Annotated in this window: 49 protein-coding genes (2 of these 49 only partly in view); 27 read left to right on the forward strand and 22 right to left on the reverse strand. The window is 72.1% G+C overall.

The features are described 5' to 3' along the window. The 3 genes in view from Q0840_RS01535 to Q0840_RS01545 are tightly spaced (at most 2 nt apart) and all read right to left on the reverse strand, a layout consistent with a single transcriptional unit that may run on beyond the window. Window positions 1-410 carry the start of an FtsK/SpoIIIE domain-containing protein gene (locus Q0840_RS01535; protein WP_298455299.1) on the reverse strand. It extends 1,057 nt beyond the left edge of the window, so only the first 410 of its 1,467 coding nucleotides appear in the window; the start codon lies at window positions 408-410; the stop codon falls past the left edge of the window. After that, window positions 407-604, reverse strand: coding sequence for a hypothetical protein (locus Q0840_RS01540; RefSeq protein WP_298455302.1), 198 nt, complete (start codon window positions 602-604; stop codon window positions 407-409). The genes Q0840_RS01535 and Q0840_RS01540 overlap by 4 nt, the downstream gene beginning before the upstream one ends. 2 nt (window positions 605-606) lie before the next feature. Continuing rightward, on the reverse strand, window positions 607-999 hold the full coding sequence (locus tag Q0840_RS01545; RefSeq protein WP_298455305.1) for a hypothetical protein: 393 nt from the start codon (window positions 997-999) through the stop codon (window positions 607-609). A gap of 120 nt (window positions 1,000-1,119) precedes the next feature. On the opposite strand from Q0840_RS01545, the gene Q0840_RS01550 reads away from it, so the two are divergent. The 4 genes from Q0840_RS01550 (at window position 1,120) to Q0840_RS01565 (ending at window position 5,768) form a co-directional block, all read left to right on the forward strand. Continuing rightward, entirely contained in the window at window positions 1,120-1,944 is an 825-nt protein-coding gene (locus tag Q0840_RS01550) for a hypothetical protein (RefSeq protein ID WP_298455308.1), read from the forward strand. Further along, window positions 1,920-2,759, forward strand: a complete 840-nt coding sequence (locus Q0840_RS01555; protein ID WP_298455311.1) for a protein phosphatase 2C domain-containing protein — start codon at window positions 1,920-1,922, stop codon at window positions 2,757-2,759. Before Q0840_RS01550 ends, Q0840_RS01555 begins: the two co-directional genes overlap by 25 nt. Window positions 2,760-3,734: 975 nt before the next feature. Then, a complete protein-coding gene (locus tag Q0840_RS01560; RefSeq protein ID WP_298455313.1) occupies window positions 3,735-4,832 on the forward strand; it encodes a DUF262 domain-containing protein in 1,098 nt (365 codons plus the stop codon). Next, complete coding sequence (locus Q0840_RS01565; protein ID WP_298455316.1) at window positions 4,833-5,768, forward strand: hypothetical protein; 936 nt, start codon at window positions 4,833-4,835, stop codon at window positions 5,766-5,768. A 149-nt stretch (window positions 5,769-5,917) separates the two neighbouring features. Here the strand turns inward: Q0840_RS01565 and Q0840_RS01570 are convergent, their stop codons facing one another. From Q0840_RS01570 to Q0840_RS01580, 3 genes are all read right to left on the reverse strand, one after another. Further along, entirely contained in the window at window positions 5,918-6,565 is a 648-nt protein-coding gene (locus Q0840_RS01570; protein ID WP_298455318.1) for a hypothetical protein, read from the reverse strand. 799 nt (window positions 6,566-7,364) lie between these two features. After that, window positions 7,365-8,999: an endo-1,4-beta-xylanase gene (locus tag Q0840_RS01575; RefSeq protein ID WP_298455320.1), complete on the reverse strand. Its 1,635-nt coding sequence runs from the start codon at window positions 8,997-8,999 to the stop codon at window positions 7,365-7,367. A 339-nt stretch (window positions 9,000-9,338) separates the two neighbouring features. Then, window positions 9,339-10,529 (reverse strand): nucleotide disphospho-sugar-binding domain-containing protein, encoded by a 1,191-nt coding sequence (locus tag Q0840_RS01580; RefSeq protein ID WP_298455322.1) that lies wholly within the window; start codon window positions 10,527-10,529, stop codon window positions 9,339-9,341. A gap of 270 nt (window positions 10,530-10,799) precedes the next feature. On the opposite strand from Q0840_RS01580, the gene Q0840_RS01585 reads away from it, so the two are divergent. The 10 genes from Q0840_RS01585 to Q0840_RS01630 all read left to right on the forward strand — a co-directional run bounded on the left by Q0840_RS01585 (window position 10,800) and on the right by Q0840_RS01630 (window position 20,809). Continuing rightward, entirely contained in the window at window positions 10,800-11,651 is an 852-nt protein-coding gene (locus Q0840_RS01585) for a UbiA family prenyltransferase (RefSeq protein ID WP_298455519.1), read from the forward strand. Between the two features lie 34 nt (window positions 11,652-11,685). Beyond that, window positions 11,686-13,116, forward strand: coding sequence for an NAD(P)/FAD-dependent oxidoreductase (locus tag Q0840_RS01590; RefSeq protein ID WP_298455324.1), 1,431 nt, complete (start codon window positions 11,686-11,688; stop codon window positions 13,114-13,116). A gap of 117 nt (window positions 13,117-13,233) precedes the next feature. After that, the gene (gene idi, locus Q0840_RS01595) at window positions 13,234-13,767 is read left to right on the forward strand and encodes an isopentenyl-diphosphate Delta-isomerase (RefSeq protein ID WP_298455326.1); all 534 of its coding nucleotides are present in this window, start codon (window positions 13,234-13,236) and stop codon (window positions 13,765-13,767) included. A 190-nt stretch (window positions 13,768-13,957) separates the two neighbouring features. After that, window positions 13,958-14,875, forward strand: a complete 918-nt coding sequence (locus tag Q0840_RS01600) for an ABC transporter ATP-binding protein (protein ID WP_298455328.1) — start codon at window positions 13,958-13,960, stop codon at window positions 14,873-14,875. Next, window positions 14,862-15,773, forward strand: a complete 912-nt coding sequence (locus Q0840_RS01605; RefSeq protein ID WP_298455330.1) for an ABC transporter permease — start codon at window positions 14,862-14,864, stop codon at window positions 15,771-15,773. The genes Q0840_RS01600 and Q0840_RS01605 overlap by 14 nt, the downstream gene beginning before the upstream one ends. Continuing rightward, window positions 15,770-16,720 carry an ABC transporter ATP-binding protein gene (locus tag Q0840_RS01610; RefSeq protein WP_298455332.1) on the forward strand — a complete coding sequence of 317 codons (951 nt, stop codon included), beginning with the start codon at window positions 15,770-15,772 and terminating at the stop codon, window positions 16,718-16,720. The genes Q0840_RS01605 and Q0840_RS01610 overlap by 4 nt, the downstream gene beginning before the upstream one ends. Before the next feature lie 13 nt (window positions 16,721-16,733). Continuing rightward, complete coding sequence (locus Q0840_RS01615) at window positions 16,734-17,474, forward strand: ABC transporter permease subunit (RefSeq protein ID WP_298455335.1); 741 nt, start codon at window positions 16,734-16,736, stop codon at window positions 17,472-17,474. A gap of 151 nt (window positions 17,475-17,625) precedes the next feature. After that, a complete protein-coding gene (locus Q0840_RS01620) occupies window positions 17,626-18,807 on the forward strand; it encodes a zinc-dependent alcohol dehydrogenase (protein WP_298455337.1) in 1,182 nt (393 codons plus the stop codon). A gap of 91 nt (window positions 18,808-18,898) precedes the next feature. Beyond that, complete coding sequence (locus tag Q0840_RS01625; RefSeq protein ID WP_298455340.1) at window positions 18,899-20,131, forward strand: TIGR03862 family flavoprotein; 1,233 nt, start codon at window positions 18,899-18,901, stop codon at window positions 20,129-20,131. 150 nt (window positions 20,132-20,281) lie between these two features. Continuing rightward, the gene (locus Q0840_RS01630) at window positions 20,282-20,809 is read left to right on the forward strand and encodes a hypothetical protein (protein WP_298455343.1); all 528 of its coding nucleotides are present in this window, start codon (window positions 20,282-20,284) and stop codon (window positions 20,807-20,809) included. Between the two features lie 127 nt (window positions 20,810-20,936). Here Q0840_RS01630 and Q0840_RS01635 read toward each other — a convergent pair whose 3' ends face one another. From Q0840_RS01635 to Q0840_RS01675, 9 genes are all read right to left on the reverse strand, one after another. Beyond that, window positions 20,937-22,451, reverse strand: a complete 1,515-nt coding sequence (locus Q0840_RS01635; RefSeq protein ID WP_298455345.1) for an alpha-N-arabinofuranosidase — start codon at window positions 22,449-22,451, stop codon at window positions 20,937-20,939. A 299-nt stretch (window positions 22,452-22,750) separates the two neighbouring features. Then, a complete protein-coding gene (locus Q0840_RS01640; RefSeq protein ID WP_298455348.1) occupies window positions 22,751-23,800 on the reverse strand; it encodes a LacI family DNA-binding transcriptional regulator in 1,050 nt (349 codons plus the stop codon). Between the two features lie 306 nt (window positions 23,801-24,106). Continuing rightward, window positions 24,107-24,859 carry a polysaccharide deacetylase family protein gene (locus tag Q0840_RS01645; protein WP_298455351.1) on the reverse strand — a complete coding sequence of 251 codons (753 nt, stop codon included), beginning with the start codon at window positions 24,857-24,859 and terminating at the stop codon, window positions 24,107-24,109. Window positions 24,860-24,862: 3 nt separating this feature from the next. Continuing rightward, window positions 24,863-26,281, reverse strand: a complete 1,419-nt coding sequence (locus Q0840_RS01650; protein WP_298455354.1) for a sugar porter family MFS transporter — start codon at window positions 26,279-26,281, stop codon at window positions 24,863-24,865. Between the two features lie 169 nt (window positions 26,282-26,450). Continuing rightward, window positions 26,451-27,455, reverse strand: coding sequence for a sugar phosphate isomerase/epimerase (locus Q0840_RS01655; RefSeq protein ID WP_298455356.1), 1,005 nt, complete (start codon window positions 27,453-27,455; stop codon window positions 26,451-26,453). 1 nt (window position 27,456) lies between these two features. Next, the gene (locus tag Q0840_RS01660) at window positions 27,457-28,695 is read right to left on the reverse strand and encodes a Gfo/Idh/MocA family protein (RefSeq protein WP_298455359.1); all 1,239 of its coding nucleotides are present in this window, start codon (window positions 28,693-28,695) and stop codon (window positions 27,457-27,459) included. A 107-nt stretch (window positions 28,696-28,802) separates the two neighbouring features. Then, a complete protein-coding gene (locus Q0840_RS01665) occupies window positions 28,803-29,867 on the reverse strand; it encodes a substrate-binding domain-containing protein (RefSeq protein WP_298455361.1) in 1,065 nt (354 codons plus the stop codon). A 170-nt stretch (window positions 29,868-30,037) separates the two neighbouring features. Beyond that, window positions 30,038-31,135, reverse strand: coding sequence for an ABC transporter permease (locus Q0840_RS01670; protein ID WP_298455363.1), 1,098 nt, complete (start codon window positions 31,133-31,135; stop codon window positions 30,038-30,040). Beyond that, window positions 31,132-32,712 (reverse strand): sugar ABC transporter ATP-binding protein, encoded by a 1,581-nt coding sequence (locus tag Q0840_RS01675; RefSeq protein WP_298455365.1) that lies wholly within the window; start codon window positions 32,710-32,712, stop codon window positions 31,132-31,134. The genes Q0840_RS01670 and Q0840_RS01675 overlap by 4 nt, the downstream gene beginning before the upstream one ends. Before the next feature lie 100 nt (window positions 32,713-32,812). On the opposite strand from Q0840_RS01675, the gene Q0840_RS01680 reads away from it, so the two are divergent. The 3 genes from Q0840_RS01680 to Q0840_RS01690 all read left to right on the forward strand — a co-directional run bounded on the left by Q0840_RS01680 (window position 32,813) and on the right by Q0840_RS01690 (window position 36,127). Further along, complete coding sequence (locus tag Q0840_RS01680; RefSeq protein ID WP_298455367.1) at window positions 32,813-33,985, forward strand: ROK family transcriptional regulator; 1,173 nt, start codon at window positions 32,813-32,815, stop codon at window positions 33,983-33,985. A 184-nt stretch (window positions 33,986-34,169) separates the two neighbouring features. Continuing rightward, window positions 34,170-35,684 carry a Gfo/Idh/MocA family protein gene (locus Q0840_RS01685; protein ID WP_298455369.1) on the forward strand — a complete coding sequence of 505 codons (1,515 nt, stop codon included), beginning with the start codon at window positions 34,170-34,172 and terminating at the stop codon, window positions 35,682-35,684. Further along, entirely contained in the window at window positions 35,681-36,127 is a 447-nt protein-coding gene (locus tag Q0840_RS01690; protein WP_298455372.1) for a Fur family transcriptional regulator, read from the forward strand. The genes Q0840_RS01685 and Q0840_RS01690 overlap by 4 nt, the downstream gene beginning before the upstream one ends. A 25-nt stretch (window positions 36,128-36,152) precedes the next feature. Here Q0840_RS01690 and aztD read toward each other — a convergent pair whose 3' ends face one another. Both aztD and Q0840_RS01700 read right to left on the reverse strand, forming a co-directional pair. Beyond that, window positions 36,153-37,505: a zinc metallochaperone AztD gene (gene aztD, locus Q0840_RS01695; RefSeq protein ID WP_298455376.1), complete on the reverse strand. Its 1,353-nt coding sequence runs from the start codon at window positions 37,503-37,505 to the stop codon at window positions 36,153-36,155. A gap of 157 nt (window positions 37,506-37,662) precedes the next feature. After that, on the reverse strand, window positions 37,663-37,965 hold the full coding sequence (locus Q0840_RS01700; protein ID WP_298455379.1) for a DUF427 domain-containing protein: 303 nt from the start codon (window positions 37,963-37,965) through the stop codon (window positions 37,663-37,665). A 250-nt stretch (window positions 37,966-38,215) separates the two neighbouring features. On the opposite strand from Q0840_RS01700, the gene surE reads away from it, so the two are divergent. After that, on the forward strand, window positions 38,216-38,989 hold the full coding sequence (surE, locus tag Q0840_RS01705; protein ID WP_298455382.1) for a 5'/3'-nucleotidase SurE: 774 nt from the start codon (window positions 38,216-38,218) through the stop codon (window positions 38,987-38,989). A gap of 31 nt (window positions 38,990-39,020) precedes the next feature. Here the strand turns inward: surE and Q0840_RS01710 are convergent, their stop codons facing one another. From Q0840_RS01710 to Q0840_RS01720, 3 genes are all read right to left on the reverse strand, one after another. After that, on the reverse strand, window positions 39,021-39,371 hold the full coding sequence (locus tag Q0840_RS01710) for a DUF3817 domain-containing protein (protein ID WP_298455385.1): 351 nt from the start codon (window positions 39,369-39,371) through the stop codon (window positions 39,021-39,023). A gap of 61 nt (window positions 39,372-39,432) precedes the next feature. Then, window positions 39,433-39,954, reverse strand: coding sequence for a septum formation family protein (locus Q0840_RS01715; RefSeq protein WP_298455388.1), 522 nt, complete (start codon window positions 39,952-39,954; stop codon window positions 39,433-39,435). 183 nt (window positions 39,955-40,137) lie between these two features. Continuing rightward, window positions 40,138-41,040 (reverse strand): SDR family oxidoreductase, encoded by a 903-nt coding sequence (locus Q0840_RS01720; protein ID WP_298455391.1) that lies wholly within the window; start codon window positions 41,038-41,040, stop codon window positions 40,138-40,140. A gap of 182 nt (window positions 41,041-41,222) precedes the next feature. Between Q0840_RS01720 and Q0840_RS01725 the strand changes: the two genes are divergently transcribed. The 8 genes from Q0840_RS01725 (at window position 41,223) to Q0840_RS01755 (ending at window position 53,948) form a co-directional block, all read left to right on the forward strand. Further along, window positions 41,223-41,624, forward strand: a complete 402-nt coding sequence (locus Q0840_RS01725; RefSeq protein WP_298455394.1) for a four-helix bundle copper-binding protein — start codon at window positions 41,223-41,225, stop codon at window positions 41,622-41,624. A gap of 212 nt (window positions 41,625-41,836) precedes the next feature. After that, window positions 41,837-43,429, forward strand: coding sequence for a peptide chain release factor 3 (locus Q0840_RS01730; RefSeq protein ID WP_298455397.1), 1,593 nt, complete (start codon window positions 41,837-41,839; stop codon window positions 43,427-43,429). A gap of 937 nt (window positions 43,430-44,366) precedes the next feature. Then, entirely contained in the window at window positions 44,367-47,483 is a 3,117-nt protein-coding gene (locus Q0840_RS01735) for a glycoside hydrolase family 3 N-terminal domain-containing protein (RefSeq protein WP_298455399.1), read from the forward strand. 367 nt (window positions 47,484-47,850) lie between these two features. After that, window positions 47,851-50,934 (forward strand): glycoside hydrolase family 3 N-terminal domain-containing protein, encoded by a 3,084-nt coding sequence (locus Q0840_RS01740; RefSeq protein ID WP_298455402.1) that lies wholly within the window; start codon window positions 47,851-47,853, stop codon window positions 50,932-50,934. Window positions 50,935-51,430: 496 nt separating this feature from the next. After that, window positions 51,431-52,297 carry a sensor histidine kinase gene (locus Q0840_RS01745; protein WP_298455405.1) on the forward strand — a complete coding sequence of 289 codons (867 nt, stop codon included), beginning with the start codon at window positions 51,431-51,433 and terminating at the stop codon, window positions 52,295-52,297. A 32-nt stretch (window positions 52,298-52,329) separates the two neighbouring features. Beyond that, window positions 52,330-52,566, forward strand: a complete 237-nt coding sequence (locus Q0840_RS19015) for a hypothetical protein (protein WP_367183052.1) — start codon at window positions 52,330-52,332, stop codon at window positions 52,564-52,566. Continuing rightward, window positions 52,563-53,231 (forward strand): response regulator transcription factor, encoded by a 669-nt coding sequence (locus tag Q0840_RS01750; protein ID WP_298455408.1) that lies wholly within the window; start codon window positions 52,563-52,565, stop codon window positions 53,229-53,231. Before Q0840_RS19015 ends, Q0840_RS01750 begins: the two co-directional genes overlap by 4 nt. A 297-nt stretch (window positions 53,232-53,528) precedes the next feature. Beyond that, a complete protein-coding gene (locus tag Q0840_RS01755) occupies window positions 53,529-53,948 on the forward strand; it encodes a hypothetical protein (RefSeq protein ID WP_298455411.1) in 420 nt (139 codons plus the stop codon). A 429-nt stretch (window positions 53,949-54,377) separates the two neighbouring features. On the opposite strand, the gene Q0840_RS01760 is transcribed toward Q0840_RS01755, so the two are convergent. Continuing rightward, window positions 54,378-55,382 carry an energy-coupling factor ABC transporter permease gene (locus Q0840_RS01760; protein ID WP_298455414.1) on the reverse strand — a complete coding sequence of 335 codons (1,005 nt, stop codon included), beginning with the start codon at window positions 55,380-55,382 and terminating at the stop codon, window positions 54,378-54,380. Window positions 55,383-55,427: 45 nt separating this feature from the next. Beyond that, the gene (locus Q0840_RS01765; RefSeq protein WP_298455417.1) at window positions 55,428-56,711 is read right to left on the reverse strand and encodes a lactate racemase domain-containing protein; all 1,284 of its coding nucleotides are present in this window, start codon (window positions 56,709-56,711) and stop codon (window positions 55,428-55,430) included. 121 nt (window positions 56,712-56,832) lie between these two features. Between Q0840_RS01765 and uxaC the strand changes: the two genes are divergently transcribed. Then, window positions 56,833-57,503, forward strand: partial view of a glucuronate isomerase gene (gene uxaC / locus Q0840_RS01770; protein WP_298455420.1) — the 5' end (the start) only. It continues 751 nt past the right edge of the window; only the first 671 of its 1,422 coding nucleotides appear in the window; the start codon lies at window positions 56,833-56,835; the stop codon falls past the right edge of the window.

A 57,503-nucleotide genomic window follows, 5' to 3' on the forward strand; every position in this document is an offset into this window, starting at 1 on the left:
CGCGGCAGGTACCCGGTGCCGTCCACCCGCACCGCGAGCCCGGCGGTGACCATGGCCGGCTGCCACACCCACCGGTACACCGTGGCCGCCCGCCACAGCCCCCGCGTCCGCCAGACCACGAGCCGGACGAACGACCGCGGGTACACGCGCCACCAGGCCACGAGCACGGCGACCGCCACGGCGGCGACCGACAGCACCAACACAGGTCCCCGGGTCGCGGTCACACGCACAGCCATCAGCGCCGCCACGGCCAGGGCGACGGCCAGCGGGTGTCGCAGCAGCCACCACACACCGGATGCCAACTGTCGTCCGGCCCACGCTGCGAGGACTGCGGTGAGGGGGACGCGGACCTTGGCGACGTTGAGCCGCATCGGACCGTGCTCGCGCCGGTCGCCGCCCAGGCGGTTCACAGCGTGCTCACCTTTTCCCACAGCCACGTCCCGGCTGCGGTCAGGGCCTCGTTTACCGCCGGACCGGCCGGGGTCGCCCCCAGCACCAGACCCAGCACGACGCACACCAGGCAAGCCCCGATCCGCAGCTGACCGGTCCGCAGCAGAAGCACCACCAGAGCGGCCAGGACCAGGGCGACGGCTGCGACGCTCACGGTCATGCCGCCTTGCCGTCGGCCACGCCCTGACCCTGGCCTTGGGCCTTGCCGCCGACCACGCCGTCAGCGGTCCAGGTCTCCACCAGGCCGCCGGCCTTGTTAACCCGGGTCTCGACCCACAGGTCGGTGAACTCCACCCGACCGAACTCCTCCACCACCGGTCGGTTCAACGACCCCACCGTCACCGTGGCCGTCGTGTTCGAGACCCGGCCCCAGGACGATTGCCGGTAGATCACCTCCACCGCCCACAGCGGCATCCCGGTGTTCTCATCCCGCGCCTGGGTCTCCGACGGCCGCCGCCGCCCGTCCAGCTCCACCCACTCCTTGACCTCATCGACGATGCCCGTCGCCCGCATCACCTGACGCTTGCTGTCCACCGCGTACCCGCTCATCGTTCCTCCTGTGTAGGGGTCTATACGCCCCGGCGTGGGCCGGCACCTGCCGGTTTAGGGGGGTAAACGGCACCGTAGCCAGCTAGGGCAGCGTCGGTCAACCCCTCTAAACTCGCAGCCATGGCGGCTGACGAGTTCGAGCAGGTGCGACGGGAACGCGACCCGCTGCGCCAGGCCCAGCGCGCCACCGATCTCCTCGCCACCTACCAGCAGCGGGGCGTCGAGCTCGCGCGGCTTCGTAGGGACGCCGTTGAGCGTGCGGCCGACGAACTCGGCCTGTCCTACTCAGCCGTGGCAGCCCGCATCGGACTCTCCAAGGGGCGCATCACACAGATCCGACAGTCCGCCCCACTCACCGAGCGCGGCTTCTTCGGTGTTGGGCCACTAACCGTGGCCGTACCGCTGCGCGCGATGCCCGCCCGGCCGAGCGGCGTCATCGCGCACGAGGACGCCTTGGCTTCGGAGCGCCTGACGGGCCTCCTCACAGGCCTCCAGTTCCAGGTCCGGACGCTGCACATTCCGCCGGACGGCGACTGGCGCCCTCCGGCCGAGGCCATCGCCATCTGTGGCCCGAAGTCGTCTCGTGTCACGGTGGAGGCGATCGCATCTGATCCACACCTGGCCTTCGATCAAGGCCCGCAAGGGCACTGGTCAATCCGCGACAGATTGACCAATGAAGAAGTGAAGTCCCCGATGGACGAAGGCATCGACAGTGAGGACTTCGCGTATGTCGGCCGTCTGCCATATCGGGACCATCTACTGTTCGTCATTGCCGGCATCCACGCACTGGGCTCACTCGGCGCGGTAGATTACTTGACTGCGAATCTGAAGGCGCTATACGCGACGGTTGGACAGGCGCCGTTTTCTCTCGTCGTCCGTAGCACGTTTGACGGCAATACCGTTACCAAGTCGGAGGCACTATGGGGACCACGCGCGCACCCGTAGCACGCATCGCTGCGGCCACGCGGCAAGGAAGCGGCTCGACGAACCAGGATCGATACGTGGTCGGGGAGCACTACGCGGCCGTCCTTGACGGGGCATCCTCGGAGAGCGTCACCATCCCGGGCCGTGATGGCGGCTGGTATGCGGAGGCCCTCTCACACCGGCTCGTCAAATTTCTCGACGAAGATGCTGGCGGCACCACCGCCGACGTGGTCGCCCGTGCGATTGCCGACGTGCGCGACGCCTACAGCCTCGATCCCGAGTCCACACCGACGAGCACTGTCGCCATCGCGAGGTGGACCGACACGTCGATCGACCTATTCGTCTTGGGCGACAGCACCGCCGTAGCGCTCCTCGCAGACGGCACCGAGTTGCTCCAGACCGACGACCGCTTAGCCAATGTCGCGCGCGCAGAGCGCGACGCCTACCTCAGCCGGCTGGCGTCGGGCGCCGGCTACGACCCAGGGCATCGCGACCTATTGCGCCGACTCCAGGCACACCAACGCGCCGAGCGGAATCAGCCTGGTGGCTACTGGATTGCGGGCGCCGAGCCGGGCGCTGCTTACCAGGCGATCACCACGAGGCTCAGTCGGCACGGAGCAGCGGCGATCGTCCTAGCCACCGATGGCGCGGCCAGCGCGGTCGATCGCTACCAGTTGCTTCCCGACTGGCAGGCGTTCGTCGAGCGCCTGAAGACCCTAGACCTGGCGCCGCTCCTGCTAGAGATTGAGCAGCACGAAGCATTCGACCCCAACGGCCAACACTGGCCCCGTGGCAAGCGACACGATGACAAGACGGCCGTTTACGTCGGTCTATGAGAGCTCTATCAGAGCCATGCGTGCGTGGCTGGTCCTCCACTAGGGGCGGGAGCCGGGGGCGGCCAGCAGTATGCGTAGTCAGTAGTGGGCGCAGGCGCGGATGCCGTGGGCCACCGCTCTGACAGGCTTACCGGGCTACACCGCTAGAAGACACGCCCTAGCGGGCTGCACTGATGGTTGCCTTATACGCCATGCTGAGGCAGTGCAGGACCAGTGGGGGTGGAACCCCTCAACCTTCGAGGCCATCGGCACGGTCGCCGCAGCTACCCTTGCGGCTGTCGCCCTACTCCTCGCCGTTGCCGATCGTCGCAGCGAAGCACGGCGCGCACGACAGGCCCAAGCCCAACCGATTCTCGTCTTCGAGCACGGCAGCGGGCGCAGGGGCGATCCGCTCGAGGTGGTGGTCCACAACAGGGGAGGGACTGATGTCATGGTTTCGGCTTTTACACTCAGGTATCGGGCCCGATCGTTCTGGAATCGCAAGAGACCTCGGAACTGCCACGATGTCATCACTGAGCCACCCGACCCTCAGTATGAGGGCTACCGTTCTAGCCTTCTGCCTCTCGACCTATGGGGCTATGCCTCCTACGACTGGCGAGCACGCCCACATCTACGCGGGCCCGAGGTTGTGGCACCCGGCGATTCGACTAGCATGACTATTCGCCTAGGGCCTTGTGCGCCGCCATGGGGCGAACGTAAGAACACTTTTGGAGTCATGTTCGCTGACGGAGACGGCAACGTATGGACGCGCACAATCGGCGGTAGGCTACGGCCGGGCAATCAGTTTCTTCTCTGACGGGGCGCCCGGCAGCAGCCCGAACCGACCCTCACTCTTGGTCGAGGCGTCAGGAGCCCAGGTCGTGTGCTTGGCCCGCGGGGCGCCGGGTCGCGCCGCTCGGTCGAGCCGTTCACCCGCTGGGTGGCTAGGGTTGCTTGAGTAGCCCACACCTTGTTCGCCTAAACGAAGGAGCAGCGATGGCAGACCGTCACGGATCGCCGTCACATCAATCTGGCGAACGAACAGACTTGGTTGCGGCGTTCCTTGAAGCGCAGCGGGCGGCAGTGCTCGAGATTGCCGACCAAGGACTCGTCTCTCTCGCTCGGCTGGTCGAGACACAGGCCATCGACGTTGCACCCAGCTTTCAGAGACGGGATCGCTGGGACTCCGAACGGCAATCGCTCCTTATAGAATCACTAATGACCAATATTCCTGTCCCGCCCGTGTATCTGGCGGAGGACCTGGCGCGCATCGGGAGCTATGCCGTCATCGACGGAAAGCAGCGACTGACCGCCATCAGCGTATTTTTCGCGGACAGACTCACATTACGCGGACTGACTCGCTTGACAGATTTCAATGGGCTTCGCTATTCACAGCTGCCTCCTCAGGTTCAGAACGCTCTCGGAATGAAGAATCTGCGCATCACGACGCTGCTTCGCCAGAGCAATGAGGAGCTCAAGCACGAGGTGTTTCTGCGACTCAACACTGGTGGTGAAGTGTTGAACGCGCAAGAGATTCGGAACGTCGCATATCGCGGTCCCCTCAACGATCTAATCTACGGCCTCGCCGAGAACGACTTCCTGCGCAAGCAGTTCAAGGTCCAACCGCCGTCGTCGCCGGCTTATCGGCAGATGACCGACGCAGAATTCGTCTTGCGCTTTTTTACTCTGCACGCCCACTGGCGTGCCTTCAGCGGAGGACTCCGCGAGGCGATGGACCAATTCATGATGGTGAATCGCTTCCTCGAGCCCGGGCATCTTGACCGCCTTGCAAAAACTTTCCGCAACGCCATCGATATCGCAGAGGCAGTTTGGGACGGGGAGGCTTTCAAGCGGCCTGGTAGGGATCAGGCTCTCGCAGGTCTGTATGACGCGCAGATGATCGCCGTCGCAAGCCTTAATGAGGAGGATCGTGCCAACTTGGTCAAGCAGCAAACCGAGGTTCGATCCGCGACGGCCCAGCTCTTCGACTCTGCCGAATTCGACGAGGCCGTGCGGCGTGGGACCAACACCCCGTCGCGCTTACGGTTCAGGACCGAAGCGCTCATCCAGACCCTTCGACCCTTCGTGGGCTGAATGAGCAGCGCAGCCCGGGCGGCCTTTGTCGATGGTATGGCCGCCTTCACTACCGCGCTAAGCGAGCCCGCTGTAACGGCTCAAGACGGTGCTGGCGCCTTTTTGCGACGCGGCCTAACCGTCGCGGCCTATAACTTGCTTGAGAACTTCGTCGACGACCGGCTTACCGAACTCGCATCGCACGTTAACGCGGGACCGGTGCAATTTCTTGACTTGCCTGACAAACTCCAGCGACGCGCGATACAGCACACGCTCGACGTGGCGACGGCGCGACTGCGCCGACAGAACGTTACTACGGCGGAGATGCGACAGTTCTCGAGCGGACTAGGCCAAAACCTGACGGCAGTGGGCGCCGCGCTATCGGTATCGCCATTCACCTGGGCGTGGCCCGGAAGTAATCTGGGCGCCGCCGACATCGCTGGGGCCATGAGTCACTTCTGGATCGACGGATCCTGGGAGACCGTCCGCGGGGTAGCGGGCCGCATTGGCTTCACCACGACGAACCCTGCTGGCCAGAATCTCGACCTCGCTGAAGAGTTCCGCGCTATATCCGCCGAGCGCAACAGCGCGGCACACCAATCGATCCATCCGATCACGTCGCTCTGGCTCAGAGCTCTGCCCGAGCGCCTCATGCGATTGGCGGTGCCCATCGATCTACTGCTGTCTTGCGGAGCGCACGCTTTACATAATGCCGACGCGACTCTCCTCGCCGGGCGCAAATGGAATGCGTCTGCGCGGCTGAAACTTCGGTTCGTCGACCAACGCGCGAGTGACCATGCTACATTCAAGGAGGCAGCTAAACGGGCCACCGCCAAGGGCCCCGACGGGGTTGCTCTATTCACAGCGGCCTGTGTTCAGGCAAGTGACTATGAAGCAGTCGTTCGACGTGACCGCGTCAAGCAGGTCGTCACTTGGGCGTTACCTTGCGCTGACTAGCCGCCGCTCCGGCGTCGCCTCCCCGCCGCCCCGCACTGCCGAACTCCGCTCTAATGAATCAAGGCGCCGGCTACGCCGACGCGTGCCTGCGGGCGGCGCTGGCGCGCCGTCCTCGGCACACCGAAAGGGCTTCTATAAGTCGTGACGCCTCAGGTACCGCCCCTCAGGGCCAGCATCGCGACGACGAAGCTGCCGAGAGCTAGTAAAGCAGCTAGAACCCCGGCCGCTACGCCCACCTCCGCCGTAAGCCATGAGCCCTGCGCGGCTGGCTTGCGAACCAGGTGGCCACCCCCGAATCGACGGGATAGCGTACGGAAACCAAAGTAGACCAGGAAGTTCCACAAGATAACAAGCACGAGTACCAGAGGCGTGCTCAAAGTTTGCGACACCCCAGCCAGCAGGGATCCCGGCTCGCGCAACTCGGCCCAGACGGAATATGCCAGCAGTAGCACCAGCCAGATTGAGGGAATCCAGAGTCCGGATACGATTCCCCTGATCCGGGCGCGCCCGGGGCGAACACCCGCGAGCTCGTCGCGGCACCGATGCGTAGCCGCCATGGCTAGTCCGCCGCCTCGCACGCTCAAAAAAACGTGCTCCGGCCGTATCAAGTACCCCTCAACTGTAGAACCGTCGTCGAAACGCCAATTGACATAAATGCGGAGGACGCGGTCTACGTCCATGATGCGATTTAGGTCGTGCACGTCGATCGTCTTCGTTGCGCCGTTCTTCCAAGCGACCACGACACTGCGAGACTCGTGCCGACTCGTCCCCACCCAAAGTTCGTCCAGTGCCTTCACAACCTCGACAATGGTGTATGTGTTGTTCGGGAGGGGCATGCGCACCGGAGGGGAAGGCTCCGAGATCGGCGGAGGGGTCGAAGACATGGCCAACATCATCCCGCGTGCTCATCAGAATCGGGTGGAAGCACGCGAGCGGGCGCGTCCCCGCCAGCGGCATGCTCTGCAGGCTCGGCGACGTGCGCGACGCACTGCTCGGGGACTGGGGAGACGATCGGGTCGACTGCGAATCGAGTGAGTTGAGATTCACACGTCCGCCGGGCCCACCGCAGCGACCCACCTACCCGCGACAGCCATGGCTGCCAAGTCAGTCGTTTGTCGCACCTCCGAGCCGTCGACCCGGCCGCTGAGCATCCGCCCGGCTTCGGTCCGCATCAAGGGCGCCTGCGGCGTCACTACGTGATGAGCTGCGCTCCCCCCTGACCCAGACCTCCGTCGGGTTCTGTGCTCCGCTATCGGGTCGGCGGCTCTCCCTGGCCAAGCCCGTGCCCGTTGCGTGCCCGATCCGGCAGCCGGCCAAAGTCACTCAGCGGCACCGACGGGCGAGCACCATGGACCTTCACGCCTGAGCTGGCGCCGTTCCACCACGAGCGGATGTCCGGTCGCGCTCGACGCCAATTCCCAAGCTGATAGCGCGGGTTCGATTCCCGTCACCCGCTCCCAGCATCACCGCAGGTCGCGACCGGTCTCCGGTCCCTGCAACCCCCGTGCCGCACCGGCCGGACATGCCGAGGCCCTCGCGAGCCGGGAGCGGCGAGCGCCTCCCGGCCCGTCGAGGGCCTCGGTCATCCGGTGCGGGCTACCTCCGCTCGAGCGCGGCGATCGCGGCGACGACCCGAGCGGTCGCGGCGTCGACCTCCGCCTGGGTGCTCCGGGTGGCCATGACCACCCGTGCCTTGCCCGCGGCAAGACGGACCGCGGCGACGCTCTTGCCGGTGTAGTCCCGCCCGGTCGGGTTCAGCGCCTTGGCCTCGGCGACGACGTCCTCGAGTCGCGACGTGTCGGTGACCGGCTTGCGCAGGCCCAGCCAGCCCTCGGGGTCAGCGACCGCCACCGCGCCCAGCTTCGGGGTCCAGTCGCTGTTGAACAGCAGCGGGTTGTGCGTCGATCGCCAGCTGAGCTGGTCGTTCAGGCCCCAGAAGGTCACCCGGTGGATGTCCTGGGAGTACTTCTTGTAGACCGCGAAGTACTCGGCGAACCGCTGGGCCTGGATGGCCTCCAGCTCGGTGCGGCTGCTGATCTTGCCGACCCAGTAGTCGAACTCGCCGCGCGAGATCCGGTCGGCGACCGACGGGTCGTTCAGGTCGCGGTAGAGCGACCGGTCGTCCCCCTCGGGCTGGCCGTTCCAGGCCTCCCACACCTGCAGGTCGAGCTCGCTGATGTCGGCCTCGAAGCCCGCCTCGGTGATGAGCTGGAGCGACCGCTCCACCGACGCCTCGTTCGAGCAGGCACCCGGCCGCCACTCCTCGGCGTCGTCGTCCACCAGCTCGGGCAGGCGCGTGAGGTCGGAGCAGGCGAAGGCCGGCGTCTGGTTGATGTAGTTGTGCGACTGCAGGCCGATGACCTCCACGAGCTGCCGCGGGTCCTCGGGGTGCTCGGCGGCGTACCGCTCGTTGAGGTCCGTGGCCATCGCGATGATCGCCTGGCCCTTGCCCTCGGACTGGAAGACGTTGAAGTCGTTGTACTCGAGCCGCGTCTCGGGACCGTACGTCCGGGCGAACACGAACGCGTCGTAGAGGAAGTCCGCCGGCGACTCGCCCGCTGCCAGGTCGGCGCCGTTGGCGTAGGCGTTGTACCAGTCGGAGAACCCGCCGTTCGGGCCGCCGCGCAGGAAGTCCCGCCAGTCCTGGGTCGCGGGGTCGAACTCCGCGAGCCCGTCGACGAACGCCTCGTTGACGACGTCCCAGGAGACGACCTTCCCGCGGTAGTGCGTCAGGACCTCCTCGATGTAGCGCTCCATGTTGGCGCGGGCCTCGTCGCGCGTGAGGCCCCGGTTGAGGTTGGGCGGCGACTGCCCGTGCCAGACCAGCACGTGCCCGTGGACCTTCATGCCGCGCGCGAGCGTCTGGTCGACGAAGGCGTCCGCGGGCCCGAAGTTGAAGGTCCACTCGCCCGTGGCCCGGTTGATGTTGGCGTTCGGCAGCAGCTGGTCGGGCTTCATGGCGTTCTCGGCGGTCATGATGCTGAAGTGCCGCTCGACCACGGCCGAGTTGGGCGACCCCGCCGCGTACGTCGCCGGGCCCGACCAGATGTTCCCGACGTCGAAGTAGTCGCTGTAGACCTCCTTCAGCGAGGCGATCGGTGCCTGCGGCGTGGTGTCGTGGTGACGGGCGGCCTGGGCGGTCGGTGCCAGCCCGACCGTCGCGAGAGCGACCGCGAGGCCCACTCCCGCCCACCGGGGGGCACCGGGCCGGTGGGTCCGCGGCGTCGTCACCGCGGTCGCCCCACCTCGTCGTGTGGTGCGTCGAATCATCATCGATCCTCTCGTGCTTGCGCTGGGGAGCCGGCGTGGCGGGGGTGTGCCCCGTCCGGGCCGACGTCCTGTCCGTGAACCGCCCCATACCTCTCGTCCGTCGCGGCGTCGTCGCCGGCAGCGCTGGGGCCGTGCGCTGCGCCGTTGCAGCCTCGATGTCGTCGTTCCGCGCAGCGGTAGAAAACGTTTTACATCGGGTGTGACCGGAACGTTAGCGATAAAGGGCACAGGGGGCAAGGGCGTCCGTCGGTGCGCGGCCCACACCCGCCCGGCGCCCCGGGGCGCCGGCGTGCTGCGCTCCTACAGCGACCCCAGCACGTCGAGCGCCGTCCCCAGCCCGTCCTCGCCGCGCATGGCTCGGCCGACCTCGGCGGCCCGCTCGCGGCACGCCAGCGCGTCGGCGACCGCGGAGGTGAGCGCTGCGGACGTCAGCCGGCGCACCGGGACCGGTCGCGCGGCGATCCCCTGCCGGTGCAGCTGGGCGCCCCAGAACGGCTGGTCCGCGGTGACCGGCACGACGACGGCCGGGACGCCCGCCCGGGCGACCGCGTGCGAGGTGCCGGCGCCGCCGTGGTGGACCGCCAGCGCCGCCCCCGGCATGACCGCGCCGAACGACGCCGCCCGCACCGCGAGGACGTCGGCGCCCCGCAGAGCGACCGGCAGCTCCAGCCCGCCCCACCCGGTCAGCAGGAGCGCCCGCAACCCGTGGGCGCGGGCGGCGCCCACCACCGCCCGGGCGCGGGCCTGCGCGCCGCCCACCGCCATCGAGCCGAACGACGCGACGAGGTGGCCGCCGTCGTGCACGAAGTCCGCGACCTCCGCGTCGAGCGGCGCCGCGAGCGCGTCGTCGTGCCAGGAGCCGGTGAGGTGGACCCGGGGCGGCCAGTCGTGCGGCCTCGGCAGCAGCTGGGGGCTGACGGCCATGAGCGTCGCCCGGGACGCGGTGCGGGAGGCGGAGCGGCGGCCGCCCGGCAGCTGGGCCGCGGCCCGGACGACGTCGGCGTCGAGCAGGCGGGCGGCGGCGCGCGGGACGGCGTACGTGGACCGGTTCCAGCGGCCGAGGTCGACGGTGGCCGTCGGGCCCCCCGCGGCCGGGAACACCCCCGACGGCGTCGCGACGGGTGACAGCTCGACGAGGACGCGCGGCACGCCGAGCGCGTCGGCCGCCATCGGCGCGCTGAGGATCAGCGGGTGGTGCACGACGACGTCGGGCGCGAACGCCACGGTCTGGCGGACGGCGGCCGCGAACATCCGCCGCAATGCGGGGCGCACCTCCCGGCCGAGGTGACGGGCGAGCGTCCACGGGGCCCCGCCGCCGGGCGACATCACCCGCCGGAAGTCGAGGTCGAGGCCGACGACGTCCACCCCGGCCGGCCGGTCGGCGTCGTCGGGCACCCCCAACCGGACGCTGTGACCGCGGGCGGCGGCGGCCCGGGCGAGGGCCACGAACGGCTCGATGTCGCCGCGGGTCCCGGCCGTCAGCAGCATCATCCGCACCCGCCCAGTCTGCCCCGGCGTCGCGCTGCGGTCCGCGCCCCGGCCGGCGCCCGCGGGGGCGGGCCGGCCGCCTGCCCGTCCCGGCGGCCCGTTGGCGGGGGCCGGCTCTCCCGGGTTACCTTCACCCCGGGTGGGCGACCCGCACGGCGACGATCTCGAGGAGCGACAGCATGCGCGACAGCCGCACGCCCGGACGCTCGTCGTGCGGCGGGTACTCCCGTCGCTGACACGGCCGAGACGACGCCGCAGACCTCCCGGGGCGGGATCCGCACGGTCGTCGGGCGGCTCGTGCACATCTCCCGGCCCGTCCTGTGGATCAACACCATCGGCTCGGGGGTCGTCGCGGTCTGGCTCACCGGGGCGCTCATGGACCTGCGGGCCCTGCCGGTCATCCTGTGGCTGACCCTGCCGTTCAACCTGCTCATCTACGGCGTCAACGACATCTACGACCAGGAGACCGACGCCGCCAACCCCCGCAAGGGGTCGATGGAGGGGGCGCGGATCCGGCCGTCGGAGGTCCGAGGGATCGCCTGGGCCGTCGCCGCGACCAACCTGCCCTTCCTCGCGTACTTCCTGCTCGCGCTGCCGGCGGCGGCGAACGCGGTGATCGCGCTCTACGCGGCCGTGTTCGTCTGGTACTCCGCCCCGCCGCTGCGGTTCAAGGCGCGACCCGTCCTGGACTCGCTGAGCAACGCCGCCTACGCGCTGCCGCTGGTCATCGTGCCGCTGGCGCTGGGGGTCGCACCGGTGTGGCCGGCGGCCGTCGGGCTGATGGCGTGGAGCGTCGCGAAGCACCCGTTCGACGCGGTGCAGGACATCGTCGAGGACCGCGAGGCCGGCATCACGACGACAGCGGTGCTGCTGGGCCCCCGAGGGGTCGCGGTGTGGAGCGGGTCGTGGTGGGTGCTGTCGTCGGTGCTGTTCGCCCTGGTGAGCGTGCCCGTGGCGGTGGTGAACCTGGCGATCGCCGGCGTCCTCGTGGGGCGCCTGCTGCGGGACCCGACGCCCGCCACGGCGCACCGTCTCTACCCCCTGTCGGTCGCGTTCCCCTACCTCGCGGGTTCCGTCGCCGGGGTCCTGCTCACCGTCGCCATCTTCGTCGGGCGCTACCCGTGACGGCCTGTGTGCGCGTGTGCGACGGGGGCCGGTCGTGAGCCGCATCGTGGTCGTCGGCGGCGGGCTCGGCGGGCTGGCGGCCTCCGCGCTGCTGGCCCGGGCCGGTCACCGCGTCGTGCTCCTCGAGGCGTCGGGCGAGCTGGGCGGCAAGAGCCGCCGCGTGCTGCTCGGCGGCGAGCGGATCGACACCGGACCGTCCCTGGTGACGTTCCCGGCGGTGTGGGACGAGCTGTTGCGCCGGCTCGACGACGGCCGGCGCCCGGTGTCCGACGTCGGCCGCCTCGACCTCGTGCGGATGCCCGAGGTCGGCCGGTACTACCTCCGGGGCGAGGAGACGTCCCTGCCGGTCGCGCCGGACCACCCGTGGTACCCCGCCTGGCGCCGCTTCTGCGACCTGCACGCCCCGCTCGCCGACGACGTGTCGACGCTGCTGCACACCGAGCCCCTCGACCGGGCGGCACTGCCGGCGCTGCGGCGGCTGCTCGGCGTCTACGGGTCGCGGCTGACCACCCGCGCCTACCTCGACGGCCTGCCCTGGCTGCCCGACGGGCTGCGGGAGATCATCGCGATCCACACGCTCAACGCCGGTGTCTCGCCGTCGCGCACCCCCGCCCTGTACGCGAGCATGCCGGCGATCATGGCCGAGACCGGCGTCTGGGTGCCTCGCGGCGGGGTGCACGAGGTCGTGCTGGCGCTCGCCCGGCTCGCCGAGGCGGCCGGGGTCGAGGTCCGCCGGGACGAGCCCGTCGTGCGCATCGAGCGCGGGCGGGTCGTCACGGTGCACGCCGAGCACCGGGCCGACGTCGTCGTGGGCGCGCTGGACGCCGACCGGCTCGCGTCCCTCGTCGGGCTCGGCCGGGCGCCGGCCCGCACCCGTCCGCGCGTGCGCCCGCGCACCCTCTCGTGCTCCGGCATCGCGGTGTACGGGGTGCTGCGCGAGGACCTGCCGGCCACGCTCGCCACGCACAGCGTCGTGCTGCCGACGAAGCCTGCCGCGCTGTACCGCAGCCTCGAGGCGGGCGACGAGCCGGCGGACACCATGGCGTTCGTCAACCAGTACCGTCCGGGCGAGGTCTACCCCAACACCCGCAGCACGGTGGGCATCCTGCTCACCGCTCCCGCGGACGGCGGGCGCTACACCGTCGAGCACCCGTTCGTGCGCCGCGAGGTCGAGCGGATCTCGGCCGCCCTGGGGCTCGACGCCCCGCTCACCGACCACCTCGACGAGCACGTCGTGCTCGACCCGCAGCACTACGGCGCCTTCGGGGAGCCGCACGGAGCGCTCTACGGCGCCGCCCGACCGCCGTGGCTCAGCGGCCCGCTGCACCGCCCGTCGTACTGCGACCCGTGGCGACCGTGGCTGTGGCGGGTCGGGGCGTCGGTCCACCCCGGCGGAGGCATCCCCGCGGTGCTGGGCGGCGCGATGCTCGCGGTGGCGCGACTGCTCCGGGCGACCCCGGCGTGAGGCGTCCTCGGGTGCCGGCGGGGACCGTCCCGCCGCGTCGGGGCGTGGACCGTCGCGGCCCGGCGCCGTGTTTGACTGGTCGTCACCATCAGGCCACCGCCACCGAGGAGACCCGTCGTGACCCGTGAAGAGACGGTCGTCCTGCTCGACGAGGCCGGCGAGCACATCGGCGTGGCGAACAAGGCGGAGGTGCACACGACCGACACCTCGCTGCACCTGGCGTTCTCCTGCCACGTGTTCGACGAGCGGGGGCGCGTGCTGGTGACCCGCCGCGCGCTGAGCAAGCGCACCTGGCCCGGCGTCTGGACCAACAGCTTCTGCGGCCACCCCGCGCCGGGTGAGCCGATGGCCGACGCGGTGCGCCGGCGCGGCCTGGACGAGCTGGGGATCGCCGTCACCGACCTCGAGCTGGTCGACGCCGACTTCCGGTACCGCGCGACGGACGCCTCCGGCATCGTCGAGAACGAGATGTGCCCGATCTACTTCGCCCGGACCACGCAGGCGCCCGCCGCGAACCCGGACGAGGTGATGGACCTCGTGTGGGTGGCACCGGACCAGCTGCGCCGCACGGTCGAGGCGGCGCCCTGGGCGGTGAGCCCCTGGCTCGTGAGCTCGTTCGACCGGATCGCCGGACGGTTCGGCGCCGCGTAGCGCGGCGAGGTCGAGTCCTGCGCCGGACGGTGCACCCGGCCCGCTACTCTCGCCGCAGCACCGGCCACCAGCCTCGGCGACGAGAGGGTCCCATGACGCCCGCAGCGCGCTCCCGGCAGCCCGTCACCCGGCAGCCCCACGCCCGGCAGCCCCACGCCCGGCAGCGACCCCGCCCCGGCGTGGCCCACCGATGACCCTCATCAGCACGCGGGCCCTGACCAAGCGGTTCGGCGCCGTCACCGCGGTCGACGACCTGACGGTGGACGTGGCTCCCGGCGTCGTCGGCCTGGTGGGCGCGAACGGCGCCGGCAAGTCGACCCTGCTGAAGATGCTGCTGGGCCTGGTCCCCGCGACGTCCGGCAGCGCGCGGTTGCTGGACCTGGACATCGCGACCGAGGGCACCGCCATCCGCGAGCGCGTCGGGTACATGCCCGAGCACGACTGCCTGCCGCCGGACGTGACCGCGACCGAGTTCATCGTCCACATGGCGCGCATGTCCGGCCTGCCGACCACCGCCGCCCGCGAGCGCAGCGCCGACACCCTGCGCCACGTCGGGCTCTACGAGGAGCGGTACCGGCCGATGGGCGGGTACTCCACCGGCATGCGGCAACGGGTCAAGCTCGCGCAGGCCCTCGTCCACGACCCCGACCTCGTGATGCTCGACGAGCCGACCAACGGGCTGGATCCCGCCGGCCGCGACGACATGCTCGGACTCATCCGCCGCATCGGCGCCGAGTTCGGCATCTCGGTGCTCGTCACGTCGCACCTGCTCGGCGAGCTGGAGCGGGTCTGCGACAGCGTCGTCGTCGTCGACGGCGGCCGCCTGCTGCGCCACTCCAGCACCGTCGCCATGACCACCGAGACCACTGCTCTCCTCGTCGAGGTGGACGGCGACGTCACGCCGCTCGCGGCGCTGCTGGAGCAGCGCGGTGTGCCCAGCCGGTCGCACGGGCGGCAGCTGGAGGTGCAGCTCGACGACGACGCCCTGCTCGACCTCATCCGTGATGCCGTGGCCGGGCTCGACCTCGGGCTGGTCCGGATGGAGCGACGGCGGCACCGGATGTCCGAGCTCTTCGCGACCGGAGGTGGCAGCCATGTCGGCACCTGAGCAGCCGCAGCTCCCACCACAGGCGGCCGGCGGCGGTGTCATCCACGACATCGGCTACCGGCACTACGACGGACCCCGGCTGGGCACCCGGTACGTGCAGCGCTCGCTGTTCGTGGACGGCCTGCGCGGCGCCTACGGGCTGGGCCGGTCGATGCGGTCGAAGATCATGCCGCTGCTGCTGCTGGCGGCGATGTGCCTGCCCGCGATCGTCCTCGTCGTCGTCACCACCGTGGTGGGCGGCGACGACCTCCCGCTCGGCTACACCGAGTACCTGTTCAACGTGCAGACCGTGGTGGCGATCTTCCTGGCCGCGCAGGCCCCGGTGCTCGTCTCGCGGGACCTGCGCTACCGCGTCGTCCCGCTGTACTTCGCCCGCCCGTTGCAGCGCCCGCAGTACGTGCAGGCGAAGCTGGCCGCGATGACGACGGCGCTGTTCGTGCTCATGGCGCTGCCGCTGGTGATCATGTTCGCCGGCGCGCTGCTGGCCAAGATCCCGTTCTCCGAGCAGGCTCCCGACCTCGCGCTGGGGCTGCTCGCGGCTCTGCTGTACGCCGTCGTCCTGGCCGGCGTCGGCCTGCTCATCGCGGCGTTCACCCCCCGGCGAGGACTGGGGGTCGCGGCCGTCATCGCCGTCCTGCTCGTGCTGTCCGGGGCGCAGGTCGCCGTGTGGGCGATCGCCGACGAGCTCGGCAACACGACCCTGGCCGGCCTCTCCGGCCTCATCTCCCCGTCGACCCTCGTGGACGGCGTCCTCAGCAGCGTGCTGGGGGCGTCGAGCACCGTCGTCGAGCCGCCGGGGACCCTGGGCGCGGTCGTCTTCGTCGCGGCGGCGGTGCTGCTCGTCGTCGGCTGCTACCTCGCCCTGCTCGCCCGCTACCGGAGGGTGCCGACGTCATGAGCACGCTGAGCCTGGAGGCGGTGTCCCGCTGGTTCGGCAACGTCGTCGCGGTCAACGACGTCACCATGCACATCGGGCCCGGCGTCACCGGGCTGCTCGGCCCCAACGGCGCCGGCAAGTCGACCCTCATCCACATGATGGCGGGCTTCCTGGCGCCGTCAGCGGGGACCGTCGCGCTGGACGACCGGCCCGTGTGGCGCAACGAGGACGTCTACCGCGACCTCGGCCTGGTGCCCGAGCGTGAGGACATGTACGACAACCTGTCCGGCTGGGACTTCGTGCTCGCCAACGCGACGCTGCACCGCCTCCCGGACCCGGCGGCTGCGGCCCGGCGCGCGATCGACACGGTGCAGATGGCGGACGCCCAGGACCGCGACATCCGCACCTACTCCAAGGGCATGCGCCAGCGGATCAAGATGGCCACGGCACTGGTGCACGACCCGGCGGTGCTGCTGCTCGACGAGCCGTTCAACGGCATGGACCCCCGCCAGCGCCTGCAGCTCATGGAGCTGCTCGACCGGCTGGGTGGCGAGGGCCGGACGATCCTGTTCAGCTCGCACATCCTCGAGGAGGTCGAGCAGATCGCCGGCCGCATCGAGGTCATGGTGGCCGGGCGTCACGCCGCCTCCGGTGACTTCCGGGAGATCCGCCGGCTGATGACCCGCCGCCCGCACCAGTACACGATCCGCTCCAGCGACGACCGGGCCCTGGCCGCCGCGGTGATCGCCGAGCCGAGCACGTCCAGCGTGGAGATCGTGGCCGGCAGCGAGCGGGTGAGCGCCGTCGGGGTGGAGCGGGTGGGCGGTGTGCACGTGCAGGCGACCGACTTCGCCGCCTTCATCCACGCGCTGCCGCAGCTCGCGGCCCGGGGCGGCATCCGGCTGTACGAGGTGCGACCGGCCGACGAGTCCCTCGAGAGCGTCTTCTCCTACCTGGTGGCGCGATGAACCTGGAGACCCGATGAACGCCACCGTCGCGCGGCTCACCTCCCGCGCCATCCTCGGCCGACGGCGCGCGCTGCTGCTCCTGCTGCTGCCCGCCGCCCTCCTCGTCATCTGCGTCCTCGCCCGGGTCCTGGCCGGGGCGGGGCCGGACGGCGCCGACGGGCTCGCCGCCGAGCTGCTGAACGGGTTCGGTCTCGCGGTCCTGCTGCCCCTGCTCGCGCTCATCGCGGGCACCGGCGCCATCGGCCCGGAGATCGACGACGGCTCCATCGTGTACCTGCTGGCCAAGCCGCTGCGTCGGTCCGTCATCGTGGTGACCAAGGCGCTGGTCGCCATCGGCATCGTCACGCTCTTCGGGGCGCTCCCCGTGCTCATCGGCGGGGTGATCATGACCGGTGGGCTGGGGGCCGTGCCCGTCGGCTACGGGGTCGGCAGCCTCCTCGCCGGGATCGCCTACAGCGCCGTGTTCCTGCTGCTGGCGGTGGTCAGCCGCAACGCCGTCGTCCTCGGGCTGCTCTACGCGCTCCTGTGGGAGTCGCTCATCGGCCAGTTCGTCCCCGGCGCGCAGGCGCTGAGCATCCAGCAGTGGTCCCTGGCGGTCACGCAGAGCGTGGTGGGCGCGGACGCCGAGCGCCTCGGCATCGCTTCCGCGGTCGGCCTGCCGGTCGCCGTCGTCCTGCTCACGCTCGTCACCGTGGGCAGCGTCTGGTACGCGTCCCGCCGGCTGCGGACCATCCGCCTGACCGAGGACGCCTGACCCCTGGGCGCGGGGCCGCACGTTCCGCCGCCGAGAGGCTCCGGCCTGCACCCACCGCCGCTCCCGACGGGCAGCCCGCGCCGACCTCTGATTGGGTCGCATCGGATCTGGACCGGACCGGACCGGCCAGCACGAGGTGGAGGCGCACGCGATGAAGGCTGTGACCTGGCAGGGCAAGCGCGACGTGCGCGTCGAGGACGTCCCCGACCCGCGGATCGAGCAGGACACCGATGCGGTCGTGCGGATCACCAGCACGAACATCTGCGGCTCGGACCTGCACCTGTACGAGACCCTGGGTGCCTTCATGGACGCCGGTGACATCCTCGGCCACGAGCCGATGGGCATCGTGGAGGAGGTCGGCAGCGGCGTGACCGGTCTGGCGCCGGGCGACCGGGTCGTCATCCCGTTCCAGATCTCCTGCGGGCACTGCTTCATGTGCGACGGCGGCCTCTACACCCAGTGCGAGACGACCCAGGTGCGCGAGCAGGGGACCGGGGCGGCGCTGTTCGGCTTCTCCAAGCTGTACGGGCAGGTGCCGGGCGGTCAGGCGGAGTACCTGCGCGTGCCGCAGGCGCAGTCGACCCACATCAAGGTCCCGCACGGGCCGGCGGACGACCGCTTCGTCTACCTCTCCGACGTGCTGCCGACCGCGTGGCAGGCGGTGCAGTACGCCGCGATCCCGCGGGGCGGGACCGTCGCCGTCCTGGGTCTCGGCCCGATCGGCGCGATGGCCGGGCGGATCGCCCTGCACCAGGGCGCCGGCCGGGTGTTCGGGGTCGACCTGGTCCCGGAACGCCTCGAGCGCGCACGTGCCCGCGGCATGGAGACGGTCGACCTGCGCGAGCACGACGACGTCGCGGCCGTGCTGCGCGACCTCACCGGCGGCAGGGGCCCGGACGCCGTCATCGACGCCGTCGGGATGGAGGCGCACGGGTCACCGGGCGGCAAGGTCGTGCAGACCATCACGGGGCTCCTGCCGGACGCCATCGCCGCACCGCTCACGGAGAAGGCGGGGCTGGACCGGCTCGGCGCGCTGTACGCCGCGATCGACATCGTGCGGCGCGGCGGCACCATCTCGATCATCGGCGTGTACGGCGGCATGGTCGACCCGATGCCGCTGATGACGATGTTCGACAAGCAGATCCAGCTGCGCATGGGGCAGGCCAACGTGAAGCGGTGGGTGGACGACATCATGCCGCTGCTGGGTGACGACGATCCCCTCGGCGTCGACACCTTCGCCAGTCACCGGCTGCCGCTCAGCGAGGCGCCGCGGGCCTACGAGGCGTTCCAGAAGAAGACCGACGACGCCTTCAAGATCGTCCTGACGCCGTAGCGCCGCCAGCGGGCGCCGGCGATGGCCCGGGTGCCATGGGCTACGTTCGGCGGGTGCCCATCGGCCCCCTCGACGTCGCGCGCGACCGGTCATGAGCACCGCGACCGTCGTCGGCGGCGGGCCGGCGGGACTGATGGCGGCGGAGGTGCTGGCCCGGGCCGGCGTCGCCGTGACCGTGTACGAGCGGATGCCCTCGGTCGGGCGCAAGCTCCTCATGGCCGGCCACGGCGGGCTGAACCTCACCCACACCGAGGACCTCGCGCGCTTCGGGCCCCGGTACGGCGACGCGGCCGACCAGGTCGCCCCGATGCTCGCCGCCTTCAGCCCGGACGACCTGCGCAACTGGTGCGCCGACCTGGGCGAGCCCACGTTCGTCGGGTCGAGCGGGCGCGTGTTCCCCGAGGCGTTCCGGGCGACGCCCCTGCTCCGGGCGTGGCTGGCACGGCTCGCCGACCTCGGGGTCACCGTCCGTACCCGGCAGCGCTGGACCGGCTGGGCCCCGGACGACGGCGGTCTGCGGTTCACCGGCCGCGACGGCGCGACGAGTGACGCCGCCGCGGACGCGACCGTCTTCGCCCTCGGCGGCGCGTCGTGGCCGCAGCTGGGGTCCGACGGCGGATGGGTCGGGCCGTTCCGTGAGCGCGGCGTCGCGATCGCCCCGTTCCGCGCGGCGAACGTCGGCGTCCGGGTCGCGTGGAGCGACGTCTTCGCGGACCGGTTCGAGGGGACGCCGGTCAAGCACCTGCGGCTGACGGTCCGCGGGGTCGACACGGATCCGGTGCGCGGCGACGCGATGGTCACCCGCACCGGCCTGGAGGGCGGTCCGGTGTACGCGCTCGGTGCCGCGATCCGCCAGGCCCTGGACCGCGAGGGGACGTGCGTGCTGGACGTCGACCTGCGTCCCGACCTCACCGTCGGGCAGCTCACCGACCGGCTCGGACGCCGGCGGGCGAAGGACTCGGTGTCGACGTGGCTGCGCCGCTCGACCGGTCTGGATCCGGTCGCCGTCGGACTCCTGCGCGAGGCGAGCGGTGGTGCGGTGCCCGACGACGCCGCCGCCGCGGCCGCGCTGATCACGGCGGTTCCGGTGACGGTGACCGGGACGATGCCGATCGCCGAGGCGATCTCGTCGGCGGGCGGCGTGACATGGTCGGACGTCGACGGGGCGCTCATGCTGCGCCGGCTGCCGGGCACGTTCGTGGCTGGCGAGATGCTCGACTGGGAGGCGCCGACGGGCGGCTACCTGCTGCAGGCGTCGTTCAGCAGCGGGGTGGTCGCCGGGCACGGAGCACTGGCCTGGCTGAGGCGCGGCGCCACCGGCTGAGGCTCCCGACGACGCGTTCGGTCCCGCGGGACTCCGCGCGTCACTAGGGTCCGTGCCGGGGATCGATCGACGAGCCGAGGGGCGTGGGCGGTGCACGAGGTGAAGGCGGGGTTGTTCCGGAGCGGCGGCGGGCGACGAGCGCACCGGGTGATGCTCGGTCTCACCGTGCTGTCGGTGCTGTGGGGCGTCGCGAGCCTCGTGGCCGTGGCCGTGGAGCTCGCCGGCGGCGCGACGGGCACCTTCGAGCTGGGCGGCCGCCGGCTGCCCCTGTGGGTCCTGTGGGTCGGCTCGGCCGTGGCCGCGGCCGTCGTCACGCAGGACAGCTACGCCAACTGGCGCCGGACCGGCCCCCACCACGGCATCCTCGACATCGCGGTGGAGCCGACGGGGCTGCGCATCGCCCGGCCCGGGACGTGGGGGCGCAGCCGCGAGGTCCTCGTCCAGCGCGGCGAGACGGTGATCCTCGACGCCCGGCTGGTGCGCGACCGGCGGGCGGGCACGGACCGCAGCTACCGGTTCACGGTGTCCGCACCGGCCGGGTCGTTCGGCTTCGTCCAGCCCATCTATGTCGAGAAGCTGTCGCTCGTGCCGCTGGACGAGGCCGCGCGCGAGCTCCGCATCACCGTCGAGGTGTCAGGCGCGATGACCGCGGTCGAGCGGCTCGGCGTCCCCGCGTAGCACGCCGCGCCCCGTCCGCGCCGCGCCGGCAGCCGGCACCGGCAGCCGGCACCGGCAGCCGGGGCCGGCACAGGTGGCCGGACGCCGCCGTCCGGCCACCCGACGGTGACCGGACGGCGGGCCGGGGTCAGCCGACCTTGATGAGGAACATCGTCCAGGAGGCGGGTGCGAGCTCCGCGGTCAGCACGCCGTCGGTCACCTGGGCCGCCTCGAAGGCGCGCGGGACGACGCGGTCGGGGGCGTCCTGGGTGTTCGCCGCGGTGTAGTCCTCGTCGGCGATCTGCAGCGCGTCGACGAGCTCGGCACCGTCGAAGGACCGCAGCGAGGTGGACAGCTGCACCGGCTGGGACGGGTCGCGGTTGACGACGAAGACGGCGACCTGGCCCTCCTCGGCGTCGTACGTGGCCACGGAGTCCAGCAGCGGGACGTCGCCGTACCGCTCGGTGGACAGGGTCGGCGCGTCCAGCCGGAGGTCCAGGACCTGGCCCCGGGCGTGCTTGGCCATCTGGGCGAAGGGGTGGAAGATCGACTGCCGCCACGCCGGCCCGTTCGGCTCGGTCCGGATCGAGCTGATCGTGTTCACGAGCTGGGCCTGGGAGGCCGACGTGACGCGGTCCGCGTGCCGCAGCAGGGTGATCAGCAGCGACCCGACGACGACGGCGTCGACGACCGTGTACGCCTCCTCGCTGGTGCGCGGCGCCTCGACCCAGTCCTCCGGCAGCCCGCCGTTGCCGGCCTGCAGCTCCTCGAGGTACCAGACGTTCCACTCGTCGAACGAGATGTTGATCTTCTTGTCCGACTGCAGGCGGGCACCGACGTGGTCGGCGGTCGCGACGACCTGGTGGATGAAGCGGTCCATGTCGACCGAGGACGCCAGGAAGCTCGCGTGGTCGTCGCCGTGCAGCTGGTAGTAGGCGTGCGCGGAGATGTAGTCGACGACGTCGTAGGTGTGCTCCAGGACGGTCGCCTCCCAGGCGCCGAAGGTCGGCATCACGCGGCTCGAGGAACCGCACGCGACGAGCTCGAGGTCCTTGTCGAACTGGCGCATCGCCCGCGCGGTCTCGGCCGCCAGCCGGCCGTACTCCTCGGCCGTCTTGTGGCCCAGCTGCCACGGGCCGTCCATCTCGTTGCCCAGGCACCACATCCGGATGTCGTGCGGCTCCTTCGCCCCGTGCTCGATGCGCAGGTCCGACAGGTGCGTCCCCTGGGGGTGGTTGGCGTACTCGAGCAGGTCGATGGCCTCCTGCAGCCCGCGGGTGCCCAGGTTCATCGCCATCATCGGCTCGATGTCGGCCTTCTTGGCCCACTCCATGAACTCGTTGAGCCCGAACGCATTGGTCTCGATCGTGCGCCACGCCGGGTCCAGCCGGGTCGGGCGGTCCTCGACCGGCCCGACGCCGTCCTCCCACTTGTACCCCGAGACGAAGTTGCCGCCGGGGTACCGCACCGTGGTCACGCCGAGCTCGCGGACGAGGTCCAGGACGTCGCCGCGGAAGCCGTTGTCGTCGGCGGTCGGGTGACCCGGCTCGAAGATGCCCGTGTACACGCACCGGCCCATGTGCTCGACGAACGACCCGAAGAGCCGGCGGTTGACGGGGGCGACGACGAACGCCGGGTCGATCGACACTCTTGCCTGCTGCATGTGCTCAAGCCTCCAGGGAGCTGGTGCGGGGACGAGGGGAGGGTGGGGTGCGGTGCTCGGGTGGTCCGGGGACCACCCCGGCGGCACGGTGCCGGTACGGCGCTCCACGCACGGCCACGGCTGCCGGGACGGTGGGCACCGACCGGTGGGACGAGGGCGGTCGCGACGGCTGCATCGGCGGGCACACCCCCGGGGGACGTCGTTCTCTACATCGTTGCAGGACAACGATGTAGGACGATACAGCCCGTCGTCACGGGCGGTCAATGCACCGCCGGACGGCGTCCCGGCGGTGCCGCGCCTCAAGCCACGATGGGCGTGGTGGACTGCCGCACGTGCAGCTCGTACGGCGCCACGACCAGGGCGGGCGCACCGTCCGACGGCGCCACGCCGGCGGCACGGTCGACCAGCAGCTGCACGGCACGGTCGGCGATGTCCTGGCGTCCGGGCGCGATCGAGGTGAGCGTGGGCGTCGAGTACGCCGACTCCTCGATGTCGTCGAACCCCACCACGGCGACCTGCTCCGGGACGGAGAGCTGCCACGCGTGCAGCGCGTGCAGCGTCCCGTGCGCCAGCGCGTCGTTGAAGGCGAACACGGCGTCGAACGCGACGCCGGCGTCGAGCAGGCCCTGCACCGCCTGCTCGCCGGTGGACCGGTGCCACGCGTCGGCGGGGGCGACCAGTGCCGGGTCGTAGGGCAGGCCGGCCGCCTCGAGCGCCTGCCGGTACCCCTGCAGACGCAGCGCCGCGGACCCCACGGTCTCGCCCGGGTGGGAGCCCACCGCGGCGATCCGGGTCCGTCCGATGGCCACCAGGTGGGCCGTGGCGGCGGCGGCGCCCTGGACGTTGCTCATCGTGACGTGGTCGACCCCGGTGTCGAAGATCGACTCGCCCAGCAGGACCAGCGGGAAGCTGACGTCGAACAGCTCACGGTCGTCGTCCCCCAGGCGCAGCGGGGAGAAGATGACGCCGTCCACGAGGTGGCGCAGCGAGCCGGACAGGATCTCGACCTCGCGGTCGCGGCGCCCGCCCGTCTGCTCGATGAGGACCCGCAGGCCGGAGCGCTCCGCGGCCTGGATCACCGAGTCGGCCAGCTCGGCGAAGTACGGCAGCCGCAGCTCGGGCACCGCGAGCGCGATCATGCCGGTGCGGCCCTGCCGCAGGTTCCGCGCGGCCACGTTGACCTGGTAGCCCAGCTCGTCGATGGCCGCCTCCACCCGGGCCTTGGTCTCCGGGCGCAGGTACTGGTAGCCGTTGATGACGTTGGAGACGGTCTTGATCGACACCCCGGCGACACGGGCGACGTCGTGCATCGTCACGTTGCCCGACCTGCTCAGACCGCTCGCCGTCATCGTCCGTCCTCGTCACCGGAGGGACAGCTCGACAGACACCGCGGCACGCACCCACCGGCACGGGCGTCGCGGGCTGGGCCCCTCGACCACCGCCGGCTGAGCATCGTACGCGACACGCCGTGTCAGCCCCCTTCCACCCTCGGTGCGGACCCGGGCGTGACCGCGGCGGACGCGGACCGTCGGGCCGCGAGGGACGTCCCTGGCGGCGCCAGTATGCAACGTTAAACCTGGCGCGGGCAACGGTCTGCTCGCACGCCGGACCTGCGGACCTGCGGGTCGGCCGGTCTGCAGGTCGGCGGGTGTCGCTCAGGGCATCGGCACCCACGGCGCGGGCGGTTCGGGCTCGGGCACCACCAGCGGCCGGTACGGGACCGGCGCCGCCAGCTCGGGCACGGGCTGTCCGCTGGCGACGTACCGCGCGGGGACGACCGCGCCGGTCTCGTCCAGCAGCCCGAACCCGTACCCGCTCTCCCGGACACCGGCCACGATGCCCGGCAGCGCCTCCACGGTCGCGCTCCCCGCGCCCGTGTCGGCCGGACCGTCGTGCAGGACGATCACCCCGCCGGGCGCGAGCTGGGCCAGCACGCTGTCGCGGATGGCCTCGGCGGTGGTCCCGGGGTGCCAGTCCAGCGCGCTGATGGTCCCGCCCACCTCGAGGTAGTCGAGCACCTGGATCACCGCGTGCACCACGTCGTCGACGGCGGTCATCGGTGGCCGCACGGCGCGGAACGGGACCTCGACCCCGGCGTCCTCCAGCGCGCGGCCCGCACCGAGGATCTCCTCGCGCATCCCGACCGGGGTCAGCGACGTCAGTGCGGGGTGGGTGTCGGTGTGGTTGAGGACCTGGTGGCCCTCCGCGGCCGCGAACCGGACCAGGTCCGGGTTGGCGCGCACCCGCATCCCGACGTCGAAGAACACCGCCGGCACCTCGAGCTCGCGCAGGATCTGCAGGGTGCGGGGCCGGTGCGCGGACGGGCCGTCGTCGAAGGTCAGGCAGACCAGCGGACCGTCCGCGCCGGCGACGGGCCCCGGGGTTGCCTGCTCGGCCGGGTCGGGCACGGACTACTCCATGTCCTCGAGCTGTCGTCCCTTGGTCTCCGGCACGAACTTCGCGACGAAGAGCAGGGACAGCAGCGCGAACGTCGTGTAGAAGCCGTACGCGAACGACAGCCCGATCTCGGCCATGGCCGGGAACGAGGTGGAGATGAGGAAGTTCGCCAGCCACTGCGCGGCCGCCGCGAGCCCGAGCGCCGTGCCGCGGATGCGGTTGTTGAACATCTCCCCCAGGAGCACCCACACCGCCGGCCCCCAGGACATCCCGAAGAACACGACGAAGCCGTTGGCGGCGAGCAGCGCGACGATGCCCTGGGTGCCGCCCAGGGTCGGCTCGAGGACGCCCTCGGCGTTCTCGACCAGGTCCGCGGTGCCGAACACCACGGCCAGGATCCCCAGGGTGACGAACATGCCGGCCGACCCGATCAGCAGCAGCTTGCGGCGGCCGATCCTGTCGATGAGGGAGATCGCGACGATCGTCACGACGATGTTGGTGACCGACGTGATGACGGTCTGGGTGAGCGCGTCCGCCTCGGTGAACCCGACCGATCGCCACAGCGTCGTGGAGTAGTAGAAGATGACGTTGATCCCCACGAACTGCTGGAACACCGACAGCGCGATGCCGATCCACACGATCGGCAGCAGCCCACCGCCGGGCTTGCGCAGGTCCGCGAACGAGCTGCGCGCCTCCTGCCGGACGGTCCGCCGGATCTCGTCGATGCGCTCGCGCACCCCCGTCGTGAGGACCTGCCCGAGGACGTCGCGCGCGCGCTCGAGCTCGCCCTTGGCGACCAGGTAGCGGGGGGACTCGGGGATCTGGAACGACAGCACGCCGTACGCGATCGCGGGCACGAGCTCGGCGAGGAACATCCACCGCCAGGCCTCCAGGCCCAGCCACAGGTCCTCGGCGGCCCCGCCGGCGATCCCGGCGAGCAGCGCGTCGGAGAGCAGCGCGACGAAGATGCCGGTCACGATCGCGAGCTGCTGGAGCGACCCGAGCCGACCGCGCACCGCGGCCGGCGAGATCTCGGCGATGTACGCCGGCGCGATCACGGACGCCGCGCCGACGCCGATGCCGCCGACGACCCGCCAGAGGATGAGGTCGCCCGGACCGAACGCGAGGGCGGAGCCGACCGCGCTGACGCTGAACAGCAGGGCCGCGAGCGCCATCACCCGGATGCGCCCGATCCGGTCGGCCAGCCGGCCGGCCATGTAGGCACCCACGATGCAGCCGAGCAGCGCGGAGGAGACGGTGAAGCCGGTCAGGCCGGGCCCCATCCCGAACTCGTCGCGGATGGCGTCGACCGCGCCGTTGATGACGGCGGTGTCGAAGCCGAACAGGAATCCGCCGAGGGCCGCGACCGCGGCCAGCATCACCACCCTGCCGGTGTGGAACTGCTCAGCCGTGGACGGACTCTCAGCAGCCATCGGAACTCCTGGGCTCGGGCGGGCTCGGGCGGATGCCGCTGGTCTACCACGTCCCCCGGCGGGCGGCACCGGCAGGCGCCCGACGCCCCGCTCGCCGACTGCTCGGCGACTGGCTCAGCGGCCGCTCGACGGCTGGTCAGCCGCCGCTCAGGCGGCGCTCAGCCGGCGCTCACCGGGTGCTGAAGGCGGCGTCGAAGGCGGCCGACGGCGGGTCGAACGCGAGCCGCTGGACGAAGGCGAGCGCCTCGGGCGCACCCACGAGGCGGTCCATGCCGGCGTCCTCCCACTCCACCGAGATCGGTCCGTCGTAGCCGATCGCGTTCAGCGTCCGGAAGCTGTCCTCCCACGGGACGTCGCCGTGCCCGGTCGAGACGAAGTCCCAGCCGCGGCGGGGGTCGGCCCACGGCAGGTGCGAGCCCAGCCGGCCGTTGCGGCCGTTGCCCACCCGGCGCTTCACGTCCTTGCAGTCCACGTGGTAGATCCGTTTCGAGAAGTCCAGCAGGAAGCCCACCGGGTCCAGGTCCTGCCACATGAAGTGGCTGGGGTCCCAGTTGAGGCCGAACGCCTCGCGGTGGCCGATCGCCTCGAGGGTGCGCACGGTCGTCCAGTAGTCGTAGGCGATCTCGCTGGGGTGCACCTCGTGCGCGAACCGCACCCCGACCTCGTCGAACACGTCGAGGATCGGGTTCCACCGGTCGGCGAAGTCCCGGTAGCCGGCGTCGACCAGCTCGGCGGAGACCGGCGGGAACATCGCGACGTACTTCCAGATGGACGACCCGGTGAAGCCCACGACGGTCTTCACCCCCAGGCGCGCCGCGGTGCGCGCGGTCATCTGCATCTCCTCGGCGGCCCGCTGCCGGACGCCCTCGGCGTCGCCGTCGCCCCAGATGCGGTCCGGCAGCATGTCGCGGTGCCGCTGGTCGATGGGGTCGTCGCAGACCGCCTGGCCCTTGAGGTGGTTGGAGATCGCGTGCACCTGCAGGCCGTACCGCTCGAGCACGTCGAGCCGCTCCCGGATGTACGCGTCGTCCTGCGCGCCACGCCACGGGTCCAGGTGATCGCCCCAGCAGGCGATCTCGAGGCCGTCGTAGCCCCACTCGGACGCGAGGCGCGCGACCTCCTCGAAGGGCAGGTCGGCCCACTGGCCGGTGAACAGGGTGATCGGTCGGGCCATCTCAGCGTGCTCCGTTCTCGGGGGTGCTCTCGGGGGTGCTCTCGGACGCCTTCTCGGGGACGTCCTCGACAGGGGTCCAGGTGCTCGCCTGCGCGGCGCTGCGCTCGACGGCGGCCAGCACCCGCTGGACCTGCAGGCCGTCGGCGAAGGAGGGCTCGGGCTGCCGTCCGGCCGCCAGCGCCCCGACCAGGTCCACCACCTGGTGGACGAACGCGTGCTCGTAGCCGAGCCCGTGGCCGGCCGGCCACCAGGCCCCGACGTACGGGTGACCGGGCTCGGTGACCACGATCCGGCGGAACCCGGCGGTCTGCGGGTCCTCCTCCGCGTCGAACAGGTGCAGGACGTTCATGTCCTCGAAGTCGAACGCGAGCGAGCCGCGCGAGCCGTTGATCTCCAGCCGGATCGCGTTCTTGCGTCCCCAGGCGAACCGGGTGGCCTCGAACGTGGCCAGTCCCCCGCCGTCGAGGCGTGCGGTGAACAGGGCGGCGTCGTCGACCGTGACCGGTCCCCGCGCGCTGCCCGCGGTGCCGTGCAGGCCGGAGAAGCCGTCGGCGACCGGACGCTCGCGCACGAAGGTCTCCAGCACGCCGCTCACCCCGGTGATGCGCTCGCCGGTGATGTGCTGGGCGAGGTCGACGACGTGCGCGCCGATGTCCCCCAGCGCCCCGGACCCGGCGCGCTGCTTGTCCAGGCGCCAGGACAGCGGCGCCTGCTCGTCGGCGATCCAGTCCTGCAGGTACTGGGCGCGCACGTGGCGCACCGTGCCGATCCGTCCCTGCGCGACCAGCTCGCGGGCGAGCGCGATCGCGGGCACCCGCCGGTAGGTGAACCCCACCATCGCCCGGACCCCGGAGGCCGCCGCGCGCTCCGCCGCCGCCGTCATCGCCTCCGCCTCCGCCACCGTGTTCGCCAGCGGCTTCTCGCACAGCACGTGCTTGCCCGCCTCCAGCGCCGCGACGGCGATCTCGGCGTGCGTGTCACCGGGCGTGCAGATGTCGATCAGGTCGACGTCGTCCCGGACGAGGAGCTTGCGCCAGTCCGTCTCCGTCTGCGCCCAGCCCAGCTTGCGGGCCGCGGCCTCGACCCCGGCGGGCTTCCGGCCGGCGACGACGGCCATCTGCGGGTCCAGCGGCAGGTCGAAGAAGTGGGGAGCCACCCGCCAGGCCTGGGAGTGGGCCGCCCCCATGAAGGCGTAGCCCACCATGCCGACACCCAGGCGGGTGCCCTGTTGCTCAGCCATCGGTCTCTCTCTCGTGGTGCGCGCGACGTCGTCGGGTCGGGGCTGGTGGATGGGCCGGGGGCGTGCGCCGGTGGGTGGACCGGGCGGGTCGGCCGACCCACCGCCGGTCAGGACTCGAACGCGGTGGGCAGGTACTGCTCGACGTTCTCCGCGGTGACGACGGGTGCGTAGAGCTGGATGGTGCGCGGGATCTCGACCTCGACGAGATCGTCCATCGCCTTGTCCTGGACCGCGAGGCGGGCCAGCCGGATCCCGTCGGCGGCCTGCGTGGAGGGGTAGATGACCGTCGCCTGGAGCACGGAGTCACCGGCCTGGATGGCCTCCATGACGTTCTTCGAGCCAGCGCCGCCAACCATGACGAACTCGTCGCGACCGGCCTCGTCGATCGCAGCCATCACACCGACCCCCTGGTCGTCGTCGTGGTTCCACAGCGCGTCGATCTGCGGGGCCGCCTGGAGCAGGTTCGCCGCCGCCTGCTGACCGCCCTGCACCGTGAAGTCGGCCGCGACGCGGTTGTCGACGTCCAGGCCGCAGTCGCTGAGCGCGTCGGCGAAGCCCTGGCTGCGGTCCTGGGTGAGCGGCAGCGAGTCGATGCCGGCGATCTCGGCGACGACGGCGTCCGGGTTGTCCCCGACCTGCTCGCAGATGTAGGTGCCGGCCGAGACGCCCATGCCGTAGTTGTCGCCGAGCACCGTCGCGCGGGCCGCGAACGGGCTGGTGAACTCGCGGTCGACGTTGATGACCGTGATGCCCGCCTCCATGGCCTCGATCGCGACCTCGGTCAGCGCGGCACCGTCGAACGGCAGCAGCACGATCGCGTCCACGCCGTCGTTGATGAACTGCTCGACCTGCGAGATCTGCAGGTTGACGTCGTTGGTGCCCTCGGCGACGCGCAGCTCGACGTCGTCGTACTTCTCCGCCTCGGCGCGCGCGGCCGAGGTGATCGCCCCCATCCAGCCGTGGTCGGCGGCCGGGGCGGAGAAGCCGATGACGACGTCCTCGCCGGTCTCGTCGTTGGACCCGCCACCGACCGCGGTGTCGGCCGCGGCGGCCGGCGCGTCGTCCTCGGGAGCCGGGGTGTTGGACGTGCAGCCCGTGGCGAGGACGGCGCCGGCGGCGAGGGCGCCGGCGGTGGTCCACCAGCGGCGGCGCAGGGTGGGACGAGCGGACATGGTGATCCTCCTTGATCGCGAGCGGAGCTCGGGGGTGTCAGGACGCGGGTGCGGGTGTGCGCGGGTGCGGGTGTGCGCGGGTGCGGGGGTGCGCGGTGCGGGGCGGGGGGTGCGGGCGTCACCCGGGGGACGGGGTCCCCAGGGCGCCGCGTCGGTGCGGCGCCGGCCCGTCAGGTGCGTCGCGATCGGGCCGCGAGCTGCTGCTGGAGCAGGACGGCGACCACGATGATCAGCCCCTTGGCGACGCCCTGGGCCGACGTGGACAGGTTGTTCTGGACGAAGACGTTGGTCAGGGTGGTGAAGATGAGCACGCCGAAGACGGTGCCGACGATGGTGCCGCGGCCGCCGGCCAGCAGCGTCCCCCCGACGACGACGGCGGCGATGGCGTCGAGCTCCATGAGCGTGCCGTGGGTGGACGAGCCGGACGTGGTCCGCGCGAGCATCATGACCCCGGCGATGCCGGCGGTCAGGCCGCTGAGCGCGTACAGGGAGACCGTGTGGCGCTGCACCTTGATGCCGGCCAGCCGGGCTGCCTCGGGGTTGCCGCCGACGGCGAGCGTGCGCCGGCCGAAGGTGGTCCGGTTGAGCAGGAACCAGCCGGCCACGGCGACCAGCGCGAAGATCCACACCAGCACCGAGACGCCCAGGATGTCGGCCCGGAAGACGTCGAGGAACGGGTCGACGTCCACGATCTGGGTCTGGCGGTTGGCGATGATCTCGGCGAGGCCGCGCGCCGCGACCATCATCGCCAGGGTCGCGATGAAGGCGACGACCTTGCCGTAGGCGACCAGGACGCCGTTGACCACGCCGGCCACGGTCCCGACCGCGAGCGCGGTGAACACCATCACGGCCCAGTGCGTGTCCTGCGCCATCGTCTGCGTGGCGAGCGTGCTGGCCCACACCGACGTCAGACCGACCAGCGAGCCGACCGACAGGTCGATGCCGCCGCCGGTGATCACGAAGGTCATCCCGATGCTGAGCACCCCGATGACCGCGGCGAGCCGCAGGATCGTCATGACGTTGTCGAGGCTGGCGAACCGCTCACCGCCGGTGGCGAAGCCGACCACGCACAGCACCGCGAGGGCGACGACCAGGCCGATGTTGCGACCCGCCCCGCCGCCACCCCACCGACGCGACGGCGCCGACGGCCCGGCCGGCGTGGCCCCCGCGGTGCCGGCCGGGGCGCCCCGCTCGAGCGGCGTCGCCGGCCCCGGGCCGGGCGGGACGCTGCCGGCCGTGGCCAGCGAGGGGGGCTGGTGCTCGCTCATGCGGCACTTCCTTCCATGACGAGGTCGAGCACGCGGTGCTCGTCGATCTGGTCTGCGGGGCCGCTGTGCAGCACGCGGCCGTCGGCGATGACGAGGACGCGGTCGGCCAGGCCGAGGACCTCGTCGATCTCGCTGGAGACGACGACGACGGCGTTGCCGGCCTCGGCGAGGTCGTGGATCAGCCCGTAGATCTCGGCGCGGGCGCCGACGTCGACGCCCCGGGTGGGCTCGTCGAGCAGCAGGACGCGGCAGCCGTGCACGAGCCAGCGGGCGAGCATGACCTTCTGCTGGTTGCCGCCGGACAGCGTGCGGGCGTGCCGGTCGGGGTCGGCCGGTCGCAGCTCGAGGGCGGCGATCTGGTCGTGCGCGACCGCCCGCTCTGCCTTCTCGTCCAGGACCGGGCCGCGGGCGAACCGGCCGAAGGTCGACAGGGTGACGTTGCGGTACACCGGCTCGTCCAGCAGCAGGCCCTGGCTCTTGCGCTCCTCGGGCGCCAGCCCGATGCCCGCGGCGACCGCTGCCGAGACCGAGCCCGGACGCAGCGTGGTGCCGGCGACCCGCACGGTGCCCGCGGTCGCCCGCCGCGCGCCGTAGACGGTCTCCAGGATCTCCGAGCGCCCCGACCCGACCAGCCCGGCCAGACCGACGACCTCACCGGGCCGGACCGTGAAGCTCACGTCCTCGAAGACGCCGCGCAGGGTCAGGCCCTCGACCTCCAGCAGCGGGGCGGCGTCGGCGGCGACCGCCCGGCGGGCGGGGAACACCTGCTCGACGGACCGACCCGTCATGAGGCGGATGAGCTCGGGGGTCGGGGTCGAGGCGGCGGGCAGGCCGGTCGCGACCGTCGTGCCGTCCTTCAGGACGGTGATGCGGTCGCCGATCTGGCGGATCTCCTCGAGCCGGTGGGAGATGTACAGCACCGCGACGCCCGACGCGGTCAGGTCCCGCACGACGCGGAACAGGTTGGCGACCTCCTCGGAGTCCAGCACCGCCGACGGCTCGTCCATCACGATCAGGCGGGCGTCGTGGGACAGCGCGCGGGCCATGCTGACGATCTGCTTGCCGGCCGCGGGCAGGTGCCCGACCTCGCGCTGCGGGGGGATGTCCCCGTGCCCCAGCCGGGTCAGCAGCTCGCGGGTCCGGGCGTGCGCCTCCCGCCGCCGGGTCACGCCGCCACTGGCCAGCTCGTGGCCGAGGTAGATGTTCTCGGCGACGGTCAGGCCGTCGACGACGTCGAGCTCCTGGTACATCGTCGCGATGCCGGTCTGCAGCGCCGCGACCGGGGACGTCAGGCTGACCGGCCGGCCCTGCCACTCGACGGCGCCGGCGTCCGGCCGGTGCGCGCCGGCGAGCACCTTGATCAGCGTGGACTTGCCTGCGCCGTTCTGGCCCAGCAGGCAGTGCACCTCGCCCGGGCGCACGTCCAGGTCGACGCCGTCCAAGGCCCGCACCGCACCGAAGTGCTTCACGATGCCGCGGACCTGCAGCAGCGGGCCCTCGTCGCCCGCCGCGCCGGACGGGCCGGCGGGGGCGGCGGATCCGGTGGGGACCGCGCTCCCCGAGTCGTCATTGACCATGCCGAGCAACGTGGCAGAGGTTCTGTCGAGAGTCAAGCAAAAGTCGATGATTCATTGTCATCATCTGAGTGGAGGCCGACGTTTGTGGTTGACTCCGGCCATGCCCGCGAACGTGACCCGGCTCGGGGACCTCAGCGCCACGCTGCAGCTGCTGCGCGACGGGCGGCCCCGCACACGCGCCGAGCTGGCGAGCATCTCCGGCCAGGCGCGCTCCACCGTGGCGATGCGCGTCGACCAGCTGCTCTCCGCCGGGCTGGTCGCCCCCACGGGCGAGGCGGTCTCCACCGGCGGACGCCCGCCGGCGACGTTCGCCTTCAACCCCGCGGCCCGCGTCGTCCTGGCGGTCGACCTCGGCGCCACGCACGCGAACGTCGCCGTCACCGACCTGGCCTCGACCGTCCTGGCCGAGCACCTCGAGGTCATCTCGATCGCCGACGGGCCGTCCGCGGTGCTGTCCCGCGTCGCCACCGTGGCCGAGGGGCTCCTGGTCGAGGCGGGGCGCTCGCGGCGCGAGCTCGTCGGTGCGGGCGTGGGCCTGCCGGGGCCTGTCGACCACGGGACCGGCCGCCCCACCAACCCGCCGATCATGCCCGGCTGGGACGACGCCGACGTCGCCGGCCGGCTCCAGGCCCACCTGGGCCCGGTGCCGGTGCTGGTCGACAACGACGTCAACATCATGGCCCTCGGCGAGCACGCCGCGTCCTTCCCCGACGTCGACCACCTGCTGTTCGTCAAGGTGGCGACCGGCATCGGCGCCGGCATCGTCAGCGACGGCAGCATCCGCCGGGGCGCGCAGGGTGCGGCCGGCGACCTGGGCCACGTCGCCGTCACCGGAGGTGGCGACGTGCTGTGCCGCTGCGGCAACACCGGGTGCCTCGAGGCGCTGGCCAGCGGGCGCGCGATCGCGGCCCAGCTGACCGCGGCGGGCGTCCCGGCGGGGTCGAGCGCGGACGTGGTCGCACTGGTGCGGGCCGGGGACCTGGCGGCCACCGCCGCGGTCCGCGACGCCGGCCGGGCGCTCGGGGAGGTGCTCGCGGCCTGCGTGAGCATGCTCAACCCGTCGGTGATCGTGGTCGGCGGCATCGTCGCCGAGGCCGGCGAGCACCTGCTGGCCGGGATCCGCGAGGTCGTCTACCGCCGGTCGCTGCCGCTGGCGACCCAGCACCTGCGCATCGTCACCAGCCGGACCGGCAGCCGGGCCGGCATCCTCGGCGCCAGCACGATGGCCATCGAGCACGTGCTCGACGGTGACGTCCTCGACGCGCTGATCTGAGGCCGGCCCCATGACCGGCCCGCCGCGGGGCCGGCTCACCGCGGGGCCGGCTCACCGCGGGGCAGGACCGGCGCAGTGGACCGGTCGGCGGGCCGCGGGCCGCGGCCTGACAATGGACCCCGCGGCCTGCGCACGCCCGTGCCCGAGGCCGGCCCACGACCCAGCGCGAGCACGAGGAAGTGTCATGACGCAGCACAGCCCTGTCGACCAGAACCCGACCGCCCCCCAGCCGGCGTCGAGCACGAGTGCGCACGCGGGCAGCGGCGTGGTGCCGGACTTCGCCCCCGTGCCGACGGACCGCCCGCGGCGCCGGTACGCGGTCGCCGGGACCGGGCACCGGGCCGGGATGTACGTCGCCGCGCTGACCGGCGAGCACGCCGACGTCGGCGAGCTCGTCGCGTGGCTCGACCCCAACCCGGGCCGCATCGACTTCTACGACGCGCAGGTCGGGCGCGCGCTGGGCCTGGACGGGCCGGCGGGGCTGCCCCGGTACACCCCGGACGGGCTCGAGGCGATGATCGCCGAGCAGTCGGTGGACGTCGTCGTCATCACCAGCCTGGACCGCACCCACGCCGAGCTCGTCGACCGGGCGATGCGCGCCGGTGCGGACGTCGTCGTGGAGAAGCCGCTGACGACCGACGTCGAGGGGTGCCGCCGGATCACCCGGGCGGTCGGCGACACCGGTCGCGACCTGGTGATGACGTTCAACTACCGCTACGCCCCCCGCAACTCGACCCTGCGCCAGGTGATCGCGTCCGGCGCGATCGGCGAGGTCACCAGCGTCCACTTCGAGTGGGCCCTGGACACCGTCCACGGCGCGGACTACTTCCGCCGCTGGCACCGGGACAAGGCCAACTCCGGCGGCCTGCTCGTGCACAAGTCGAGCCACCACTTCGACCTCGTCAACTGGTGGCTGGGCGACGACCCGGTCCGGGTGTACGCCTCCGGCGCGCTGCGGTTCTACGGCGACACCAACGCGGCCGACCGTGGCCTCGGGCCGCGTCCCGAGCGCGGCACCGGGGTGGAGGGCGACCCGTTCGCGCTGGACCTGCGGTCCGACCCGCGCCTGGAGGCGCTGTACCTGGCCTCCGAGCAGCACGACGGCTACCTGCGCGACCGCGACGTGTTCACCCCGGGCATCACGATCGAGGACAACATGTCGGTGCTCGTGGACTACCGGCGGGGCGCGACGCTGACCTACTCCCTCAACGCCCACGCACCCTGGGAGGGGTACCGGGTCACCGTCAACGGCACCCACGGGCGCGCCGAGCTCGAGGTGGTCGAGCGCGGGTTCGTCGAGGTGGACGCCGACGGCAAGGTGGTGCTCGACCCGTCCGCGGTGCCCGGCGGCTCGCCGGTGGACGACCTGCGCCCCGAGGGCGACACGCTCGTCGTCCAGCGGCACTGGCACCGCGCGGAGCGGGTGCCGATCCCGGACGGCATCGGCGGGCACGGCGGCGGCGACGCCATCCTGCTCAAGGACGTCTTCCGCCGGGACCTGCGCCTCGGCGACGACCCGCTGGGCCGGGCGGCCGGTCTGCGCGACGGCGTCCGCGCCGTGTCCGTCGGCATCGCCGCCAACCGGTCGCTGACCACCGGGCAGGCCGTGCTCGTGGACGACCTGGGGCTCACCGACGCCGGCGACGGCGACCGGTCCACCGACGCGACGGCGGGCGCGGGCGGGACGCCGGTGCGATGACGGTCCAGCGGGTGACCCGCCAGCGGACGGCGATCAGCGCGCTGCTCGGCGACGTCGACGACTTCCGCAGCGCACAGCAGCTGCACGAGCTGCTGGTCGCCCGCGGGGACCGCACGGGCCTGGCCACGGTGTACCGCACGCTGCAGTCCCTGGCCGAGGACGGGGAGGTCGACGTCCTGCGCGGCGCGGGCGGCGAGGCGATCTACCGCCGGTGCGAGCAGCGCACCCACCACCACCACCTCGTGTGCCGGTCGTGCGGCGCCACGGTGGAGATCGAGGGCCCGAGCGTCGAGGCGTGGGCGACGGCGGTGGGGACGCGGCACGGGTTCGCCGACATCGAGCACACGCTCGAGCTGTTCGGCACCTGCTCCGCCTGCGCCGCGCGCGCGACGCAGGCGGATGCCGGTGCGGACACGGGCACGGCGACCTCGCCGGAGAGGTGATCCGCCGGGGCCGACGGACGTCCGGTCAGCCGGCCTGCCCGTCGTCGTGGGTCTCGTCGTCGTGGGTCTCGTCGTGGGCGTGGGCGTGCTCGGCCGCCGCCTCCCCGGAGACGCCGTCGAGCTCGTTCGGCGTGACGGGGAGCTGGACGCTGTTCCAGATCTCACCGGTCTCGACGTCGACCGCGTGCAGGGTGTCGGTGCTCGGGTCGGTGACGTAGGCGGTCCCGTCCAGCACGAACAGCGTGGGGCGCGGCGCCTGCCACTGCAGCGGCTCCTCCCACGCGTCGATCACCGGCACGGAGCGGACCAGCGCGGCCGTCTCGGGGTCGACCACGTGCAGCGCGCCGTCGGTGCCCAGCACCAGCGCCTCGCCGGCGTCGCCGCGCCCGAGCGAGCGGAAGCTGTAGCTGGCCGGCAGGTCGACGAGCGTCAGCCCTCCGGTGCGGGCGTCGATGAGCGACACCCGGGTGGGGCGCTCGAGCTCGACGTCGGGGTCGGACTTGTAGTCCCCCAGCACGACCGGGGACACGTCGGAGCCGGCCTGGTTGCCGATCCGTCCGTACGCGTCCGGGCTGGCGACCTTCGTGATCGCACCACCGGCCCACACCAGGGCACCGTCCTCGCAGCCGATGACGACGGCGTCGTCGGCGGCGACCGCCTCGCCGTGGACGCCGGGGCACTCGTCCGACGCGGCGATCTCGGCATCGCCGGAGTCCAGCACCCGGATGCCGGTGCGCGCGTCCTCGGTGCCGTGCGAGACCACGAGGGTGCCGTCGGCGAGCTCGATCGCCACGCCGTGGTGCGCGGACGGCGTCCGGTACTCGCGCGACTGGCGATGGTCGTCCTCCGCGACGGCCGCCGAGTCGAACGCGTGCACCTCGCCGGTGCCGTCGTCGAAGAGCACGGTGCGCCCGTCGTGGACGACGACGTGGCCGGGCTTCTGCGCCTCGAACGCGACGCCGGGCAGGCTCGGGGCCTGCGTGTAGTAGTGCGCGTGGTCCCCGTGCGTCTCGGCCCAGGTGCCGGCGTCCAGCAGCCTGAACCCGCCGGTCGTGGACATGAGCAGGTGCCGACCGTCCCCCGCGCCGTTGAGCCGGGTGAAGCCGTCGAGCTCGAGGTCGCCGACGGTCTCCAGCGTCGTGGCGTCCAGCACGAGGACCCCGCCGTCGTAGGTGATCGCGAGCCGCGGGCTGACGGTGGCCGCCTCGCTCGGACGGGGCGTGGCGTCGGTGGACGGCTCCGGGCTGGACGTCGCAGCCGAGGTCGTCGCGGGGTCGCCGGCGCACCCGGTCAGGACCAGCAGCGCGGCGGCGAGCCCGAGAGCCGGGACGGGTCGGGGGTGGGTTCGAGGGCGGGGTCGACGCAGGAGCGTGGGCATGGCGGTGTGGGCGCCACCTCGACCCGTGAGGGCACGGCGGCGCCGTCTCCTTCCGGGCGGGGGACGAGCAGACGACGAGACGCTAACAGCGATTGCGACTCATTATCAATAAGCCCGTCCGGACCCCGGGCGCCCCGGAAGCACCGCGCGCCGGCCGTCAGCCGACCTGGACCGCGCGGTCGAAGGCGACGTAGCCGCTGAAGTCCGCACCGACGCGGTCGAACGCCGACGGGTACGGGTGCGGATACGCCCACGCCGCATCGGGGACGACGGCGTCGCCCTCTCGGACGGAGTAGTACTGGCACTCGCCCTTCCACGGGCACGTGTACGGGGTGGGCGACTCCTCGAGCAGCTCCCGGCGCACGGCAGCGGGCGGGAAGTAGACGTTGCCCTCGATGCGCAGGACGTCGTCCTCCGACGCCTCGGCCAGCACGGTTCCGTTGAGCACGGCAGTGAGCATGACAACCTCCAGGTCGACGGGTCAGTGCGACGGTAGGCCCGGCGGACCGCCGGGCGCCATCGTCGCCGTCGTCATCGTCGCCGGTCGTCGTCGTCGGTGCTCGCCGCCGGTCGTCGTCGGTGCTCGCCGCCGGTCGTCCTCGTCGGCGCTCGCCGGGCACGCGGGCCGGGCAGCGGGACAGGATGGGCGTCGGCCCCGCCCGCGGCGGCACGCCGACCGACCGACGTCCGCAGGAGGAACCGTGCGCGCCATGATCACGAACGACGACGGCATCGACTCCCCGGGGCTGGCGGTGCTCGCCCGGGTGGCCCTGGACGCCGGCCTGGAGGTGACCGTCGTGGCCCCGGCGACGGAGCACTCCGGTGCGGGCGCGGCGCTGTTCGGGGTGGGGCGCGACGGGCAGCTCGACGTGCAGGAGCTCCCGAGCCCCGGCCTCCCCGACGGCGTCCGCTCCCTGGCCGTCGGCGCGACCCCCGCGCTGCTGACCCTCCTGGCGGCCGACGGCGGCTTCGGGCCGCGCCCGGACGTGGTGCTGTCCGGGGTCAACCGCGGGGCGAACACCGGCAACGCCGTCCTGCACTCCGGGACCGTGGGGGCGGCCCTGTGCGCCGCGTCGCTCGGCGTGCGCGCCCTGGCGGTCTCCCTCGACTCCGCCGACCCGCAGCACTGGGCGACCGCGGGCGTGGTCACCGCCCATGCGCTGCCGTGGGCGCTGGACCGGCCGGCCGGGGACGGCGTGCTGAACGTGAACGTCCCCGACCTGCCGGTGGACCGTGTCCGCGGGGTGCGGTCGGCACCCCTCGCGAGGTTCGGCGCCGTCCAGACGACGGTCGACGCCGACGACGCGGGCCGGCACACCGTCCGGTTCGTCGAGCCGGACCGCGGCCGGGACCCGGACTCCGACGCCGGGCTGCTGGCCGGCGGGTGGGCCACGCTCACCCTGCTCCGGGCGCCCTGCTCCGAGGTGTCGGCACAGCTGCCCGAGCACCCCCGGCCGCTGACGGCCGCGGGCCGCCCGGGCTGACTCCCGGTCGGGGACCGCGTCGGCCGACCGGTCAGCCGATCCCCACGGCGGCCGGCGCGGGCGCCGGTCGACCGAGCAGCAGCCCACGCCGGCGCGCCGCCACCTCGAACAGCAGGGTGGCCAGCGGCGGGACGCTGGCCGCCAGCGCGACCAGGGTCACCAGGGGCGACCACCGCAGCACCCGCGCCGCGAGCACCGTGGTGACCACGTACAGCACGAACGCCGCACCGTGCAGGCGGCCGAACAACCACACGCCCGCCTCGGTGGTCCCGGTCACGTGCTTGAGGTACATGCCGACGAGCAGGCCGGCCCAGGTGATCGCCTCCACGACGGCGACCGTCACGAACGCACGCCGCACCGTGGTGGCCTCGGGGGTCTGCATGGACCCATCGCATCACGGCGCCCCGGTCCGGTCCCAATCCGGCGTCGCCCGCCGGGCCGGCTCAGTGCTGCACACCCTCCAGCGTGCCGGTGACCCCGCCCTGCGGGTCGGTGACGATGCACAGCACCTCGCGGTCGTCGCCGAGCTCCCAGCTCTGCGACGTCGGGGCCAGGTAGGTGAAGTCCAGCGTGGACTCCTCGTACGCCGTCCCGACGAACGGCTGGAAGTCGGCGAAGCACATGTCGTCGGCGCTGGCCACGATGGCGTCGTCGCCGGGGTACTCGTCGCCGTCGAGCTGGTGCGAGGCGTACACCTCGCTGTCGTGCGCCTCGCCGCACGGCACGGTCGGCACCGAGCTGACTTCCTCGAGCTCGTCCGCGCCCTCCTCGGCGGGGGCCTCGTCGGAGTAGTCCAGGCAGTCGCCGACGCGGATGGCGAACGCGTCCGCCTCGACCGCCTCGGTGATCTCGCCGGTCTCCTCGTCCCGCTCGGGCTCGACGCCGCCCATCAGGGAGCAGCCGGTGACCAGCAGGGCGGTGGACGCGAGCACGCCGACGGCGGCGAGGCGGGTGGAGCGGGACACGGGCGGACCTCTCGTGGCAGGAGCCGCCACGGCTGGGGCGGGCGCGCCGAGGCTAGTGCGGCGCGCCCGCCCCGCGTCCCGTCGTCGCGACGGTCTTCACCCGCCTGCCAGCGGATTCACCCGCGACCCGTCACCCACGACCCGTGACCCGTGACCCGTGACCCGTGACGACGGTGCCGCGCGTCAGGGGGTCGGCGACCCGCCGGTCACCGACACCGTCGCCCCGGTGGTGTAGCTCGACTCGGGCGAGGCGAGGTAGACGTACGTGCTCGCCAGCTCGGCCGGCTGGCCCGCACGACCCAGCGGGGTCTGGGCGCCGAACTCGGGCAGGGCCTCGGTCGGCTGCCCGCCGCTGACCTGCAGCGGCGTCCAGAACGGTCCGGGCGCGACCACGTTGACCCGCACGCCCTGCGGCGCGACCTGCTGGGCGAGCGCCTTGCTGAAGGTGTTGATCGCCGCCTTGGTCGAGGCGTAGTCGAGCAGCGTCGGCGACGGGTTGTACGCCTGGATCGAGGACGTGGTGATGATCGCGCTGCCCGGGGGCATGTGCGGCAGGGCGGCCTTGGTGAGCCAGAAGAGCGCGTGCACGTTGGTGCGGAACGTCAGGTCGAACTGCTCCGAGGTGAGGTCGGCGATGCTCTCGACGGCGACCTGCTTGCCCGCGACCGCGACCAGGACGTCGATGCGGCCGAGCTGCTCGACGGCGCTGCGGACGAGGCGGACGTTGGCGTCCTCGGTGGACAGGTCGTCCGGGACCGCGATCGCCCGCCGGCCGGCCTCCTCCACGAGGCGCACGACCTCCTGCGCGTCGGGCTCCTCCTGCGGCAGGTAGGACAGGACGACGTCGGCCCCCTCGCGGGCGAAGGCGATCGCGACCGCGCGGCCGATGCCGGAGTCGGCCCCCGTGACGACGGCGACCCTGCCCTCGAGCCGGCCGTGGCCGACGTAGCTCCCCTCGCCGTGGTCGGGCCGGGGCGTCATCTCCTGCTCGAGGCCGGGGGCGGGCTGCTCCTGCTCCGGCTGCGGCGGCTGCGGGTAGGCGGTCGTGGGGTCCGGGGCGGTCTGCTCGGGGTTCGTGTCGCTCATGCATCGATCGTCGCCCCGGGGCTCGCGGTCCGCACGGCGGGCTCGCCTCGGCGCCCGATCGGGCCCTGGGCCGCGCCCCGGGATGCACACCCATGGCCGGGTCTTTACCGTCGAATGGTCAGTGCGGTGCGCCCCGGGCCCGATCGCCGGGCGGCCGCCCGCCCGAGACCCGAAGGACCGAGATGAAGACCGCCGCGATGATCCAGACGTATCCCGCCGACATCACCCTCGACCGCGAGCTGCTGGCCCGCGCGATCGACGCGCTGATCACGTGCTCGCAGGCCTGTACGGCGTGCGCCGACGCCTGCCTGAGCGAGGAGATGGTCGCCGACCTGCGCACGTGCATCCGCACGAACCTGGACTGCGCCGACAGCTGCGGCGCCACCGCGCGCATCCTGTCGCGCCACACCGGCTACGACGCCGACCTCACCCGCGCCCACCTGGAGGCCTGCATCGCGGCGTGCCGGGCGTGCGGGGACCAGTGCGAGCAGCACGCCGGCATGCACGAGCACTGCCGGGTCTGCGCCGAGGCGTGCCGCTCGTGCGAGGAGGCCTGCGGCGAGCTGCTGACCTCGATCGCCTGACCGTCGGCCGTCCCCGCAGCCCCCCGGGGCGTGGCCGTCCGGTGCGGGCACGCCCGTCGGCCGGCCCGCACGGTGCCGGCCCGGACGGGTCCGTGCCTGACGGGACGGTAGGTTCGGACCATGCACGACCGATCGCGCGACCCCGCGCCCACCGCCGCGCGCCGGCGCCCACGCGCACGAAGCCGCGACCAGCGCACGCCGGGGTCGCGGCGATGACCGACCTCGCCGCGCCCCCAGCCGTCGTCGGCGCGCAGGCCGCCCGGCGCCGCAGCATCGCGGTCATCTCCCACCCCGACGCCGGCAAGTCCACCCTCACCGAGGCGCTCGCGCTGCACGCCCGGGCGATCGGGGAGGCGGGCGCCGTGCACGGCAAGCAGGGCCGGTCCGGCGTCGTGTCGGACTGGCTCGAGATGGAGCAGAAGCGCGGCATCTCGATCACGTCCGCGGCGCTGCAGTTCGAGTTCGAGGACGTCGTCATCAACCTGCTCGACACCCCCGGGCACGCGGACTTCTCCGAGGACACCTACCGCGTGCTGACGGCCGTGGACTGCGCCGTCATGCTGCTCGACGCCGCCCGCGGCCTGGAGCCGCAGACGCTCAAGCTGTTCGAGGTCTGCCGCCGGCGCGGGGTCCCGGTCATCACCTTCATCAACAAGTGGGACCGCCCGGGGCGCGAGGCGCTCGAGCTGTGCGACGAGCTCGAGCAGCGCATCGACCTGCACCCCACGCCGATCACCTGGCCCGTCGGTGAGGCCGGCACCTTCCACGGCCTGCTCGACACCCGGCAGCACGGCGTGACCCTCTACGGACGCTCCCCCGGCGGCGCCACGCTCGCCGAGGAGGAGCACCTGTCCCTGGACGCCGCCCGGGACCGGTTCCCGGCCGACGTCGACGACGCCCTCGAGGCGTCGTCCCTGCTCGGGGCCCTGGACACCGACTCGTTCCGTGCGGGACGCACCTCGCCGCTGCTGTTCGGGGCCGCGCTGACCAACATCGGCGTGCGCCAGCTCCTCGACGCGATCGCCGAGATCGCCCCGGCCCCCTCGGCCCGGCCCGGCGTGGACGGCGCGCCGCGCCCGGTCGACGCGCCCTTCAGCGGCTTCGTGTTCAAGATGCAGGCGGGCATGGACCCGAACCACCGCGACCACCTCGCGTTCCTGCGGGTGTGCTCGGGGGAGTTCCAGCGCGGCATGGTCGCCACCCACGCCACCACCGGCCGGCCGTTCGCGACGAAGTACGCGCTGTCGGTGTTCGGCCGCTCGCGCGACGTCGTCGACACCGCCTACCCCGGCGACATCGTCGGCCTGGTCAACGCGACCGCGCTGGCCGTGGGCGACACGCTGCACGCCGCCGACGGCCCGACGGTCCGGTACCCGCCGATGCCGACGTTCGCGCCGGAGCACTTCATCACCGCCCACGTCGCGGACCCGGCGCGCTCCAAGCAGTTCCGCAAGGGCATCGCCCAGCTCGAGCAGGAGGGCGTCGTCCAGGTCCTGGTCTCCGAGGCACGGGGCGACGCCTCGCCGATCCTCGCCGCCGTCGGGCCGCTGCAGTTCGAGGTCGCCGAGTTCCGGATGGCGCACGAGTTCAACGCGCCCATGCGCACCGACCACCTCACCCTCACGCTGGCGATGAACGCCGGGGCCGACGACGCCGCCCGGCTCGCGGGGCGCACCGGTGTCGAGCTGGCCCGGCGGGCCGACGGCACGCTGCTGGCCCTGCTCACCGACCGGTGGCGGCTCAGCTCGCTGCAGCGCGCCATCCCCGAGCTGACCCTCACGCCGTTGCTCGCCGGCTCGGAGTGAGCGGCGGTACCGCACCGACGGCGGGGCCGGTCGACGTCGGCGAACTGCGGCGCCGCGGACTCGTAGGTCAGGCCGTGCCCGACGTCGAACAGGGCACCGTCCTCGGTGTCGTCGTACCCGGGCAGGTCCGTCTGCTGCTCCAGGACGGCCTCACGGGTCCCGGCGAGCGCGAACCGCATCCGGCCCTCGGGGCGTCGTCGCCGGACAGGGCGTCGAGCAGGGCACGGTCGCTGGTGCCGAAGCCGGCCACGATCGCACCGGCGTCGCGCAGCCCGCTGGCCTCGTCGAGGACGAAGGGCTCCCGGAAGTACACATGCAGGATGACCTTGCTCGGGTCAGGCCGACGGACCTCCACTCCTCGCCCATGACCTCGGCGAAGCCCTCGACGACGGACATGTCCCCGACGGTGGGCGCCTGCCCGGTCCGGGCCGACTCGGCACCCAGCGCCGCGGCCGCGATCCCGGCCTCCTCGGGAAACGCCGTCACGGCGCCGGCCGACTCGTTGATGCCGGCACGGGCTGTGGGGTCGATGTGGTCGCGGGCGTCGGACTCGTGGAGCACCGGGATGCCGAGGCGGGTGGCCTCGGACAGCTCCTGCACGCGGTCCATGGAGCGGGCCGTCGCGGCCGGGGTGACCGACGCCGAGCGCACCGTTCGCCGTACGGACGCGCCACCGTGCGCTCGGTCGCCTCACCGCGGCCTGGTGCCGGCTCTTGCCGTCGGGGTCGCCGCCGGGCACACGTGACGGGGCAGGCGGACGCCGGTCGGGCCGCACACCGCTGGAGCAACTGATGGCAACCGCTGGCCATGCCGACCCTGAGAGCGGCACCGTGACGCCGGGATGAACGCGGCCGTCGGCCGCCCCAGCGCCCACCACGCGTGATGACGCGCGCGGGCGGAACAGCGCCGGTCACCCGAAGTCGAAGGAGACTCGAAGATGACTTCCCGTTCCCGTTCCCGTAGCCGCGGACGCGGACTGCTCGCCCTGCTCACGGCCGTGCCGATGGCCCTCGCCGGGACCGGTGCCGCCGCCGGGGTCGCCTCCGCTCCCGGCGGGGTGCAGGCGGCGGCCGCCGCCCACCCCTGGATGGACACGACTCTGACGCCTCAGGAGCGCTCGCAGCTCCTGCTCGACGCCATGACGCTGGCACAGAAGCTCCAGCAGCTCTCCGGAACTCCCCCGGAGATCGTGCCGGAGCTGCCCGAGTGCTGGGGCGGCCGGCACGTGCGCGGCATCCCTGAGCTCCAGATCCCCACCCTGCGCATCACGAACGGGCCGGTGGGTGTGGGCCAGAACGACTGCGTCGACGCCGCGCTCCTCGATCTGCCTCCGGCGGAGCGCCCGCGCGGGGTCCCGTACGTCCACGAGTCATCGGCGAAGGCGACCGCGCTGCCGTCGGCCACGACCGCTGCTGCGTCGTTCGATCCGGAGGTCGCCGGCACGTACGGCGACGTGATCGGCACGGAGATGAACAACCTGGCCCTGCACGTGTTCGAGGCCCCGGGCGTGAACATGGCACGGCTGCCGATCCTGGGCCGCAACTTCGAGTACTTCGGCGAGGACCCGTACCTGGCCGGCGTCATGGCGGTCGCGGAGACGAAGGCGGTCCAGGACCAGGGTCTGATCGCCATGCCCAAGCACTACGCCGCCAACGAGCAGGAGACGAACCGGCAGATCACCAACTCGGTGGTCGACGAGCGCACGCTGCACGAGACCTACCTGCTGCCGTTCGAGATGGCGGTCAAGGACGGCGACGCGGCCTCCGTCATGTGTGCGTACAACTACCTCAACGGCGTGCCCTCGTGCCAGAACGAGTACCTGCTCAGCGACGTGCTGCGGGACCAGTGGGGCTTCGAGGGGTACGTGCAGTCGGACTTCTTCGCCACGAAGAGCACCGTCCCGACCCTGCTGAACGGCATGGACCACATGATGCCGGTGCCCCAGCAGTGGGCCCCCGAGCTGCTGCAGGCGGCTCTGGACGCCGGCGAGATCAGCGTCGGTGACATCGACCTGGCGCTCCACCGCAGGTACGTGCAGATGTTCACCTACGGCATCTTCGACCGCCCCATCGTCCAGACGCCGATCGACTACGACGCGGGCGGTCGCACGGCGTACGAGATCGGCACCCACGGCGCGGTCCTGCTGCAGAACAACGGCGCCCTGCCCATCCCGAGCGATGTCCGGGACGTCGTCGTCGTCGGCAAGGCGACCCAGGTGTACGCCCAGCAGGCCGTCGCCGGTGGCGCACGCGTGGGCCACCCCTTCGGCAGCGGCGGTGGCAGCTCCGACGTCGTCCCCGCCTACTCGGTGGACCCCGTCGAGGGCCTGCTGAACACGCTCGAGGACCTCGGCAACACCGACGCCCAGGTCCGCCTCGTGCTGGTCGACGACGCCAACCAGACGGCGACCATCGACGGCGAGGAGATCAGCTTCGAGGCTGCCCTCGCCGAGGTGGCCGGCGCCGACTCCGTGGTGGTCATGGCCGGCACGATCTCCGAGGAGGGCGCCGACCGCGCCACCTTCAGCGACACGACCGGGACCGAGCTGGTCGACATCGGTGACGGTCTCGACTGGTACGCCGACAACGTCAGCGCGATCGCCACCGTCGCCGGCTCCAACCCCGCGAAGAACAGCAACACCGTCGCGATGATCAAGGCCGTCCTCGGCGCCGGACCGTCGATGGTCGAGAAGACCGCACTGGTGCTCAAGGACAACGCCGGGGTCTCGATGGACCCGGCACTGGTCGGGCAGGACGGTCCGTCGATCCTCGAGGCGTGGTTCCCCGGTCAGGAGGACGGCAACATCGTCGCCGACCTGCTGTTCGGTGTCGTCAACCCGTCGGGCAAGTCCCCCGTCACCTACCCCTACGAGGGCAAGGGCTTCCTGGACGAGATCGGCGCCGAGGAGTTCCCCGGGGTCCGGGTCGGGGACGAGGAGATCGGGATCGGCTTCGGGGGCTCGGGCGGCACCATCATCGGACGACCCACCGTGCAGTACACGGAGGGTGTCAACATCGGGTACCGCTGGTACGACGCGAACCTCAGTGGTGAGTGCGCCCCGGCGGAGAGCGGCGCGAACCCGTGCGTCGCGTTCCCCTTCGGCCACGGGCTCTCGTACACCGACTTCGAGGTGACCGACCTGGTGGTCACGCCGACGTCGGACGGCATGAGCCCGGTCACCGTCGAGGTCACCGTCGAGAACACCGGTGACGTCGCCGGTGCGGAGGTCCCGCAGGTGTACGTCAGCCTGCCGGACGCCGCCGCGGACTCCCCGCGGCGCCTCGTCGGCTTCCAGAAGGTCCAGCTGGAGCCCGGCGAGGCGAAGCAGGTCGAGATCACCATCGACCCGACGGCGTCGAGCCACCCGCTGTCCGTCTGGGACGGCGAGGCTGACGAGTGGACGACACCCGAGGGCGACGTCGTCGTCCAGGTGGGCACCTCGTCGGGCGACGTCACGCTGTCGGACACGGTCACGGTCGACACGTCCGTGCCGGTGACCTTCCCGGACGTGCCGGCGACGCACGACTTCGCCGAGGCCATCGCCTGGCTCGTGCAGGCGAACATCACCACCGGGTACGAGGACGGCACGTTCCGGCCCACCACGCCGATCTCGCGCCAGGCGATGGCGGCGTTCGTGTACCGGCTGGTCCACGACGGGGCCGACGCCCCGGGGTGCACCACCCGGCCGTTCCCCGACGTCGACGTGGCCAACCAGTTCTGCGGCGAGATCGCCTGGATGCAGGACGCCGGGCTGACCACCGGCTACGCCGACGGCACGTACCGGCCGACGGCGGCGATCTCCCGGCAGGCGATGGCGGCGTTCCTGCACCGCCTGCTCACCGACGACGCCGCCGCCGCGGACTGCACGGCGGCGCCCTTCACCGACGTCAGCGTCGGGGACCGGTTCTGCGGTGAGATCTCCTGGCTCAAGGAGCAGGGGCTGACGACGGGGTACGAGGACGGCACGTTCGGCACGACCGTGGCGATGTCCCGGCAGGCGATGGCCGCCATGCTGTACCGCGCCGTCGTCACTGAGGGGCTCACGGTCGGCTGATGGTTCGAACGGATCGCGCCTGAGGGCCGGTCCCGGGGGCACGGCCGGCGCAGCCCCGGCGACGACACGGACCACCCCGGTGGAGCGACAGCTCCACCGGGGTGGTCCTTCTCGTGTCGCTCCCCTGCGCGGTCCTCGCCTGCCGGCCTCGCGAGGCAGCCGGTGACACCACAGCCTCATGGCAGCACGGCGCCACGGCCGCACCGCCCGAGCGCAACTCATGGCAACCGCTGGCCATCTGGCGGCGGCGCACGGCACCTTGACGCTCGGGACTGGACGCGGCTGCCGGCCGCCCACAGCACCTCCGTGCGCGTGAAGACGCGCGTCGGCGCATCGCGCCGGTCACCCGAAGTCGAAGGAGACTCACATGACACCACCGTCCCGTAGCCGCAGACGCGGCCTGCTCGCCCTCCTCACGGCCGTGCCCCTGGCACTCGCCGGTACGGGGGCCGCAGTCGCCGGAGTCGCCACCGGCGTCGCCACCGCGCCCGGCGGCGTGCGGGCGGCGGCCGCGACCCATCCCTGGATGGACACCACCCTGACTCCTCAGGAGCGCTCGCGTCTCCTGCTCGAGGCCCTGACGCTGGACCAGAAGTTCCAGCAGCTCAGCGGCGCCAGTCCGGAGGTCCTGCCGGACCTGCCCGAGTGCTTCGGCGCTCGGCACGTCACCGGCATCGAAGAGCTCAGCATCCCCACGCTCCGCATCACCAACGGGCCGGTGGGCGTCGGGCAGAACGACTGCGTCGACCCTGCGGTCTTCGGTGGCCCGAACCCGCCGCCGCCGGGCAGCAACCCGTACGTCCACAGCTCCTCGGCGAAGGCGACCGCGCTGCCGTCCGGAACGACCGTCGCTGCCTCCTTCGACCGGGGCGTCGCGGGCGACTTCGGCGGCGTGATCGCCGACGAGATGAACAGCCTGGCTCTGCACGTGTTCGAGGCTCCGGGCGTGAACATGGCGCGGTTGCCGGTCCTGGGCCGCAACTTCGAGTACTTCGGTGAGGACCCGTACCTGACCGGGGTGATGGGTGTGGCCGAGATCGAGGCGGTCCAGGACCAGGGCATCATCGCGATGGCCAAGCACTACGCCGCCAACGAGCAGGAGACGAACCGGCGGACGATCCAGACCACCGTCGACGAGCGCACCCTGCACGAGATGTACCTGCTGCCGTTCGAGATGGCGGTCAAGGACGGCGACGTCGCGTCTCTCATGTGCGCGTACAACTACGTCAACGGCTCGGCGTCGTGCGAGAACGAGTACCTGCTCAACACGGTCCTGCGCGACCAGTGGGGCTTCGAGGGGTACGTGCAGTCGGACTTCTTCGCCACGAAGAGCACCGTCCCGACCCTGCTGAACGGCATGGACCACATGATGCCGGTGGCCCAGCAGTGGGCACCTGAGCTCCTGCAGGCAGCACTCGACGCGGGCGAGATCACGGTGGGCGACATCGACCAGGCGCTGGACCGCCGGTACGTGCAGATGTTCACGTACGGGATCTTCGACCGGCCGCTCGTCCAGACGCCGATCGACTACGACGCCGGCGGCGAGACCGCTCGGGAGATCGGAACCCGCGGCGGCGTCCTGCTGCAGAACAACGGCGCGCTCCCGATCGCGTCCGACGTCCAGGACGTCGTGGTCATCGGCAAGGCGACCCAGGTCTACGCCCAGCAGGCTGTCTCGGGCGGTGCCCAGGTGGGCAAGGCGCCCGGGTCCGACGGCCGCGGCAGCTCCATCGTCGTCCCGATGTACGAGGTGGCGCCGGTCGAAGGCCTGCGCAACGCGCTGACCGAGCTGGGTAACACGAGCGCCGCTGTCCGCCTCGTCCTGGTCGACGACGCCAACCAGACCGCGACCATCGACGGCGCTGCGGTGTCGTTCGAGGCCGCGCTGGCCGAGGCCGCCGCTGCCGACGCCGTCGTGGTGATGGCCGGCACGGTCACCACGGAGGGAGCGGACCGTGCGACGTTCACCGACGCCTCGGGGAACGCACTGGTCGAGTCCGGTAACGACCTGGACTGGTACACGGACAACATGGCGGCTGTGACGACCGCCACCGAGGGTGCGAACCCCGCGAAGAACAGCAACACGGTCGCCATGATCAAGGCCGTCATGGGCGCGGGCCCCACGATGAGCGAGAAGACCACGCTGGTGCTCAAGGACAACGCCGGGGTCGAGATGGACCCGTCGTTCGTCGGTCACGACGGCCCGTCCATCCTCGAGGCGTGGCTCCCTGGTCAGGAGGACGGCAACATCGTCGCCGACCTGCTGTTCGGTGTCGTCAACCCCTCCGGCAAGTCGCCGGTGACCTACCCCTACGTCGGGAAGGGCTTCCTGGACCACGCGACGCCGCTCCAGTACCCCGGGCAGATCGTCGACGGCCTGCAGACGGTGGAGTACACGGAGGGGGTGAACATCGGCTACCGCTGGTACGACGCGAACGTCAGCGGCGAGTGCGCTGAGGCTGCTGATGGCTCGAACCCGTGCGTGGCGTTCCCGTTCGGTCATGGGCTGTCGTACAGCGACTTCGAGATCTCGGACCTGGTGGTCGGGCCCACCTCGAACGGGGTGGACCCCATGACCGTCCAGGTCACGGTGGAGAACACCGGTGACGTGGCGGGTGCCGAGGTGGCGCAGGTCTACCTCGAGCTGCCGGAGTCGGTGAGCTCTGCGCCGCGGCGTCTGGTGGGCTTCGACAAGGTCGAGCTCGCGCCGGGGCAGAAGAAGCAGGTCATGATCACGATCGACCCGGCAGCGGCCAACCACCCGCTGTCCGTGTGGGACGAGGAGACCGACGGGTGGACGACGCCGTCGGGTGAGTTCGCGGTCCACGTCGGCACCTCGTCGGGTGACCTGGGGCTGACGAGCGTGGTGACGGTCGACCCGACCGCACCGGCGACCTTCCCGGACGTCCCGGCGACGCACCACTTCGCCGAGCAGATCGCGTGGCTGGTGGAGCGCGGTATCACCACCGGCTACGAGGACGGCACGTTCCGCCCGACGACGCCGATCTCGCGTCAGGCGATGGCGGCGTTCGTGTACCGGCTGGTCCACGACGGGGCCGACGCTCCCGAGTGCACCACCAAGCCGTTCGTCGACGTCGACGTGGCGAACCAGTTCTGCGGAGAGATCGAGTGGATGAAGAGTGCGAGCCTGACGACGGGGTACGCCGACGGCACGTACCGGCCCGAGGTGGCGAACTCCCGCCAGGCGATGGCGGCGTTCCTGCACCGTCTGTTCACCGACGAGGACCACGCCGCGGCGTGCGCGGCGGCGCCGTTCCCGGATGTCAGCGTCGGCGACCCGTTCTGCGGTGAGATCGCCTGGCTCAAGGAGCACGACCTGGCCACCGGCTACGACGACGGCACGTTCGGCAAGGCTGCGCCGATGTCCCGCCAGGCCATGGCCGCCATGTTGTACCGCGCCGTCGTGACCGAGGAGCTGCCGCTCGGCTGACGAGCACGACAGCCTGGCCAGGGATTGACGGCCGGGCCGCACGCGTGGACGGACGGACCCCTCCGGCGGTGCCCACGGGCACCACCGGGGGGGTCCTCTCGTCGACCGTACGACCGAGCCGCACGTCGTCGTCGCCGCTGTTCGACAGGGCGGCCGATGACGGCGCTGCCGGCCCCGCTCCCCTGCCGTACCGCCGACGCGGTATCCCTGTCACCGCATGCGGGTGACGCCGCCGGTACGAGCGGACACCACGATGAGGTGCGGCGTCGTGCCCAGCGCCGGAAGGCGCCACGCGGTGCTCGCCACGACCGCCGCCGCGACCGTGTGCCTCCATCCGGGCAAGGCGACAGGCGCACGTGAGCCGGCTAGGTGGCCGATCCCCGATCCCCGATCCCCGTGAGGTGACCCCGTGCGTCCGACCGGTTCCGCCGGGGACCCCGCAGCCAGCCGTCCGTCCGCGGCGGGGCTGCCTCTCACGTTCGTCACGCTTGCGGTGATGTCGGCCGGGGTGGCCTTCCGGGATGACACCCTCACCGCCCCGGAACCAGGAATCGTGCTGTTCACGGTCCTCGCGTGGCTCCCCCTGCTCGCCCGAACCGCCTACCCCCTACCGGTGCTCGTGGTCACTGCGCTTGCCGAGATCGCGCAGCTCGTGCTCCTGCCCGTGGTCAGCCCGGACTGGCAGGGCGTCGACCCGTTTGCGGCGTTTCAGCCGGTGCCGGTGGCAACGGTGACTGCTGCGTTCACCGCAGCGGTCCGCTGCTCCCGACGTCAGGCATGGATCGTCGGAGGTGGCGCGGCGGCGGCGATCCCGGCCGCAGCGATGCTGACCGTGGGGTCGGAGCTGAAGACCTACGCCTTCCCGATCCTGGTGATGGCGAACCTCGTGGTCACCGGGACAGGGACGGGAGCGGCCATCGCGGCCCGTCGGAAGCGGGCCGGTCGGGAAGCCGCGGACCGGCTGGAGCGCACACGCCGCGCGGTCGAGGAGGAACGCCTGCGGATCGCGCGCGACCTGCACGACGTCGTCGCACACCACCTGACGCTGGTGGACGCGCAGGTCTCGGTGGCCGGCTATCTCGTCCGGCAGGACCCGGCTCTGGCCGCGACCGCCCTGGACAATCTGACACGGCACACGCGCCTGGCACTGGACGAGCTGCGAGCGACGGTCGGGCTGCTTCGTGGTCGCACGGAGGAAGAACCCGCGACTCGCCCCCCGACCCCGGCGTCCACGACCTACCCCGGCTGGTGGCGGACACTCGCGCAGCCGGCACCGACGCCGAGCTGGTCGTCAGAGGCCGCCCCCATGGTCTCACCGCCCGAGCTGACGTCGCGGGGTACCGCATCGTCCAGGAGGCTCTGACCAATGCGGCCAAGCACGCCCCGGGCTCGCCCGTGACGATCGAGATGACGTGGACGGATGCGCAGCTCCTGCTCAGCGTGACGAACGCTCCTCCGCGAGCGGCGCCGCCCCACCCACGCGCCGCAGGGACCGGCAGCGGACTGCTGGGGATGCGCGAGCGCGCCGCCGCAGCGGGTGGCGCGGCCGCGCACGAGCCCACCCATGACGGGGGCTTCCGCGTCACGGTGACCCTCCCAGCCGACCCCTCACCGATCCAGGAGCTGCCATGACCACTCGTGTCCTGCTTGCCGACGACCAGGCGCTGCTGCGCGCCACATTCCGCCTGCTCCTGGACTCGACGGACGATCTGGAGGTGGTGGGAGAGGCGTCCACGGGACTGGAAGCCGTCGGTCGAGCACGCAGCGACCGCGCGGACGTGGTGGTCATGGACATCCGCATGCCTGAGATGGACGGGATCGAGGCGACGCGCCGCATCACCGCCGACGACGCGCTGGCGGGGGTCCGGGTCCTCGTCCTCACGACGTTCGAGACGGACGACGTCGTCATCGAGGCACTTCGCGCCGGTGCGTCGGGGTTTCTCGGCAAAGGGGTGGAGCCGGCCGTTCTCATCTCGGCGATCCGCACCGTGGCGGCAGGCGAACAGCTGCTCTCCCCGGCGGCGACCACCGCGCTCGTCGCTCGCTTCCTCGCACACGTCCCCGCCGTACAGCGGCCGGACGTGACACTGGACCCGCTGACCACGCGGGAGAGAGAGATCACGGCCCTTGCGGCGCGCGGGATGTCGAACGAGCAGATCGGCAGACACCTCGTGATCAGCCCGACGACAGCCAAGACGCACATCAACCGCGCGATGATGAAGACCGGATCCCGTGATCGAGCCCAGCTGGTCGTGTACGCCTACGAGACCGGACTGGTGTCACCGGGCGCAGGCTGAGCCGCGTCGATGCCATGCGGTCGAGCCCTCGATCCATCTGGGCGACCGAGCAGGTCTCCCCGTCGCCCGCCGGACGACACGACCACGATGCCCTGCGGCCGCCGCGCAGCCGCAGGGTGACCGAGCCGGCTCGACACCTCGGGAGGGCGGTGATCCGAGTACGCCCGCTCGGCGGACTCGAGGGCGGTACGTACTGCGGATGGATGACGGAAGGCGGTCCAGGCGGACGACGTCGAAGACGGCGCCTGGAGCCACGATTGAGGAGTTGGAAAGCCAGACACCGAGAGGAAGAATCCCATGGAGAAGAGCATCCCGGTCCCGACCTTCACCGAGCGCGCCAAGGAGCGGCTCTACGAGGCGTGGGACGCCTGGAAGCCCGGGTACGAGGACTGGATCGCCTGGTCGAACGAGCTCTACGCACCTGATGCCCTCATGATCGCGATGGACGGCGACACCCCGGAGCTGTTCCGCGACTACCAGGCGAAGATGAAGCACTTCCGCGACCAGTTCGACATGAAGATGGGCGTCATCGACCGGTGTGTCGCTGCCGACGGCGTGACCGCCCACACCTACAAGATGTCCATGACCCCGAAGGGGCAGGGCGAGGACCAGACCATCGTCATCCCGGTGACGGAGTTCAACCACTTCGGCATCGTGCCCGGCTACGACAAGCCCATGGTCGTCAAGCTCGAGCTCGTGACGGCCGACGGGGTGTAGCCGTCCGCGCGGGCGCCGGGCAGCCCGGCGGATGTGTCAAGCGCGGCCGGCTCGGCTGCAGATCACGAGCCGGCCCGTGCTTGCCGTCGATCGTCCACCTGATGGCACCCGTCCACGTCTTCACGCCAAGGGCGCGGACCGCACTCGACGTCAGAGGTCACGAGTCTGCGCCTCCTCCACCTCGGTCTCCCTGCAGTGGAGATTTCGCTGACGTCTCTCGACATCGACCTGCTGCCCGAAGTCGGGTGCTCGATCCGCGACGATCCCCTCGGGGATGCCGCCTGAGCAGCCGTTGTCCTGGCGGTCACCGGTCTCGAGTGCGGGCGTCCGCCACGGTGCTGTTCGCCGACCAGGTGTCGTGCCCACGGAGGTTGCCGCAGCGGCGAGTACCTCCGGGCGCAGTGACGGGTGTCGAGCAGCGGCAGCCGGTCAAGCCGGCGACACTCCTGCCCGGATCCCGCGCAGGACCGCGGTGGTGAGCGCTGCGCACAGTGCGACACCGAGCGCTCCGGTGATGCCGATGAACAGGTCGCTGCCGGCGCCGTAGTCCGCCAGCGGCGCGCCCGACCACGCGTGGTCGCGTGCTGCGTCGGCGAAGCCCACCGTCCGGGCGGTGGCTTCGAGCCCGTCCGGCGTCGAGGCCGCGAAGGGTGAGAGCGCGACAGCCGCGATCATCGCGATCGTGAGGGCGCCGCGACGAGCGACGGCGGACGGCGCGGCGCCGACGACCGGACCGGGCGCCGCGCCCGGCGCCGCGATCCCCGGTGCGACCGCGTGGGCCAGCGACACCACCCCGGCGGTGATGGCCGCCTCGCCGACCCCGATCAGCAGGTGCACACCGACCATCTGGGACACGAGCCGACCGGCCGGGACCGGCACCGTGCCGCCGGCCGCGAAGAGCAGGGCGAACAGGGCTGCTGCGGAGACGACGCTGACCAGACCGCCCGCGGCAGCTGAGCACGCGAGCGCGTGGACGGCCCTCCGGCCTCGCACGCCATGGTGCACGAGCCGCGCCGTCGCCCATCCGACCAGCGTGCCGACGACCGCGATGAGCAGGACGTTCGGCCCGATCGCGGTGAGCCCACCGTCCGCGAACACCAGCGCCTGGACGAGCACGACGGCCGTGACGCTGAGCAGCCCGAGAGCCGGTCCGAGCAGGGAGGCGGCCAGGGCACCGCCGAGGAGATGGCCGCTGGTCCCGCTCGCGACCGGGAAGTTGAGCATCTGCAGTCCGAACACCAACGCGGTGGTGGCCGCGGCGAGGCGCACCCTGGCTCGCACGACGGCGCGTCCGGCCACCTCGTCAGGTGCACAGGCGGTCAGCGCTGCCAGCTCGTCGCGACTGCGCCGCACAGCTAGGGCGACGACGACGCCGGCCGCTGCCGTGATGGCGACGGTCGTCTGAGGATCGAGGAAGTGGTCGGGCAGGTGCACGGGCGGTCTCCGATGAGCGACGGGAACTGGCCAGGGTGCCCGCGCTCAGCGCAGGCGGTACAGGACCTCGCCCGCCTGCGGGACGACGAGGGCGCCGGGGTCGGTGGCCCAGGCGTCGACGTCCACCTCGGCCGGGTCGAGGTAGTCGAGGTTGGCGGCACGCACCACGGCCTCGGGGATGCCGGTCGCGAGGGTCACGGTGACCCGGCACCGCTCGCCGTGCTCGTCGTCGTAGGTGCCCGCACCGCGCAGGTGCGTGGAATGAGCGAGGTCGCCCCACGGGGTGCCGGAGAACCGGTCCCACTGCTTCACGAAGTAGTCGCGGCAGTGGTACCCGATCTCCAGGATCTGCGGGTGCATCACCGAGATCTCGGTGATGTGCGGGGCGTACAGCACCACCTGACCGCCGTCGGCCACCACCGGCTCGACCTTGTAGAACCCCTTGGCCCCGGTCCACATGTCCTCGTACTTGGTCGGGATGATCGACAGCACGCGCTCCACCGGGGCGTCCAGGTAGGTCACGTGGGTCTGTGCCGAGACGTCCGCGGCCGCCGCCCACGACTCCTCGGGCGTCCCCCACGCCGCCGCGTGCAGCTCACCGGTCCCCGACTGGGCCACCACGCACAGCGCGTACCGTTCGCCAGGGACCAGGGACGCCGCCTCGTCGATCAGCGCCCGCACCGGGGTGATCCCGCGGGTGCCGATGATCTCCACGCTCGAGATCAGGGCGCCGAGCCAGTGCGAGACGTTGATGACGTCCTTGACCGCCACCCCGGGGAACAGGTACTTGTTCCCGCCGGAGAAGCCCACCACCTCGTGCGGGAACACCGGACCGACGATCACGGTCACGTCGTGCTCGACCACCGCCCGGTTCAGCCGGACGTCGACCGGCCGCACCAGCCGCCCCTCGGACAGCTCCGCGAGCCGCTCGGCGCTGATGGTGCCCACCGAGGTGAACGTCCCCTCGTCCCACCACTCGTGGTTGAGCACCGTCATGCCCGGATAGGTGGCCTCCAGCTCACCGGGGGCGTACCCCAGGTGCCGCGCCAGGTCCGGCTCGGACATCGCCGCGTGCGTGCCGAGCGCGACGAGGACGGTCAGCCGGCTGACCCGTCCGTGCGCCGCGGCATGCACCGCGGACAGCAGCAGCGGCAGCGGGCAGCTGCGGGTGGCGTCCGGCACCAGCACGCACAGGCTGCGACCGTCCAGCTCGACCCCCGCCAGCTGCTCGGCCACGAACGTCCGCACGCTCGCGGGGTCGAGGACCTGGTCCGGTCCCCCGATCCGGGCGGCGGCGGACGTGGACGGCGAGACCCCGATGACGCTCATGGCCTCAGCGTGCGCCGCCGTGACGTCCGGGGCAACGCCGGGCGGAGCGGCACGACGGGCGCGGCGACAACTGGCGGCAATCGGTTGTCGCTCGCAGAGGCCGCCGCCGACACTCACCGCCATGACGAGCCCGACGCCGCGCCTCGCGCTGCACCCTGACCGCCTGCTGCCCACCGAGCCCAGCACCCGCGAGGTGGCGCGACGGCTGTACGGGGCGGTCCGGGACCTGCCGATCATCTCCCCGCACGGCCACGTCGACCCCGGCACCCTGCTGCACGACACCCCGTTCGCCGATCCGGCCGCGCTGTTCGTCACCCCCGACCACTACGTGACCCGCCTGCTGCACGCGTCCGGTGTCCGGCTGGACGACCTCGGCGTGGGCCGGGGCCCGCTGGCCGAGGACGAGGCCCGGGCGGTGTGGCGCCGGTTGTGCTCGCACTGGGACGCGTTCCGCGGGACCCCCGTGCGCTACTGGCTGGAGAGCGAGCTGGCGGACATCTTCGAGGTGACCGTCCGGCCGTCCGCGGACACCGCCGACGACATCTACGACACCATCGCCGACCGGCTGGCACGCCCCGAGTACCGCCCGCGTGCGCTGTACGAGCGGTTCGGCATCTCCCTGCTGGCGACCACCGACGACCCCGTCGACGACCTCGCCGCGCACGCCGCCCTCGCGGCGGACCCGACGTGGCACGGCCGGGTCATCCCCACCTTCCGCCCCGACCGGTACCTCGAGGTGGGGACACCGGGATGGGCCGGCCACGTCACCCGGCTCGGGGAGTCCGCCGGCGT

Source organism: uncultured Cellulomonas sp., from assembly GCF_947494015.1.
In the GTDB taxonomy this organism is placed as follows: domain Bacteria; phylum Actinomycetota; class Actinomycetes; order Actinomycetales; family Cellulomonadaceae; genus Pengzhenrongella.

What these genes read in the sequence shown, in the direction of transcription:
- Q0840_RS01545 (WP_298455305.1), bottom strand. Translation starts at nt 999, where the DNA reads ATGAGCGGGTACGCGGTGGACAGCAAGCGTCAGGTGATGCGGGCGACG.
- Q0840_RS01550 (WP_298455308.1), top strand. Translation starts at nt 1,120, where the DNA reads ATGGCGGCTGACGAGTTCGAGCAGGTGCGACGGGAACGCGACCCGCTG.
- Q0840_RS01555 (WP_298455311.1), top strand. Translation starts at nt 1,920, where the DNA reads ATGGGGACCACGCGCGCACCCGTAGCACGCATCGCTGCGGCCACGCGG.
- Q0840_RS01560 (WP_298455313.1), top strand. Translation starts at nt 3,735, where the DNA reads ATGGCAGACCGTCACGGATCGCCGTCACATCAATCTGGCGAACGAACA.
- Q0840_RS01565 (WP_298455316.1), top strand. Translation starts at nt 4,833, where the DNA reads ATGAGCAGCGCAGCCCGGGCGGCCTTTGTCGATGGTATGGCCGCCTTC.
- Q0840_RS01580 (WP_298455322.1), bottom strand. Translation starts at nt 10,529, where the DNA reads ATGATGCTGCTGACGGCCGGGACCCGCGGCGACATCGAGCCGTTCGTG.
- Q0840_RS01600 (WP_298455328.1), top strand. Translation starts at nt 13,958, where the DNA reads ATGACCCTCATCAGCACGCGGGCCCTGACCAAGCGGTTCGGCGCCGTC.
- Q0840_RS01605 (WP_298455330.1), top strand. Translation starts at nt 14,862, where the DNA reads ATGTCGGCACCTGAGCAGCCGCAGCTCCCACCACAGGCGGCCGGCGGC.
- Q0840_RS01610 (WP_298455332.1), top strand. Translation starts at nt 15,770, where the DNA reads ATGAGCACGCTGAGCCTGGAGGCGGTGTCCCGCTGGTTCGGCAACGTC.
- Q0840_RS01615 (WP_298455335.1), top strand. Translation starts at nt 16,734, where the DNA reads ATGAACGCCACCGTCGCGCGGCTCACCTCCCGCGCCATCCTCGGCCGA.
- Q0840_RS01620 (WP_298455337.1), top strand. Translation starts at nt 17,626, where the DNA reads ATGAAGGCTGTGACCTGGCAGGGCAAGCGCGACGTGCGCGTCGAGGAC.
- Q0840_RS01625 (WP_298455340.1), top strand. Translation starts at nt 18,899, where the DNA reads ATGAGCACCGCGACCGTCGTCGGCGGCGGGCCGGCGGGACTGATGGCG.
- Q0840_RS01630 (WP_298455343.1), top strand. Translation starts at nt 20,282, where the DNA reads ATGCTCGGTCTCACCGTGCTGTCGGTGCTGTGGGGCGTCGCGAGCCTC.
- Q0840_RS01635 (WP_298455345.1), bottom strand. Translation starts at nt 22,451, where the DNA reads ATGCAGCAGGCAAGAGTGTCGATCGACCCGGCGTTCGTCGTCGCCCCC.
- Q0840_RS01640 (WP_298455348.1), bottom strand. Translation starts at nt 23,800, where the DNA reads ATGACGGCGAGCGGTCTGAGCAGGTCGGGCAACGTGACGATGCACGAC.
- Q0840_RS01650 (WP_298455354.1), bottom strand. Translation starts at nt 26,281, where the DNA reads ATGGCTGCTGAGAGTCCGTCCACGGCTGAGCAGTTCCACACCGGCAGG.
- Q0840_RS01655 (WP_298455356.1), bottom strand. Translation starts at nt 27,455, where the DNA reads ATGGCCCGACCGATCACCCTGTTCACCGGCCAGTGGGCCGACCTGCCC.
- Q0840_RS01660 (WP_298455359.1), bottom strand. Translation starts at nt 28,695, where the DNA reads ATGGCTGAGCAACAGGGCACCCGCCTGGGTGTCGGCATGGTGGGCTAC.
- Q0840_RS01665 (WP_298455361.1), bottom strand. Translation starts at nt 29,867, where the DNA reads ATGTCCGCTCGTCCCACCCTGCGCCGCCGCTGGTGGACCACCGCCGGC.
- Q0840_RS01670 (WP_298455363.1), bottom strand. Translation starts at nt 31,135, where the DNA reads ATGAGCGAGCACCAGCCCCCCTCGCTGGCCACGGCCGGCAGCGTCCCG.
- Q0840_RS01675 (WP_298455365.1), bottom strand. Translation starts at nt 32,712, where the DNA reads ATGGTCAATGACGACTCGGGGAGCGCGGTCCCCACCGGATCCGCCGCC.
- Q0840_RS01680 (WP_298455367.1), top strand. Translation starts at nt 32,813, where the DNA reads ATGCCCGCGAACGTGACCCGGCTCGGGGACCTCAGCGCCACGCTGCAG.
- Q0840_RS01685 (WP_298455369.1), top strand. Translation starts at nt 34,170, where the DNA reads ATGACGCAGCACAGCCCTGTCGACCAGAACCCGACCGCCCCCCAGCCG.
- Q0840_RS01690 (WP_298455372.1), top strand. Translation starts at nt 35,681, where the DNA reads ATGACGGTCCAGCGGGTGACCCGCCAGCGGACGGCGATCAGCGCGCTG.
- aztD (WP_298455376.1), bottom strand. Translation starts at nt 37,505, where the DNA reads ATGCCCACGCTCCTGCGTCGACCCCGCCCTCGAACCCACCCCCGACCC.
- Q0840_RS01700 (WP_298455379.1), bottom strand. Translation starts at nt 37,965, where the DNA reads ATGCTCACTGCCGTGCTCAACGGAACCGTGCTGGCCGAGGCGTCGGAG.
- surE (WP_298455382.1), top strand. Translation starts at nt 38,216, where the DNA reads ATGATCACGAACGACGACGGCATCGACTCCCCGGGGCTGGCGGTGCTC.
- Q0840_RS01710 (WP_298455385.1), bottom strand. Translation starts at nt 39,371, where the DNA reads ATGCAGACCCCCGAGGCCACCACGGTGCGGCGTGCGTTCGTGACGGTC.
- Q0840_RS01720 (WP_298455391.1), bottom strand. Translation starts at nt 41,040, where the DNA reads ATGAGCGACACGAACCCCGAGCAGACCGCCCCGGACCCCACGACCGCC.
- Q0840_RS01725 (WP_298455394.1), top strand. Translation starts at nt 41,223, where the DNA reads ATGAAGACCGCCGCGATGATCCAGACGTATCCCGCCGACATCACCCTC.
- Q0840_RS01730 (WP_298455397.1), top strand. Translation starts at nt 41,837, where the DNA reads ATGACCGACCTCGCCGCGCCCCCAGCCGTCGTCGGCGCGCAGGCCGCC.
- Q0840_RS01735 (WP_298455399.1), top strand. Translation starts at nt 44,367, where the DNA reads ATGACTTCCCGTTCCCGTTCCCGTAGCCGCGGACGCGGACTGCTCGCC.
- Q0840_RS01740 (WP_298455402.1), top strand. Translation starts at nt 47,851, where the DNA reads ATGACACCACCGTCCCGTAGCCGCAGACGCGGCCTGCTCGCCCTCCTC.
- Q0840_RS01745 (WP_298455405.1), top strand. Translation starts at nt 51,431, where the DNA reads ATGTCGGCCGGGGTGGCCTTCCGGGATGACACCCTCACCGCCCCGGAA.
- Q0840_RS01750 (WP_298455408.1), top strand. Translation starts at nt 52,563, where the DNA reads ATGACCACTCGTGTCCTGCTTGCCGACGACCAGGCGCTGCTGCGCGCC.
- Q0840_RS01755 (WP_298455411.1), top strand. Translation starts at nt 53,529, where the DNA reads ATGGAGAAGAGCATCCCGGTCCCGACCTTCACCGAGCGCGCCAAGGAG.
- Q0840_RS01765 (WP_298455417.1), bottom strand. Translation starts at nt 56,711, where the DNA reads ATGAGCGTCATCGGGGTCTCGCCGTCCACGTCCGCCGCCGCCCGGATC.